We start from the raw sequence: 57,671 nt of genomic DNA, 5'->3' as shown, positions 1-57,671 counted from the left end.
CCCGCGTGGCCGAAGCGGTCGTACAGGGAGCGCTTCTCGCCGTCGCGCAGCACCTCGTACGCCTCGGTGGCCTCCTTGAACTTCTCCTCGGCCTCCTTGTCGCCGCCGTTGCGGTCGGGGTGGTACTGCAGCGCCAGCTTGCGGTAGGCCTTCTTCACCACCTCGCCGTCGGCGTCCTTCGCCACGCCCAGGATCTCGTAGTAGTCTCTCATGCCTCTATCGTCATCAAACGGCGTCAGCCCAGGAAGTCGGAGATCAGGTTCGACGTGCTCTCGACCAGCGCGATCACGCGGTCGTACGGCATGCGCGTGGGGCCGATCACCCCGATCACGCCCTTCAGGCCGCCGGAGCGGTATTCGGAGGTCACCACGGTGAAGTCGGAGAGCGCGGGGTCGCCATGCTCCACCCCGATGGTCACCTGCAGCCCGCCCTCGCCGCGGCGGCCCAGCACGTCCTTCAGCAGGTCGCGCCGCTCGGTCAGCTCGATCAGCCCGCGCAGCCGCTGCCCGCTGCTGAACTCGGGCTGCTCCGCGAGGACCGACGCGCGGCCGAGATGGACGTCATGCTCCGGGGGGACGGGGCCCACGAAAAGCTCCTCCGCGCCCTGCACGAACACATTCAGCAGCTCGGCGGCGCCGGGCGTCTCGGCCGGGGCCGAGTCGCGCAGGCGGTCGGCCAGCGTGGCGCGGATCTCCCGGAGCGCCAGCCCGCCCAGCCGCTCGTTCAGGATGCGCGCGACCGAGGCCAGCGTCTGCGGCGGGATGGCCGCGGGAACGTCGACGTAGATGGTGCGCACCCCCGCGCCGCGCAGGGTGAGCACGAGCAGCACCTTGGCCTCGTGGACGGTGACCAGGTCCAGCCGCTCGAGGGTGGCCTGGTCCAGCCGGGGGGCGATGGCCACGCCCAGCTCCTGCGTCAGCAGCCCCAGCACCTGTGCGGCGCGGCGCAGCAGGTGCTCGACCGCGGCCTCGCCGCCGCCCTCCAGCTCGCGGCGGATGGCGGTGCGCTCCACCTCGCTCACCGGCTGGCGGCGCATCAGCGAGTCCACGTACAGCCGGTAGGCCAGGTCGGTGGGCACGCGGCCGGCGGAGGTGTGGGGGTGGTACAGATACCCCTTCTCCTCCAGGTCGCTCATGGTGTTGCGCACCGTGGCGGGCGAGATCCCCAGCCGGAAGCGCCGCGCAACCACGCGGCTGCCGGCCGGCTCGGCGGTCTCCACGTAGGTGCGGATGACCGCCTCCAGGATCGCGTGCTCGCGCTCGGTGAGGGGCTCTTCGGGCATATCGGCGTCGCGGAGAAACTGCGGGCACAAACCTGTAGAATCTGCCGCCGCTTCCGTGGGGCGTCAATGCCGGAAGCGGGCGTTCCCCTTGCCGCTGCGTCACTTGGGCGCGCCGGACCCCGCTCCGCACCCGCCACCGCTCACCCGCAAGATCCGGTGCCGCCGCGGTGCGCCGTTCCGGCCGGAAGCGCCGCCGCCGCGGCGGGATCACCGCGCGGCGGCTGTCATCCGTGCAGGCAGCGCTCCCGGCGCGCGGCCGCTACCGTGCGAGGACCGGCGCCTGGCGAGCGGCAGGCGCGGCGCGCTTCTCCGCGGCAGAGGCCATCTCCACGGCCAGGCGGTCGAGGAGGAGCCAGCCGTCGGCGGTGAGCTTCAGGGCGTCGTCCTCCACCCGCGCCCATCCCTGGCGCACCCAGGTCTCGGCGAGGCGGCGCTCGGCATCTCCCGCGTCCCCAAGCGGCCAGCCGCGGTCGGTGCGGAGATGGAGCCAGGCGCGCTCCAGCCCCGCCGTCTCCTCGTCCACCGTCTCCTCACCGTCTGTCGGCAGGCGGTGCTCGTCGAGGAGCATCGCCCGGTATGCGTCCCAGCCGCGCACATTCCAGCGGCGCAGCGGGGGATGGAACGCGTGGGCGCCGGGGCCGAGCGCGGCGTACGGGGCGCCCGTCCAGTAGACGAAGTTGTGGCGCGAGCGGCGGCCGGGGAGCCCGAAGTTGGAGACCTCGTAGTGCTCGAAGCCGGCGGCGGTCAGCCGCTCGTGCGCCAGCAGGTACTCGTCGGCGTAGCGGTCCTCGTCGGCCAGTGTCTCGCGCCCCTCGCTCACCCAGCGGCCCAGCGGCGCGGCGGCCTCGGCGGTCAGGCCGTAGAGCGAGACGTGCTCGGGCTCCAGCGCCAGCGCGTGGAAAAGGTCGGCGCCCCAGTCGCGGCCCAGGCGGGACGGGAGCCCAAAGATGAGGTCGACGCTGACGCTGCCGAAGCCCGCCGCGCGCGCGGCCTCCACCGCGCGGCGGGGGCCGTCCACGCCGTGCATCCGCCCCATCCAGCGCAGCGCCGGCTCGTGGAAGGTCTGCGCGCCCAGCGAGATGCGGTTCACGCCGGCGTCGCGCCAGGCGCGGGCGGTCTCGGCGGTGAAGCTCTCGGGGTTCGCCTCGCAGGTCCACTCGGCGGAATCGTTCCAGACGGCGAACGGCTCCAGACGGCGACGCAACTCCGCCATCGCGTCCGGCCGCAGCAGCGACGGGGTGCCGCCGCCGAGGTAGACGGTGTCGAGCGCCAAAGGCGTGCTCCACCCGCGCTCCTCGGCCAGGAGCCGCATCTCCATCGCGACCGCGTCGAGCCAATCGTCCGTCGGCGCCTCGCGAGTGGCCTGCACGGCGAAGTCGCAGTACGAGCAACGGCGCACGCAGAACGGCACGTGCACGTACAGCGAGCGGGGCCGGTCGTCCGGCCCCGCCGTGTCTGCATCCGCGCGGGGATGCGAAGCGGTCGCGTCGAGAATGCTCATCCGGCGGGTGGTACACCGGAGCGCGGGCGGGGTGCGGCGGGGCCCAGATATTGTCGAAAATGCGCCTCAAGCCGCGGCTCCAACGGCACGCAGTCCGCCTTCGCGGACTTCAACTGCGGGCTACGGTTGACGCAGCCCATCACCAAGCCAGGCGAACGCCGCCGCCGCGCCCATCCCGGGATGCGTACATCGCGCGATGAAGCGGACGATGAACGAATGTGGAGTCCGCGGAGGCGGACTGTGTGCCGTTGTAGCCGCGAGTTCACTCGCATTTTCGAGGTGGCAGGACCCGCATCGATCTCGTCCCGCACCGAATCACCCCATCATGTCGACGCCCGATTGCACCACTCCCATCATGTCGACGCCCGATGCACCGTCTCGCCATCGACTATCGTGAGCACGCACGTCATCTCCCGCACCTCGTCCGGCCCGCACTCCAGCGGGTCGCGGTCCCAGGCGACGAGGTCGGCGTCGTAGCCGGGGAGGAGGCGGCCGGTGCGGTTGGCGACGCCCGCGGCGTGCGCGGGACCTTCGGTGTACGCGCGGAGCGCCGCTTCAGCGGAGATGGCGTGCTCGGGAAACCATTCCCCGTCCGGCGCGCCGTTCCAGCCGACGCGCTTCACGGCGGCGAAGAGGCCGAGGCGCGGATCGACCGTTTCCACGGGGACGTCGGAGCCGAACGCGAGCGTCATCCCCGCGCGCTGGACGGCGGCGAACGGGTAGGCGCCGTGCGAGCGCTCGTGCCCCCAGTGCGTCTCGGCTGCGGGGATGTCGGTCATCAGGTGGACGGGCTGCATCGACGCCACGAGCCCCGAGCGGCCGGCGCGCTCCCACAGGTCCGCCGGGCAGAGCTGCAGATGCTCGATCCGGTGCGGCATCGTCCGCGGCGGCGCGACCGAGCCGAGGACGTCGATCGCCAGTTCCACCGCCGCGTCGCCGATGGCGTGCACGGTGCTGGCGATCCCCGCCGCGGCCGCGCGGGCCACGTGCGCGCGGAACTCGTCCGGCGGCAGCGTGTTGATCCCCACCCCGCCGCTGCCGATGTACGGCTCGCGCATCCACGCCGTGCGCGAGCCCAGCGCGCCGTCCAGGAACATCTTCACCCCGCCGATCCGCAGCCAGCCGCCGCCAAAGCCGCTGCGGAGCCCCGTCTCGATCGCCGCGGAGAGGCGCGGGAGGGGGATCGCCTGCAGCACGCGCAGCCGCAGCGCGTCCTCCTCCGCCAGCGCGGAGAAATCCTCCAGCCCCGTCACCTCCACCGAGTGCACGCCGGTGAGGCCCAGGCGGTGCACCTCGCGCTGCGCCGCCAGCAGCGCGCCGCGGCGCTCGGCGGGCGACTCGGGGGGGAGATGGCGCTCGGCCAGCGTCATCGCCGTCTCCAGCAGCACGCCGGTGGGCCGGCCGTCGTGATCGCGCACGATGCGGCCGCCCTCGGGGTCCGGCGTGTCGCCGGTGATGCCGCACATCTCCAGCGCCCGGTTGTTCAGCCATGCGCCGTGGATGTCGTGGCTCTGGAAGTAGCACGGCCGCGCCGGGCAGACGGCGTCCAGCTCCTCCGCGCTCGGCAGCCGCCCCCAGCGATGCACGTCCCACCCGATCCCGCGCAGCCACCCGTCGCCCGCCGCCGCCGCGCGGCCGATCATCTCCAGCGCGGCGTGCAGCGTGGGCGCGGCGTTCAGGTCCACGCGCCGCAGCGAGAGCCCGTACGTGGTCAGGTGCACGTGCGCGTCGGTGAGCCCCGGCGTGACGGTCGCGTCGCGCAGGTCCTCCACGCGCGCCCCGGCGCCCGCCATCCCCCGCACCTCGTCGAACCCGCCAATCGCGGCGATGCACCCCCCGCGCACCAGCACGGCCTCGACGGCCGGATGGTCACCCAGCACGTGGATGCGCCGGGCGCGAACGATCAGGTCGGGCGGAAGCGCGGGAGACGGCATGCAATTGCGGATGAAGGAGATGGAGATGGAGATCAGGGAGACGAGGGGCGGAAGATCGGCAGATGGGAGATGGGGCGCAACGGAGAGAAGAAGCTTCCGCACGGTGGGATGGCATCCTGCCCGCCTGGCTTCCCCCTTCGCCCGCTCCGCTGGGCAGGGGAGAACAAATCGAGGAGGCACCATCGGCTCGGAGCCGCCACGATGGCGCCGCGCGAGTCCGCGAAGGCGGACTTCGGGCCGTTGTTGCCGCGAATTCATTCGCCCTTCCCGCCCGGCGAGGCTCCGTACCCCGGTTTTCCACCCCGACGATTTGTCGGCTTCTGATACGAGTGGTGTAGCAATTGCGTCCCGGCGCGCAGCCCCAAGCCGTTGCTCCCCAACTGCTTACGTGGCGGCACGGAGGGTCGCCGGCGAACGGGGGCGGGTTGCGAAGTCGCGGCGCGGCAACGACATTGGCGCCTCTTCCGGACCGGTGGGGGGAATGGAATACGAATACATCGACACGCCCGGGCGGCTTCGCGAGGTGGTGGACCAGCTGCGGAACGAGCCGCTGCTGGGCGCCGACACCGAGGCCGCCGGCTATCACCGCTACTTCGACCGCCTGAGCCTGGTGCAGCTCTCGTCGCGGGAGCGCAACTACCTGGTCGACCCGCAGGCGGTGACGGACCTGTCGCCGCTGGGCGACCTGTTCGCGGACGAGGGGATCGAGAAGATCTTCCACGACGCCGACTACGACGTCCGCATCCTGGACCGCGACGCCGGGCTGGCCATCGCCAACCTCTTCGACACCCAGGTGGCCGCCGCCTTCCTGGGCGAGCGGCAGCTGGGGCTGGGGAACATCGCCGAGAAGTACCTGGGGCTGAAGCTTCCCAAGGAGCACCAGCGCGCCGACTGGGGCGAGCGCCCGCTGACCGAGGGGATGAAGGAGTACGCGGCCACCGACACCGCGCACCTCCCCGAGCTCCGCGACCGCCTGCGCCAGGAGCTGGTCACCATCGGCCGGCTGCACTGGGCCGAGGAGGAGTTCCGCCGCCGCGAGCAGACGCGCTGGACCGAGCCCGACGAGAACGCCCGCGAGTCGTGGATGAAGGTGAAGGGCGCGCGCGACCTGCAGCCGCGCGGGCTGGCCGTGCTGCGCGAGCTGTACGAGTGGCGCGAGGGCGTGGCCCGCGAGCTGGACCGCGCCACCTTCCGCGTCCTGGGCAACCAGGCGCTGATCGAGATGGCGATGGCGCCGCCGCGCAACTTCGCCGCGCTGAAGGGCGTCACCGGCCTCAGCGACGGCCTGGCCCAGCGGCGCGGGCGCGACATCCTGGCCGCCGTGTCGAAGGCGATGGAGATCGCCGACGACGAGCTGCCGCGCTGGCCGCGCTCGCCGCGCTGGGAGCGCGACGTGGAGCTGGAGGCGCGGGTGGAGTCGCTGAAGAACGCGCGCAACCGCCGCGCCGACGAGCTGGGGCTGGACCCCGGCTTCGTGATGTCGCGCGCGCAGCTCGAGGAGGTGGCCCGGGCGCGGCCCCGCACCACCGAGGAGCTGGCCGCAGTCACCGGCGTGCGCCGCTGGCAGGTGGAGGCGGTGGGCGACGCGCTGCTGAAGGGGATGCGGTAGATTCCAGGCGATTCGGGAACCGATACGGGATAGCTGAAGATGAACGACTCGGGGACTTCGGGGGACACGGCCACGGCGGAGATGCCGCGCGAGGTGGCGGACCGCGCCGGGCGCGCCTGGGTGGCGGTGCCGGTGGAGAGCAAGGTGGCGCACCTGAAGGCGGGCGCGGTGCTCGGCTTCCGCCCGGCCGGCGAGCCGGATGCGGAGCCCATCCGCACCACGGTAGAGTTCAACTCCTTCCGCGCGGCCGAGTTCGCCATCCGCACCATGAGCGACAAGGAGATCGGCCGCCGGCTGGAGTGGGCGAAGACGGACGCCGGCATCCACTGATCTGACGAGAAGAAAAGAAAGTCTCACACGGAGGGACCGGAGGAAACGGAGGGGGATCGGACGTGCACCGGCCTCCCTCCGTTCCCTCTGCGTGATCCCCCGTCCGTTGACCGACTTACCTGATGCGCGAAGCCGCGGAGGACCGGTGACGGTGCCTTCGCGGCTTCGCGTTTTCGGGAGATGACGGTCGCTACCGCAGCGCGTCGGCCGCCCGGCGGCGGATGGCGGCACCGGGGTGCTCGCGGGAGATGCGGCGGAGCTGCTCGGCGCCGGCGCGGCCGCGCAGCGCGGCCAGCCCCTCGACCGCGGCGCGCTGCACCCGCGGCTCGGGGTCTCCGAAGGCGAAGCGGCCCAGCGCCTGCGCCGCCGCGGCGGGCGGCGCGTCGCGCGTGATGGCGTCCATCGCCGCAAGCCGCTCGGGCACGTCGCCGGTGGTGTAGCCGTAGCCCACCGCGTCGGCCGAGAAGACGGGGCGCCCGCCGGGCCCCGAGGTCCAGCTCACCGTCGCCCTGCCGGAGCCCTTTTCGCCCGCCACCGTCAGGGTGCAGCTCTCGCCCGTGCACTCCACCCGGTCGCCGCCCACCTGGGCGCTGACGTTCGTGCCGTGGCCGCCGGCGCGCACCAGCCGCACGTCGCCGTTCACCGTCCGCACGCGCACGTGGTGGCGGCCCGAACCCAGCGTGCCGCGGCCCCGCACGTAGCGGCGCGGCGTGCCCTCGCGCGAGCTCCACTCCCGCGGCTGGCTGAGCGCCAGCGGAAAGTCGCTGGTGACGTGCGTGGGCGCGTGCCGCTCGGTGTACGCCGACTCCAGGTCCACGCTCCCGCTGAACTCCGCGGGAAGCACCAGCGTCACCCGGCCGCTGCCGGAGGAGATGTCCACGTCGCCGCCGCGGCCGTCCAGGCGCACCTCCACGTCGCCGCTGCCGGTGCGGACCGTGGCGCCGCCCGCCACCGACTCCAGCGTCACGTCGCCGCCGCCGCTGTGCGCGGTGATGTCGCCCCGCGCGCGGCGCACGCGGATGTCGCCGCCGCCGGTCTCGATCAGCGCGCCGGGGCGGGCGTCGTCCACGTCCACGTCGCCGTCGCCGTTGCGAACGGGGCCGTGGGCCTCGGCCACGTGCACGTCCGGATCGCCGTCCATCTCGTCGCGCACGCGGCTTCCCCACTGGGCCAGCCCCTCTGCGGAGCCGCGCACCACGGCGCCGCCGTTCACGATGTCGAGGTTGCCGCGGTTCTCGTCCAGCAGCACGCCGCCGCCTCCCATCTCCAGCCTGCCGTTCAGCCGTGTGTGGCGGATGTAGGCGCCGCCGCCGGCCGCGTCCATCCGCACGGTGCCCGACACCTCGATCAGCGCCAGCCCGCCGCCGCGCGTGCTCCCGGTGAAGGTGCCCTGGACGGCGCGGATCTCCACCCCGCCGCCGTCGGCGCGCGCGTGCACGTCGAAGCGGCGCGGCACCTGGATCACCAGGTCCGGCGCGTCGCCGTCATGGCCGCGCGCGGCGGTCACGGACACGCGCACTCCGCCCGCCGCGCGCCCGGCGGTCGCGTCCAGTCTGCGCCCGGACTCGGAGCGGACGCGCACCAGGTCGCGCTCCCAGGCCTCCACGCGCGCCCCGACCCCCTCCGCCAGCTCCAGCGTCAGCCGCTCGCCCGCGCGCGCCTGGATCTCGCAGCCGAAGCGCTCGCCGTCCCGCAGCACGCACCCGGACTGCGCCGCCGCCGCGGCGGAACGTGCCGGGGCGCGGCGGGCGGCCGCCGGGGCCTCGCCGTCCCGCGCCGCCGCCTTCTCGCCCGACGCGGGGCGCGCGGCGGAGAGCGGCAGCACCAGCGCGAGCGCGGCCGCGGCGGCGCTCACGCCGGCCCGGCGGGTGAGCACGTGGCGGTTGCGCAGGTGGTCCAGCACCGCCAGCAGCCGCCCCTCCAGCTGCGACGGCCGCGCCATGCTCACTGCCACCGCGCCGGCCAGCGGCGGCGGGCAGAAGGCGCGCGCCACCTCCAGCAGGTGCTCGGCGTACTCGCGGGCGCGGGTGCCGGCGGCCAGCACGCGGTCGTCGCAGGCCAGCTCGCGCTCCACGCGCAGGCGCCGCGCGGCATACCACGCGCCGGGGTGGAACCAGTAGAGCGCGCAGGCGGCCGCGGCCAGCGTCTGCGTCAGGCAGTCGTGCCGCGCCACGTGCGCCAGCTCGTGCAGCAGCACCACGCGGCGACGGTCGTCCGGCCACTCGTCCGCGTCGCCGGGAAGGAGGATGGTGGGCCGGCGCGTGCCCCAGGTCATGGGCATGCTGGCGCCCGCCCCGCGCAGGAGCGTGACGGGTCGGCCCACGTCCATCATCCACGCCAGGTCGCGCAGGAGCTCCGTCCATTCCGGCGAAGTGACGGGCGCGGCCTCGCGCGCCAGCCGCCGCACGCTCCACCGCCCCGCCAGCAGCCGCGCCAGCACGGCCAGCACACCGAGCAGGTAGAGCGCGGGGAGCGCCGTCCTCCAGTCGACCCCGCCGCCGCCCACACCCTCGGTCACGGGCGTTTCGGGAGATGGAGATGCGGGGATCCCGACGTCCGCGATCGCCGCGCGCGGTGCCACCGCCGCCGCGGGCGACGGAGCCGGCGCCGGGATGCGGGGATCCGCGGCGGCCCAGCGCTCCGCCCGCAGCCGCACGAAGCCCAGGCTCCAGCCGGGAAGGGTGACGGAGAAGAGCGGGAGCGCCAGCAGCCCGCAGACGGCCAGCGTCCACACCAGGTGCCGCGCCGCCGCAGGCGCGCGGCGGCGGGAGAGCGCCAGCGTTGCCAGGGCCGCGGCCAGGAGCAGGAGCGTGGCCTTGGCCACCACGGCCAGCGGGAACGCGAGGTCGGAAAGCAGCGCGCTCATTGCTCGTCTCCGGGTTCGCGGGCGTGGTCCAGAAGGGTGCGCAGGCGGCGGTACTCGCCCTCGTCCAGCGGCTGGTCCAGCAGCGCGGCCACCGCGTTCTCGCGCGAGTCGTTGAAGAAGGTGCGCACCAGGTGCGCGAGCGCCGAGCGGCGCGCCTCGTCGCGGGCGGTGGTGGGAAGGTACACGTAGCGCGGGCCGTCCTGCTCGTGGCGCAGGTAGCCCTTGTCCTCCAGCAGGCGCAGCATGCCGCGCACGGCCGAGTAGCTGGGCGGGTCCGGCAGCTCGGCCAGCACCTCGGCCGCGGTGGCGCGCCCCAGGCGGTAGACCGCGTCCATGATCTGCCGCTCGCGCCGCCCCAGGTCCATCGATCCCGTAGGGGACATCACCCCTCCTGAGTGCTAATGGATTGACACTATGTCAATACACTAGCACCTATGACGGAGATGTCAAGGATGACGATCGCGGACCCGGGATGCGGTGCTTCTCCAGCGATCCTGATTCACACGGAGACACGAAGAGGCACGCAGAACTCCGCGCTGAGTTCTCCGTGCCTCCGCATCTCTGCGACTCCGTGTGACGCCTTCCGTTCAGGCGGCCTGCCGGAACTGCTCGCCGGTGGTCCCCTCGATGGCCTCGACCACGGTGCGGGCGAGGCGGTACTGCTCCTTGATGGGCTGCCAGTTCTCGCGGATGTAGCCCTTCAGGTTGCGCGTGGAGCCCGACATCCGGATCTCCATCTCCTCCTCGCAGCGCGCGCCCACCTCGCGGATGAACTCCAGCATGGCCTCGTGCTCCTGGCGCATGCGGTGCACCTTGATCATCTCGCTGCGGCTGGGGCGGGTGGCGTCCTTGCTGTAGCCCAGGTTGGCCAGCGCCCGGCCGATGGCGCTGCTCTCGCAGTTCTCCAGGTGGCTGGTGCGGTTCACCGGGTTCTTTCCCTCCACCTCGCGCGCCCAGCCGCTGGTGTACACGCCCGCGCGCGCCTCGTCCGGGGTGCGGTACACGCGCGCCTCGAACACCACCTCCGGTCCGTCCTCGCGCACCAGGCGCGTCTTGATGCAGCCGTGAGGAAAGTCGCGGTAGAACTCGCCGATCCGCTCCTGAACCGGCGCGTACGCCTCGAGGTCGAAGCTCATCGTCCTGCTCCTGCTTTTGCTGCCCGTGTGCTCCCGCGGGCCTCTCCGCGGTGACATCTATTACGGTTTATCTTCGGTTTCCTACCGGCAAATGTCAAGCCTGTGGACGCCGCCGTGCGAAACGTGCACGGCGAGGACGATGAGATCCGACTCGAAGGAGACGGATGCTGATCGCATCCGCATCATCCTCAACTGCGTCATCGGGGGAGAGGGTGGAGCGTGGACGGGCGTGCGTGCTCACCCGCCGGCATCTTTCGCCGTGGCGGCGATGGGGACCATGCCTCCGATTCATCCCTGTTCGATATGTCGGAAATTTCCGACATATCGATCGGCATCACGGCATCCCACCCATCATCCTCGCGACGAACGTCGATCGGGCGATCTGCGTGAGCGTCGCGATCTCGTCACCCGCTTCCACCTCACCCGCGTTCACGCACCGATGGTTCGTCCGCGAGGATCATCATCCGATGACGCAGTTGAGAGCGTGTCCGTCCGCGTTGAAGCGGCGGGGACGCGCGCGAGGCTCGCTAGGCGATGCCTTCCGGATCGACGCGGCCGAGGTCGTATCTGCGGCCGCGCCACCAGAGAGTGCCGGCGCGGCTGCGGCGCAGCGAGTTCACGAGGATGGCGAGCATCCACATCAGCCCGAGCGGGTGCAGCAGGATGCCGTTGGAGCTTTCGCGCAGGCGGATGGCGGTGGCCACGCGGATCAGGTGGTTGGCCGCGACGCCGATCAGCGAGGGAAAGACGAGCCCCTCGTAGCCGCGGATCCCCTGCACCAGGCCCACGTACGGCGCGAAGAGCACGGCGCCGTACAGCAGGAGCGAGAGAAGCACGCCCAGGTAGCCGGGGCCGCGGTGGAAGGCCATCCGCGACAGCCCGCGCCAGAGCTGGCTGCGGCTGTAGAACATCCGCCCGTGCGCCATCCGGCTCCCGTCGGCGTAGACGGCGCGGCCGCCGGTGGCCTTCACCCGGCTGCAGAGCTTCACGTCACTGGCCACCTCGGCGCCCACCGACTCCCATCCCCCCGCCCGCTCCAGCGCCGCCCTGCGCACGGCGATGAGCTGGCCGTTGGCCACGCGCACGTACGGCTGCGGAAGGAGCCAGACCAGCGGGAGCGGGAGCCAGGCCAGGTACGAGAGGGAGAGGAGCGGCATCACCATCTGCTCGGTGAGCGTGCCCGTGCCCTGCTCGGGAAGCGCGCTCACGAAGTCCGCCTTCTGCCGCTCGATGATCCACCCCAGCCGGTTCAGGCAGGTGGGCGTGGCCACGGTGTCGGCGTCCAGGAAGACCAGGACGTCGCCGGTGGCTTCCTCGGCCAGGCGGTGGCAGGCCCACGGCTTTCCCATCCATCCCGCGGGAAGCTCGCCACCCTTGATCACGCGGACGCAGGGCTCTGCCCGGGTCAGGCTCTCCAGCACCTCCGCCGTGCCGTCGGTCGACCCGTCGTCGTACACCAGCACCTCGTCGGGGCGCTGGCCACCGCCCAGGATGGCGGCCACGCAGGGGACGATCCGCCGCCCCTCGTTGCGCGCGGGGATGCACACCGACACGCGGCCGGCGATGCGCCCGCTCTCGCGCCCGCGCGGCCACACGCCCAGGTTGAACAGCACCATTCCCAGCGCCACCAGCGGCGGCACCGAGAGCAGCCAGAACCAGGGAAGCTCCTGCGGGGTGAGCGAGATCATCCGCGCCGGGCGAAGGGGGAAGGGTGCGGGTGGACGGACAGGGCGGCGGGGAAGAAGGATGCCGCCGCGCGCCGCCGTTGGAAAGTGCGCGCGCCCGGAGGTGACGCCGGCGCCACCCGGTCGTCATGTACCCGGCCTTCCATCATCCGGCGCGCGGCCAGGTTGCGGCGCGGGCGCGCTGCGATCTATGTGCCCCCATATACCGCGCTCTACGGGCCATCGGATCGATGGATCGTCTCCCGGGGTCCAGGGCCGTGATCCGCGCGTTGCACAAAGCTTGCGCGTTCGTCTCCATCCCGCAAAGTTCTTGGGTTTGGCAGATTTAGCACGGGTGCGGCACCCGTGCCGTGGACCCAGGATGCGGGCGGGGCGGACCGGGGCGGAGAACCACCTTTCCAGCGGCAGGACCGTCAGGATGAGCTACAGGATCAAGCGGGTCGCGCACCTCACCGGCATCAACCCCGCCACGCTCCGGGCGTGGGAGCGCCGCTACAACCTCATCGCGCCGGGGCGCACCGACTCGGGGTACCGGCTGTACAGCGACGAGGACGTGGCCATGCTCTCGCGCATCAAGCAGCTGACCGACGAGGGGCTGACCATCGGCGAGGCGATCGCGCGGGTGCGGCGGGCGTTCACGCCGCTGCCCGCCACCGCGCAGGCGCCCGAGCTGGGCGACGTGCGCCGGCAGCTGCGCGACACGCTGCTGCGCTTCGACCGGCAGGGCGCGCTGGGGGTGTACGACCGCCTGGGCCACCTTCCCCCCGAGAAGCGCGCCGAGGACGTGCTGCTGCCGGTGATGCGGGAGATCGGCGACCTGTGGCAGGAGGCGCGGGCGGTGGTGGCGCAGGAGCACTTCGCCAGCGGGTTCGTGCGCGAGAAGCTGGCGGAGATGATGGGCGAGCTGGACACCGGCGTGGCCCCCGGCCCCGAGAGCGTGTGCGCGGGCGCCCCCGGCGACCTGCACGAGCTGGGGCTGATGGCGTGCGCGGTGCGGCTGGCCGCGGCCGGGTGGCGGGTGCTGTACCTGGGCGCCGACGTGCCGATGGAGGACGTCCGGCGGGTGCTGGCGGACCGGCGCCCGGCGCTGCTCTGCACCTCGGTCGTGGTGCGGCAGGACCCCGCCTCGTTCGGCGCCTTCGCCGAGCGGCTGCGCGGCATGGCGCCGCACGACACCGCCGTGGTCGTCGGCGGCGCCGGCGTCCCCGCCGAAGCCGCGCCGGTCGACGGCGTGCGCTTCGCCTCGTGCATCGGCGAGATCTTCTCGGCGAACTGATTCGGCGGGCGCGGCGCGGTCCCGAGATATCGCGGGATCTCACGCGGAGACGCGGAGGAACGGCATCGTTCCTCCGCGTCTTTTTTGCATTCAAGGTAGATAGAGACAGTCAGCGCACACTGATTTCCGCCGCGACGCGGGGATGGCGAGGGAGGGAGTCCGCGAAGGCGGACTTCGGGCCGTTGTTGCCGCGAATTCATTCGCCAGGCGGCCGCCGGGATGCCCGCAAGCCGCACCCGCCTTCGCTCGCGAACCTCAGGCGCTCAGGCGATGGCGGGCTCACCGGGGTCGGCGATGCCGGCGAGCTCGGGGACGGGCTCGTGGCGCGGGAGCTCGGCGGGGCGCCAGTCGTGGAGCTTGCTCAGGTCGATGCCCAGCGCGTGGCCGTCGCGGCGCACGAACACGTCGGCGAAGCGGGCGCCCCACACGATCTCGGCGGGCTTGTACGAGGTGCGCGAGTGTACCTGCTGCGCGAAGGTCTCGTCGATGGCCTCGAGCACCACGAAGAACTCGGCGTCCAGGTCGCGCAGGTCCTGCTCGGACAGGCCCCAGAGCGGGCTGGTCTCGTCGATGGGGTGCACGATGGTCCAGCTGAGCGGGAAGAGCACCACCTTCTCGCGCTCCAGCGGCAGGTCGTGGAACCGCCGCTCGCCGTCGCGCCCCAGGCTGACCGAGACCTTGGCGTTCACCTCGATGAGCTGGTTGCTGCGCCCGTTCACGATGCGGAACATGAACGCGCCGTAGCCGCGGTACGGGGCGATCAGGGCGTTGCGGCTGAAGATGATGAACCCCACCGGCCGCGCGAACCGCGCGAACACCACTCCCGTGGCCAGCGCGAACGCCAGCAGCCCCACCAGCGACTCCATCGTCACCAGCAGGTTGGCCACCAGCCCGTTGGGCGCCACGTTGCCGTAGCCGATGGTGGCCAGCGTGTGGACGCTGAAGAAGAACGCGGTGAGGTAGCGCTCGCCCATCCCCAGCCCGTCGCTGCCGGTGAGCGCGCGGGGGCCGCAGAGGAAGTACAGAAGGCCGAAGATGGCGTTGCTGGCCACGTACACCGCGGCCACCATCCCCAGGAAGCGTGGCCAGGTTACGGTGAGCAGCGAGTGGTACACGCTGAGCGACTCGAACGGCTTCAGCCCGAAGCGCTCCACGTTGAAGCTGCCGTCGCGGTTCAGCAGCCGGCCGCCCTCGGTGGCCATCACGCTGCCGAACCCGAGGTCCTTGTAGTCTTCGCGCTTCAGTGCCGCCATCGGCGCCTCGCGGCTCGGTGTACCAGCGTCAAACGGTCGAACGGGATTCAGAGGATAACGTAACCGGTCGGGCAAGCGAAGGAAGATGGGGATGCGGGGGTGATGCGATGCTCCGGTGCGAGATCGGCCGGGCGCGCGCGGATCATATATCGGAAAATGCGAGTGAACTCGCGGCTACAACGGCACGCTGTCCGCCTTCGCGGACATCCCCCGCCATGCATCCGCGCGCGGATCGGGCGCCGCCGCGGCGATCCGCATCACCCGCGCGGGCGGCGAGGGTCCACGCCGAGGGACGGGCTGCGAACTCCGCGCAGGCGGAGTGTGTGCCGTTGTAGCCGCGAGTTCACTCGCATTTTGGGATCTCATCAGCCGCGGTGCGACACCATCTTCCGCCGTCGTTTCAAAACGACTGCCCGAGGGTGAGATACACCTGCGGCTTCGGGCGGAACGCCGCCGGCCCGAGGGTCCGCACCGCCGTCACCGGGGCCGCGACGCCGGCGCGGATGCGGAATGCGGCGTTGAAGCCGAACAGGAAGTCGCCGCCGAGCTCCGCGCCCACCGACACGAGCGGATCGGGCTTGTCGAGCACCGCGGCCACCGGCGCGCTGCACGCCTCCACGCACCACGCGCTCCCCGCGTCCACGAACGCCGTCCCCCACAGCCGGTTCAGGAAGACGGGGACGAGGCCGATCCCGCGCTCCACGCGGGCGACCGGGAAGCGCCACTCCAGCGTCGACGCGAACGCGCGGTCGCCGAACTGCGTTCCCGAGGGATAGCCGCGCACGAACAGGTCTGGCGTGGCGCCCAGCCCGGTGCCGGTGGAGAGCGGCGCCGCGATGGCATCGCCCGTCAGGCCGCCGACCGCGAAGTAGGGGGTGAACGAGCCGAAGTCCGCGCCGCCAACGCTTCGGAATGCCAGGACCTGCCGCGCGAATCCCCAGCTGGGGAACGAGCGGTACGCCTGGAATCGTCCGTCCGTTCGCGTATAGCCCAGCGAGCGCTCGGCCGTCGCCAGCGGTCTGGTGAAGCGCTGGCCCTGCAGCGACACGGAGGCCAGCACGCCGTCCTGCGCGCTGATGGAGTAGTCGTACGAGCGCGCGGTGGAGGTGCCCGCGGTGGCCTCGACGCCGACCTCCAGCGGCAGATCCAGCGAGTCCGCGGCGCCGGTGAGCGTCCAGGTGCGGTCCAGCTTCCGCGCGTTCCCGCCCACGCTCAGCCACGAGTACGAGCGGAAGCGCGGGCGGGCGAAGGTGGCCACCACGCTGGCCGACCGCTCGCGCTCCAGCAGGTCGTTCACGATCTCCTCTCCGCCGGGCCCGATGACGGTCGTCCGCGCCGCCACGCTCCAGTCCTGCGACGCGGAGACGCCGATCGACGGGTTCCCCAAGCCGCGGAAGATGTACGCCGCGCCGCCCTCGAATCTCCCATCGTCCACGAACACCTGCCCGAACACGCCCCACAGGTGCCGCTCGACGACGTCGCTCCCGCCCGTCGCCACGCCGACCGCGGTGCCGAAGTCGCCGCTGGTGTACAGGCTGGGCTGCCAGTACGCGGGGAGCACCGACCGCGCCGCCCAGTACCGGCGCGACGGCGCGTCGGTCGCGCGCGCGGGGTCGAGCTGCGGCCCCTGCGGACGCGCCTCCGCGCGCACCGGCGGCGCCGCGCGCCACGACGCCGGCGCGAAGGGGACGCGGGCGACGTGGTAGCCGTCCGCGCGGTAGTACTGGCAGGCGATCCACCGCCCGTCGGGCGACACGTCGGGCTGGAAGGCGCCGGTGAGCACGTTGGTCACCTGCATCAGCCGCCCGCCCTGCGTGTCGTACGCGTACAGGTTGGCGATCCCCGTGCGGTCCGACGAGAAGAGCACGTACCGCCCGTCGGGCGACCACGCGGGCGCCATGTCCACCGCGCGGTCGTCCGTCACCTGGGCGACGACGCGGCCGGTCTCGTCCAGGATCACCACGTCGTAGAAGCCGCCCTGCCGCCAGCGCGAGATGGCAATGCGGCGCCCGTCCGGCGACCAGCGCGGGAACGCCCACTGCACGTCCAGCGAGGGCGCCGCCAGGTCGCGCGGCGCGGCGTCGGCGCGGTCGAGGATCACCGGCACGGTGGTCCCCGGCGCGCTGCGGATGGCCACGATGCGCCCGTCGCGCGCCACGTCCGGCTCCAGCAGCCGCGCCCCGTGCGTCAGCCGCTCGCGCCCGCCCTCCGCGCCGATGCGGAAGAGGTCGGAGTAGTAGCGGTAGGGGTCGCGCAGGTCGATCATCGACGTCACCAGCGCCCGCCCGTCCGCCGTCCACGACGCCACGCCGGTGGTGGTGCGCGAGGCCAGCGTGCGCACGCGGCGCTCCGCATCCACCACCCGCTGTTCCGGCTGCTCGCGGCCGCTGGAAACGGAGTACGAGATCCACCGCCCGTCCGGCGACCAGCGCGGGAACTGCGTGTCGCGCCCCTCCTCCGTCAGCACCTCGGGCTCCGTGATCCCGGCAGCGCGCAGCGAGTCCGCCTCCGCGCGGTAGCGCGTCTCCAGCTCGCCGCGCCATTCGTCCCACGCGCGGGTGAAGGAGATGCCGTAGCCCGCGTGCGCCGCGCGGTCCTGCAGGAAGGGGATCACCTGCCCGCCGTAGCGCCGCACGTACTCGCGCGCCCCCGCCTCGCCGTGGCGACGCGAGAGCCAGTCCAGGAACATCGATCCGTAGAAGTACGGCGTGTTCCCCGCCGGCCAGCTCGCCGGGTCGCCCGAGGCGCGGTCGATGGAGAAGAAGCGGTCCTCCAGGATGGCCGTCCGCAGCGCCATCTCGTGCATGGTCCCGCGGATGCGCCCCGCGCGCGTGAGGCGCGATTCGAGGTAGACGGCCAGCCCCTCCTTGGTCCACCCGGGCGAGGTGGTGCTGGGAAAGGAGATCGGCGTGCGGCCGAAGACGAAGCGCGGCAGCCGCGGCAGCCCGCGCGTGTAGTCCAGGTGGAAGACGTGCGTCAGCTCGTGGGTGATGACGAGCTGCATCCAGTCGTCGTAGTAGGCCAGCGACGGGTCGTCCACGGGGGGATGGGCGAACACGACCACGCGGTTGCGCGGGAACGGCGTGGCGAAGCCGTTGGAGAAATCGACGTTGTCGGTGACCACCAGGTCGGTGCGGCCGCTGGGCGGGTGCACGAACACGCCCGCGATCTCGGCGTACGCCTCTTCGGCGCGGGTGCCGGCGCGGCGCGCGAGCGGCTCCAGCTCGGGCGTGTAGTGCACGCGGAAGTGCGGCGTGGTGATCACGCGCCAGTGCGCGTCCGCCGGGATCTGCGCCCGCGCCGCCGCCGGCGCCAGCACCAGCGCCGCCGCCACCACCAGCAGGGTGCGGATGCGCGCGCGCCACGCCGGCCGGCCGAGAGTTAGGATCATCGGGAGATGGGCCGATTCGGAAGATGAACAGCCGTGTGGGATAGCATCAGTGCGGATCCTCGATGTTCGAAAATGCGAGTGAACTCGCATTTTATAGCGCACCAACGACTTGGGACTTAGGACTTAGGACTTGGCACTTGGCACTTGGCACTTGGCACTCAGCACTCAGCACGTCCCTCCCTACCTCGCCCGCCCCCGGAAAAACCCCTCGAGCGCCCGGAAATGCGCCCGCGCGATGCGCTCCTGCACCACGGGGTCGCGGAGCGCGGCCTCCTGCTGCGGCACCATCAGGAACATCGTCTCGGTGAGCGACGAGGGGAACCACGTGGAACGCACCAGCGCCAGGTCCGCGCGCGCGATCCCCAGGTCGCGCAGCCCCAGCTCGCCCAGCAGCTCGTGCTGGAGGCCGCGCGCCAGCTCCATCGACTGCGGCGCGTTGTAGAACGCCGCCGTTCCCGCGTTGGCGAACGGGTTCACCCCGTCCGGGAACGCGTTGTTGTGCACCGAGACGAGCAGCTCCACGTTCGCCCGCTCCGCCAGCACCGGCCGCAGGTTCAGCGCGACGGCCGCGGTGTCCGGCCGCGTCTCCAGCACCCGCGCGCCCGCAGCCCGCAGCATCCGCACGAGCCGCCGGGCGATGGCGAGGTTCGCCTCCGCCTCGGTCAGCCGCGTGGGCCCGATCGCGCCGCCCGGCGGGTGCCCCGCGTCGATGGCGATGGATCTCCCCGCCAGCGGGTGCTCGCGGTCGATGCGCGGCGGGCGGCGGACGCGGACGACGAGGGTGCCCGACGCGTCGTAGAAGCTCCGCCATCCCCACACCGGCTCGGCCGTCTCCAGCCGCGCGGCGAACAGATCGCTCCGCGGCTGGTCCCACGACACGCGGCGGACGAAGGCATCCTCCGGCCCGTAGTGCGCCCAGTTGGTCCGCGTCGCCGCGCCGTAGATCTCCACCGCGACCGCGTTTCCGTCCGCCGTGACGCGGTAGGGGAGGCGGTCGGAGACGGTGAAGCGGAAATCCACCCAGTCGGCCGCGGGCGCGACGCGGACGGTGCCGACCGCTCCCTCGCGGACGGGCGATCCGGGCGGGAGAAGGCGCAGGCTCTTCGCGTCGATCCAGACGGACAGGTCCTGCGTCAGCCGCGCGCGGTAGAACCCCTCGCGCTCGCCGGTGATGGTGAAGACGGTGCCGTTGGGGAAGAACCAGTTGTACGGCGTGTTCGTTCCCGCCACCGCCTGGCCGATCACCGTGCTGTCCTCGCGGCTCCCGGCGGCGATTGCGACGCGCGTCATCCCGGGCTCCAGCACGCCGATCTCCAGCGGCAGCGGCGCGCGCAGCGTGTCCCGCCCGCGGACCAGCTCGATCGTGCCGCGGCGCGCCATCGGATCGACGGACCAGACGGTCGCATGCGCCGGACCCGCCGGCCCGGCGATCCATTGCCACGCGGGGAAGGTGACGGCGTACTCGGCCACTTCGCGCGGGCGCCGCGACACGTCCTGCTGGAAGCCCTCGGCGCGCTCCACGGACCGCGTCTCCAGCATCTCCCACGACGTGCCGTCGCTGAACAGCAGCCGCGCCCGCGCGCCCGGCGTGGCGCGGAAGCGCACCGTCACCGGCTCGCCCTCCACCATCGTCATCGCCCCCGTGGGCGTGATGCTGCCGGCCACGATGGCGAGCGGGCCGCCGGCCGCGGGCGGGTCCTGCCGCACGGGAACGCGGACGGTGCGGCGGAGCGAGGCCTGCTGCGTCTGCACCTGGCTGCCGCTGCGCGCTTCGGCTTCGGCGGTGATCTGGTAGACGCCGTTCGGGGGGACGGGGAGATAGGCGAGGAAAGCACCGTTGGCCGCGACCTCCACGGGCGCGCCGTTGATGGTCAGCCGCGCGCCGCCGGTCCCCACGTTCCCGAAGACGAAGTTGCTGTCGCTGACCGTGAGCGCCGCCCCCTCGTCCGGGTACACGACGTCGATCGCGAGCGGCCCCGTGCGCGCCGGAACCGGCGGCAGCGCCCCGCGCTGGCCCTCGCGCTGGAGGCTGTCGCCCGAACCGGAGACGCCGGATGGAGCGACCGAGGAAGCGGTGGCGCACGCCGCGATCAGCAGCGCGGCGAACGCGGTGGCGGCGGGGCGCGGAATGCGGAGCGGCATGCGGCGATTTTCGTCGGGTGCGGCGGACGTTTCCACCACAGTAGCGGGGGCAGTGGACCGGCGCGAGGGCGGATGCGGGGACAACCGCAACTTCGATCGCGCGGAAATGCTGTTGCAGTTACCTCTCCCAGGCTGTTTTGGGAGAGGTCGAAAAATGGAGGAGGGAAGACGGCAGTTTTGTCTTCCCTCCTCCATTTTTCGGGTGAGGGCCCCCAGCAGCGCCGGCTCCACACCTATTCCGCGAGTTGCGAGATGAGACCGCGCGCAGCTACGGCCGCGGTCCTCCGGCGATGTCCTCCGTCTCCCCTCGCCCGCCCACCGTCTCGTCGGCATCCACGTCGGCGATGGCGGCGCGGGGGTGGGCTCCGTTCCAGGGCGCGACGATGGGGAGGAGCAGGAGGCCGGGGACCGCCATCGCCAGCGTCAGCAGGAAGAACGAGGGCCAGCCGGTGCTCTCGGCCAGCTTCCCGGCCGGCGCGGCCAGGAAGTCGCGCCCGAAGCCGTAGAAGCTGCTGAGCAGCGCGTACTGCGTGGCCGAGAACCGCGGCGTGGACAGGCTCATCATGTAGGCCACCAGCGCCGCCGTTCCCGTCCCCTGGAAGAAGTTCTCCAGCACCACGGCGCTGAACATCAGCGGGCGGTTGCCGGGGTGGAGCGCCAGGAAGTAGTAGCTGGCGTTCACCAGCGACTGCAGCAGGCCGAAGATCCAGAGCGAGCGCACCAGCCCGATCCGCGCCTGCGCCGCGCCGCCCGCGACCACCCCCACGATGGTGGCCGCCAGCCCGATCACCCCCTGCACAGTGCCGATGTCCGTCTGCGTGAAGCCGTTCTTCAGCAGGAACGAGGTGCTCATGTTGTTGAGGGCGGCGTCGCCCAGCTTGTAGAGGACGATGAAGAGGAGGATGGGCACCGCGTACACGCCGGCGCGCCGCCAGAAGTCCACGAACGGGAAGACGATGGCCTGGCCCAGGCTGGGCTGCGCCACCACCCGCTTCGGCTCGGGCGCCAGCAGCGTACCGATGATCCCCAGCACCATCAGCGCCGCCATCATCACGTACACCCACTGCCACCCCACGTGGTCGGCCATGATGAACCCCAGCCCGCCGACCACGATCAGGGCGGCGCGGTAGCCCAGCACGCCCAGGGCCGCGCCGGCGCCGCGCTCCTCCTCGCGCAGCACGTCGATCTTGTACGCGTCGAAGGCGATGTCCTGCGTGGCGCTGAAGAAGGCGATGGCGATGGCGTTGACGGCCACCAGGTGCAGCGCGGTGCGCGGGTCGTGCGTCCCCATCCAGCCGATGGCCAGCAGCAACCCCACCTGTGTGGCGATCAGCCACCCGCGCCGCCGCCCCAGGAACGGGATGGGAAAGGCGTCGACCAGCGGCGACCAGAGGAACTTGAAGGTGTACGGCCAGGAGAGGAGCGAGACGTAGCCGATCGTCTTCAGATCGACGTTCTCGAGCGTCATCCAGGCCTGCAGGTCCTTGGTGGTGAGGTAGAGCGGCAGCCCCGACGCGAAGCCGAGGAGGAGGATGACCGCCATCTTCCGGCTCGCGAACACCTGGCCGATCCCCACCGCCCGCCGCTCCGCCACGCGCGCCTCCTCATCAGCTGGTCAGCCCGCGATCCGGTGATCGCCGGCACCCCTCCAAACACACCTCTACAGACCGAACGACACGAGCGCCACCATCATCGCCGGAGGGAAGCATCCTGCCCGCCTGGCTGGCCCCCTCCCCCGGGCCCCTCCGCCCGCTCCGCGGGGGAGGGGAGAACTAATCTCGGAACAAATGCCGGTGCTTCGCCGCGATGCTGGACAGCAGTCCCGCAGGGACTTTGTGCTGTTGTTGCCCGCGAATTCATTCGCCGGGACGAGGCTTGGCTGCTCACCAGAGCCAGTCTCGCACTCATGCCATCGTACTCAGCACTCAGCACTCAGCACTCAGCACTCAGCACTCAGCACTCAGCACTCAGCACTCAGCACTCAGCACTTCCCTATCGATCCACCCCCGTCGTCATCCCCGCCGCGCCGCCGCTCTCCCCCAGCAGCCATGCGGCCACCGCTTCCTGCATCACCCCCTCGCCGCCCCAGGCCGCGAGCAGGTTGCGCGCGGTGGGGATCTCGTGCGCCAGGCGCGGATGGCTGAACAGCAGCACCGTCGCGTCCGGCGCCACGTCCGTCACCTCGCGGACGCGGGACTGCGCGGACGCGCTGATGCCCGGGCGCCCCTTCCACGCGCGGATGTCGGAGTAGAGCGCCACCAGCGGCGTCCCCGCGTCCGAGAGCTCCACCCCCGCGCGGCGGAGCTCGGTGGGGAAGGCATCGCGCGGGTAGGGGGGATACGGCCCGCCCGCGTCGTCCTCGATCTCCACCAGCCGCACCGGACCCTGCGGCAGCGCGGGGCTGCCGCGGCAGACGCGGAGCGAGCGCACGCCCACCTCCAGCGCCCAGCGGCGGTCCGCCTCCGCGCCCACCTCGCCCGTCGCGTCGCCCCACACGCGCTCGGCGGCGGCGGCGATGCGGGCCAGCGCCGCCTCCAGCCGCGCCCGCGGGAGGCGCCCGTCCGCGACGGCGGCCTCGAGCGCGCGGATCACCGCATCGGCGTCCTGCGGGTAGAGCAGCACGTCGCAGCCGGCGGCCAGCGCGCGGACCGCGGCGGCGGCCTCGGTGGTGTCCTCGGTCAGCCCGTCCATGATCAGCGCGTCGGTGACGACCAGGCCATCGAAGCGGAGCTCGCGGCAGAGCAGGTCGCCCAGGATGCGCGGGCTGAGCGTGGCCGGGTAGTCCGCGTCGAGCGCGGGGTAGACCACGTGCGCCGTCATCACCGAATCCACCCCCGCGTCCACCGCGGCGCGGAACGGCTTCAGGTCGTCCTCCAGCACCTCGCGCGAGACGGCCACGGTGGGGCGCTCGATGTGCGAGTCGCCCTTCGTGCGGCCGTGCCCGGGAAAGTGCTTGGCGCACGACAGCGCCCCGCCGCGCCGGCAGCCGCGCACCCACGCGGCCACCTGCCGCGCGACCGCGTCGGGCTCGTGGCCGAACGCGCGCACGCCGATGATGGGGTTCTCCGGCTCCAGGTCCACGTCGGCCACGGGCGCGTAGATCCAGTTCACCCCCAGCGCCCGCGCCTCGCGCGCCGTCAGCTCGCCCGCGTGCTCGGCCACCGCCTCGTCGTCCAGCCAGCCGATGGCGGCGGCGGGCGGGAGCGGCGTGGCCCCGCGGAACTGCTGCCCCGCGCCGCGCTCCAGGTCGCTGGCGATCAGCAGCGGAAAGCGCGCGCGCCTCCGCAGCTCGGCCGTCAGCTCGCGCACCCCGTCCGCTTCGCCGCCGAAGAGGATGAAGCCGCCCACTCCCAGCGCCAGCCCGCGCTCGATGGTGTCGCGGAACCCCTCAAAGCCGTTCTCGTTGCTCCATCGCAGCGCGGGCAGCAGCAGCCGCGCAACCTCCAGCCGTTGATCCGTCATCTTCCTGATTACCGGTTTGGTCTCGACAACAACTGCAAAACTGCACGGCGGCGAGCCCCTTCGCGCACCCGCGGAGCCCGATCCAGCATCCGCGCGCCTTCGCGAGCTGATCGCAGCGATGACGTCGACGCGCCGCGATGCTCGCCCAGCTACCTCTCCCGGTACGGGAGAGGTGGACGGCCTGAACCGGCCGGAGAGGGCGCGATGCCGCGGGAACGAGCCGCCGCCTCTCCCCGCACCGGAGTTCCGCCCCCACCGCAAACCCCCGTCCATCTCCCCCAAACAAAACACCCCTCCCACCACGGGAGGGGCGCATCGCCCGGCTCGGCTTACTGCGCGCGGGGGTTCGGGCCGGGGAGCACGAAGGTGCTGATGTCGGCGCCGCGCAGCACGAACCCGTTGCTCGCCTCGCCCACCATCATCGTGCGCACCGGCGACGCGCCGCCGAAGCGCTCCGGCCGCACGACCGCGTGCAGCGTCCCCACCACCGTGGGCGCGTCGCCGCCGGCGAAGGGGGCGCGGAGGACGGCGTAGTCCAGCTCCGTGGTGGGACCGCGCGCGCGGCGCGAACCCGGCGTTTCGCGGAGGAAGACGAAGGCATCGGTGAACGGCCCCGGCCGCGGCGCGATTCCCGGGCCCACCGTGCGCGTGACGCCGCTGGCCACGTCGCGCACGTGCACCTGCCGGTCGGCCTCGTAGACCACGACGCGCCGCTGCGGATCGAAGAACGCGGGGACCACGTCGTTCACCACCTCCACCAGCGGCGCCAGCGGAACCAGCCCGCGACCGCCCGGCAGCTCCACCCAGAGCGCCCCCGTCTTCAGCCGGCTGCCGGCGTCCGCCGTGGCCGGGTGGAAGACGATGTGCGGCACCGAGTCGTCGCCCCAGGTGCGCAGGTCGCCGCGGGCGTCGGCGGCCAAGGGCGCGCCGCGCGCCTCGAACAGCGTCAGCAGCTGCCCGGCCACCACGCGCACCTGCTCGTTGTCCTCGCGCTGCAGCAGCCCGCGCACGAAGCCGGCGTCCTCCACGTCCATGGCCTGCAGCGCGGCCAGGCGCACGCGGCCGTGCGGGTCCAGCAGCGACGCCCGCAGCGCCTGCTTCACCAGCGGGCTGTCCGTCGCAAACCGCTGCAGCCCCTGCGCGGCCGCCGAGCGCACCGCGTCGCTGGGGCTGGAGATGAGCACGCCGCGCAGCAGGTTGGCCGCGTTGAAGCCGCGCCGGTCGGACAGGAGCAGCGCCGCGTTGGCGCGCACGTTGTCCTTCACCGACACGTCGGTGATCAGCGCGGTGAGCGCCGCGTCCAGCTCCGGCCCCATCACCTCCAGCCGCGCCCGCTCGCGGTAGAACGCCGGATCCGGCTCCTCCACGTCCAGGATGCGGCGCACGTCGTACACCAGCCGCAGGAAGCCGTACTGCGGCGGCGGCGTGCGGCGGAAGAGCGATGCGCACCCGGACGCCAGCACGAGCACCGCCACCAGCGCGAGGCGCGCGGGGCGGAGGAGCGTGCGGGCGAGGCGGGTGCGTGGCATGGGGATCGGGGTCAGGTGCGCGCCGCGCCGCGGCGTCCGGGGGTGAACGAGCCCAGCACGCGCGGTCCCGCCGCGCCCGTGGCCTGCGGGACGTTGGCGGGGATGCCGCGCAGGTGCGCCCACGCCAGCAGCGCGAAGGCGACGGCCTCCTTCGCGTCCGCGTCGATCCCCAGCGCGGCGCCGTCGCGCACCGGGAGGGGGTCCAGCAGCGCGCGGATGCGCCCCATCAGCGTGGGGTTGCGCGCGCCGCCGCCGGTCACCACCGCCTCGTCCACCCCGCGCGGCAGCAGCCAGCGGCGGTACGCATCGGCGATGGAGCGCGCGGTCAGCTCCGTCAGGGTAGCGACGAGGTCCAGCCAGTCGCGGTCACCCTCGGGGCGCACCGCCTCCACCAGGCGGGCCACGAACGGGCGGCCGAACTCCTCGCGGCCGGTGGACTTCGGGGGCTGGGCGGCAAAGTACGGGTGCCGCATCAGCTCCGCGAGGAGTTCGGCGTCGACCTCGCCGCGCGCGGCCAGCGTTCCGTCGCGGTCGAAGGTGGCGCGCCCGCCCGTGGCAAGCTCTACCGCCGCGTCGATCAGCGCGTTCCCCGGGCCGGTGTCGAAGGCGAACGCGGGCTCGGCGCTCCCCTTCGGCGGCACGCGCGTGACGTTGCCGATCCCGCCGATGTTCTGCAGCGCCCGCGTCTTCCCCTCGCCCGCGAACAGCACCTTGTCCACCCACGGCACCAGCGGCGCCCCCTGCCCCCCCGCCGCCACGTCGCGGGTGCGGAAGTCGGAGACGACGGCGATCCCCGTGCGCTCCGCGATTGTCGCCGCGTCGCCCAGCTGCAGCGTGGCGCCGCGCCGGTCGGCGGACGGGGGACGATGCCACACCGTCTGCCCGTGCGAGCCGATCGCGTCCACCGAGTCCGGCTCGACCCCCGCCTCCGCGCAGACGCGGGTCGCCGCCTCGGCCAGCCACTCGCCCAGGTCCGCGTGCAATCCGCAGAGCGCTTCGGCCGATCCGGAGACGATGGCGGCGTGGATGGCCTCGCGGCGGTCGTCGCCGTACTCCACCGTCAACGATCGAACGAGCCGGGCGCTGACGTCGTCCTCGCCCGATCCGCCGATCTCCACCAGCGCCGCGTCGATGCCGTCCAGCGAGGTGCCGGACATCAGCCCGATGATCAGCACGCGCCGGCCCCGCGCAGCGCCTCGCGGACCTCGGCCAGCGTGCGCCCGTCCAGCTCGGCCGAGGCCAGGATCACCTGGTACGCCGTGGCGGGGCCCAGGCCCGGCGCGTCGGCCCGCCACTCCCACACGCCGATGCCGCGCCGCTGCACCTCGGCGAAGTTGCGCTCGCGCAGGCGCTGGAAGCGCTCGAACAGCGCGGCGGGGTCGGGGGACGACAGCTCCACTCGCGGCTGGCCGGAGACGGGCGCGCGGTCGCGCATGGCGGCGAAGAGGATCGCGGTCCACAGCTCGTTGGCCACCAGCGCCCGCAGCAGGTCGCCCAGCCGCTCGCGCGCGGGGCCCTGCGCGTCGCCGTCGCCCAGCGCGGCGCGGAGGGCGCGGGGGGTGATCTCGTAGCGCACCAGTACGTCCTCCCACTCCATTTCGCTCGCCGGGCGGGCGGGGTGCGCATCGTAGAAGCTCATCGCCGCTCCTCCCCTCCCAGGATCTCGCCCAGCCGGCCGCCGGCACGCATCAGCATCTCGGTCGCCTTCTCGCGGTTCACCCTGCACCAGCGCATGACCATCGCCGTCTTCACGCTGCCGCCGGCCTCGTCCAGCAGCGCGGCGGCCGAGTGGCGGTCCAGGTCCAGCGTTTCCATCAGGATGCGCTCGCTGCGGTCCTGAAGTTTCTGGTTGGTGGCGCGCAGGTCAACCATCAGGTTGCCGAACACCTTCCCCATGCGGATCATGGCGCCGGTGCTGATCATGTTCAGCACCAGCTTGGTCGCCGTCCCCGCCTTCATGCGCGTGGAGCCGGTCACCACCTCGGGGCCCACCAGCGGGGCGATGACCACGTCGTACACCTGCAGCATCCACTCCTGGGGATGGGTGCAGAGGAGGAAGCCGGCCTTCGCGCCGCGCTGCTTGGCCCGCGTGAGCGCCCCGTGCACGTACGGCGTGGTCCCCGACGCGGCGATGCCGAAGACGAAGTCGTTCGCATCGACCTGCATCTCGTCGATCGCGCGGGCGCCGTCCTCGCGGCTGTCCTCGGCGCCCTCCACGGCGTTGGTCAGCGCCCGCGGCCCCCCGGCGATGATCCCCTGCACCATGCGCGGGTCGGTGCCGTACGTCGGCGGCATCTCCGACGCGTCGAGCACGCCGAGGCGCCCGCTGGTCCCCGCGCCCACGTAAATCAGGCGCCCGCCGGCGCGGAACGTCTCCTCGGCCATCTCCACCGCGCGCGCCACCTGCTCCAGCTGGCCGGCCACGGCGGGGGCGATGCGATGGTCCTCGTCGTTGATGACGCGGACGATCTCCAGGGCGGACAGCCGGTCGATGTCCGTGGTGGCGGGGTTGCGCTGCTCGGTGAGCCGTGGGTCGAGCGGGGGCCGTGACGACATCGGGCGCGGGATGCGGTGAAGTGCCGATGCGGGCGGAAACGTTCGCCCGCGGCACGCGCGCCAACGTGCGCGCTGCGCCGCGGGGATGCAAGAGCGCGTCCAGCCGGGAGGGGACAGCAGGAGGATGCGGCGCAGGATCGGATCCCGCGAGGGCGCCGCGCGGCGGAGCCCGCATCTCCCCCGGACCCCTCAGCGTGGCAGCGGAGATGCCTCTCCGCCGGCACGATGCCGGGGAGGGAGTCCGCGAAGGCGGACTTCGGGCCGTTGTTGCCGCGAATTCCATTCGCCCGGCATCCCCCGGGCGGAGATGGAGATGCCGCGCCCCGTTGCCCCCGCCCGCCCGCCGCCTCAATATCCCCGTGAACACCCGATCGACAGCGGCGGTGGAGATTGGTTGGCAGATGAACATCCACGTGATGCGCATCTCCCGGCCCGTTCGCCCCATCGCCCGCCGCGCACCCGTGCCCGCGAACATGCCGATGCTGCTCCGCCGCGCGCTTCTTCCGCTCCTCCCGCTGGTCCTGGCCACCGGCACCGCCACCCCCGCGGGCACCCGCGCCGCCGCCGACCCGCCGGAGGTGGTCTTCCCGCGACAGTGGGAGATGCAGCGCGGCTCCATCGCCCCCACCATCGCCGCGCGGGGGATGGTGGTGAGCACCGACCGCGTGGCCAGCGAGGTGGGCGCCGAGATCCTGCGCCGCAACGGCAACGCGGTCGACGCCGCCGTGGCCGTGCACTTCGCGCTGGCCGTCGTCAATCCCGAGGCCGGCAACATCGGCGGCGGCGGCTTCCTGGTGGTGCGGATGGCGGACGGGACCACGGCCGCGCTCGACTTCCGCGAGGCCGCGCCGCTGAAGGCCACGCGCGACATGTACCTGGACGCGCAGGGCAACGTCAGCGACTCGCTTTCGCTGCTGGGCCACCTGGCGTCGGGGGTCCCCGGCTCGGTGGCGGGGATGTGGGAGGCGCACCGGCGCTTCGGCAAGCTGCCGTGGGCCGATCTCGTCCAGCCCGCCATCAACCTGGCCGAGGGCATCGTCGTCCACGAGCGGCTGGCCGGGTCGCTGCGCCGCAACCAGCAGATCGTGAACCACTACGCCGAGACGCAGCGCATCTTCGCGCCCGGCGGGCGGCTGCTGCTGGTGGGCGACCGGCTGGTGCAGCACGACCTGGCCGAGACCTTCCGCCGCATCCAGCAGCAGGGCGCCGACGGCTTCTACCACGGCCGTACGGCCGAGCTCATCGAGCAGGAGATGCAGCGCGGCGGCGGCCTCATCACCCAGGAGGATCTGGCTAGATACAAGGCGGTGTGGCGCGACCCCATCCGCTTCACCTACCGCGGCAACACCGTCATCTCCATGCCCCCGCCCTCGTCCGGCGGCGCCACCATGGCGGAGATGCTGAAGATCCTGGAGGGGTACGACCTGCGCGCGGCGGGGTTCCTCTCCCCCCGCTACGTACACCTGTTCACCGAGGCCGCGCGCCGCGCCTACGCCGACCGCAACACCTACCTGGCCGACCCCGACTTCGTGCGCCAGCCCACCGCGCGGATGCTTTCCGACGCGTACGCCGCCCAGCGCCGCAGCACGATCCGACTGGACCGCGCGACGCCGTCGGCCGCCGTGGCGCCGGGCCTGGGCCCCGCGCCGGCGGAGGGGACGAACACCACGCACTACTCGATCGTCGACGGGCTGGGGAACGCGGTGGCGGTGACGACCACGCTGAACTCGCTGTACGGCAGCGGGGTGACGGTGACCGGCGCGGGGTTCCTGCTGAACAACGAGATGGACGACTTCACCAGCAAGCCCGGCGTGCCCAACCAGTTCGGGCTGGTGCAGGGGAGCGCGAACGCCATCGCCCCCGGCAAGCGCATGCTCTCGGCGATGTCGCCCACCATCATCCTGGACCCGCGCGGGCGCCTGCGCGCGGTCACGGGCACGCCCGGCGGCTCCACCATCATCACCTCCATCGCGCAGATGGTGAGCAACATCGTGGACTTCGACATGGACGTGGCCACCGCCGAGCTCGCGCCGCGCCTGCACCACCAGCACCTCCCCGACACGCTGCGCTACGAGAAGCACGGCCTGGAGGACAGCACCGTCGCGCGGCTGCGGGCGATGGGCCACGCGGTCGCCGAGCGCGACGGCTTCCAGGGCGACGTGCAGACCATCATCGTCCTCCCCACCGGCTACGTGACCGGCGTAAGCGACCCCCGCCGCGGCGGCGCGGCCGTGGGCCTGGCCGAGGTGCGGCGGGTGGTGCAGTAGCCCGCGGGCGGTTGGCGCTCATCCGCGACATGATTAGCTTCGAACGGAGATGATTTCACACCTCGACCGGCTGGCAGCCATGCCTGAAACACCCGTCGTACACAGTCACCCGGAGATCATGAGCGGCACGCCTGTGTTCGTCGGCACGCGCGTCCCCGTCCGCACGCTGCTCGACTACATCGAGACGGGCGACACGATCGAGAGCTTTCTGGAGGATTTCCCCGGCGTTAGCCGCGAGCAGTCGGTTGAGTTCCTCAGGATCAGACCTTCTACCCGAGCAGGTTGATGGAGAGCATTTGCTGGGATGAAGATGGCGCATGGCTGGGATTCTGGCGGGACTACCCCGCGCATTGGACGCAGGACGAGAGCGTCGCCGACCTGAAGACGCACCTCGACGATCTGCTTGTCGATATCCGCAGCGGCGAGGTCCCGGGTCTTCCCTGATCCAATCTCGCCGCGAAAGCAAAGCGCCCCCACCGGCTGAGCCGGCGGGGGCGCTTGCTTTCATACCGTCGCCGCGGCGCGCGTCAGTCGGCGCGGCGGCGCACCGTCACGGGGCCGTCGAGGCGGATGGTGGCGGTCGCACCCGGATCCACGACGGTATCGACATCCGCCGTCGCGCCCGCGGCGGCGGCGCCCGCGGCGGCACCGATGACGGCGCCGACCACAGCGCCCCGGCGGTTGCGGCCGATGACGCGGCCCAGCACCGCGCCCGCGGCGGCCGGCGCGGCCACCTTGGCGATGCGCTCGCCGCGGCTGTCCATGTTCACCTGCCGCTGCACCGGGTTGGTCAGCACGGTGGCGTCGATCGGGTAGCGCTCGCCGCCGGAGGAGATGGAGGTGAAGGCCAGCCCCAGCCGCCCGCGCTCGGCGCTGGTGATCCGCCCCGTCACGGTCGCCCCGGCGGGGATCACCGTGCGCCCCATCTCGTCCACCAGCGCCTCGGTCAGCGTGGCCGTGAAGGTGGAGCCCACGCCGTCGCTCTTCGCGCTCACCTGCCGGTCGAAGCTCACCGCGAAGGTCTGCCCCGCGGCCACCGTGCGCGTGACGTACTGCGGGCCGGCGGGCGCGGGCGCCTGCGCCACGGGCGCCGGCTCGGGCTCGCGCTCCCGCTCGCGCGGCGGGGTGGCCGGTCGCGGCTTCGCCTTCGCGGCGGGCGGGGGCGGCTGGCGCTCCGGCTCGGGCGCGGGGGGCGGCGGCGGGGTGAAGGCCGGCACCTCGGCGGGGGACGAGTCGGCGGTCACGGGAACGTCGCTGCCGGCCACGGGCGTGGCCTGGCTGTCCGGCTTCAGCGCCAGGTTCAGGTCGCGCTCCAGCGCGCGCTGCTCGATCGTCTGCCGGCTGGCGGCGGTGTCCTCTCCGCGGCGGTCGCAGGCGACCAGAAAGGAGGACGCCGGCAGCGCGATCAGCGCCGCGGCGGCGAGGGTGCGGGTCTTCATCGGGGGGCTCCTGAGTGGCGTGTCGCCTTGAATTTGCGGGTGCGGGGGGGCTATCGTCCAGTCCATCGCCCCCCGCTCCGCGATACGACAGGGGGGCAACGCCCGTGCCGAGGTCAGAGTGAAGGAACTGAGGGCCCTGCTCCCGTACCTGCGCCGCTACCGCGTCCGCATCTTCTGGGGGATCGTGGCCGTCGTGGTCGCCAACGCGACCGCGGTCGGCAGCCTGGAGTACATCCGCATCGCCGTCGACTCGCTGGGGAAGCCGGGGGTCACGCGCGGCGACATCTTCCGCTACGCGCTCTTCCTCGTCCTCCTTGCCCTGGCGTCCGGCGTCGCGCGCTACTGGATGCGCGAGATCCTGAACGGCGTCTCGCGGCTCGTGGAGAATGACCTGCGCGACGACTTCTTCGCGCACCTGCTGCGGCTGGACGCGTCGTTCTACGCCACGCACCCCACGGGCGAGATCATCTCCCGCGCCACCAACGACATCCCCGCCGTGCGGATGGTGGCGGGCCCCGCGTACATGTACCTGGCCGACACCTTCGTGCTGGGAATCTTCGCGCTCTGGCGGATGGCGCTGGTGGACGGGTGGATGACCTTCGCCTCGCTCGTCCCCCTCCTCCTCCTCCCGCCCGTGACCATCGGCTTCGGGCGGGTGATCCACGACCGCTTCGAGAAGATCCAGGAGCAGTTCGGCGTCCTCTCCACCATGGCGCAGGAGAACCTGGCCGGGCAGCGCATCGTGAAGGCGTACGGCCAGGAGGCCGACCAGTCGCGCCGCTTCGCCCTGCTCAGCAAGCTGCTGATGGACCGCAACGTGGGGCTGGCCAGGACGTCGGGCCTCTTCTACCCGCTGCTCACCATGATCGCCGGCGCGTCGCTGGCCATCGCGCTGTGGATCGGCGGGCGCGACATCGTGGCGGGGCGCATCACCAACGGCGACCTGGTCCTCTTCCTCACCTACCTGGGGAGATTGACCTGGCCGATGATCGCCCTCGGCTGGGTGGTGAACCTCTTCCAGCGCGGCGCCGCGTCGATGGGGCGGGTGTCGCGCGTGCTGGAGGCCCAACCGCGCATCACCGAGCCGGGTGACGCGCGGGCGCCCGCGGTCGTCAGGGGCGAGATCGAGTTCAGGCGCGTCTCCTTCCGCTACCCCGGCACCGAGCGCTGGGTGCTGCGCGACGTGGACCTGCGCATCCGCGCGGGCGACACCGTGGCCATCGTGGGCCCCACGGGGAGCGGGAAGTCCACGCTCGCCGCCCTTCTGGTCCGGCTGTACGATCCCACGGAGGGCGAGGTGCGCGTGGACGGGGTCCCGCTGACCGGGTGGGACCTGGCGTCGCTGCGCCGGGCGATCGCGATGGTGCCGCAGGATACCTTCCTGTTCTCGGCGTCGATCGAGCAGAACCTGGCGCTGGGGTTCGACGAGCCCGACCCCGCGGCGCGGCTGGCGCGCGTGCGGGCGGCGGCGCGGGTGGCGCGGCTGCACGAGGCGGTGGAGGAGTTTCCCGCCGGCTACGGAACGCTGCTGGGCGAGCGGGGGATCAACCTGTCGGGCGGGCAGAAGCAGCGCGCCGCCCTGGCCCGCGCGGTGGCGCGGGACGCGAGGATCCTGGTCCTCGACGACGCCCTGAGCGCGGTGGACACGCACACCGAGCACGAGATCCTGGAGCAGATGCGGAGCGTCCTAGCCGGTCGCACCAGCGTGATCGTGAGCCACCGGGTGACCGCGGTGATGCACGCCGACCAGATCCTGGTGCTGGACGGCGGCCGCATCGCCGAGCAGGGGACGCACGACGAGCTGCTGAGGCGCGGCGGCACCTACGCCATGCTGCAGCGCCGCCAGCTGCTGGCCGACGAGGTGGCGGGGGACGACGTGCTTGCAGCCGCCGGAGACCGGGTCTAAATTGTTCGATTCATCAGTTCCCGCATCAGCCGCAGGCATGACCGACCTTCGACTTCAGATCCACGGCGGCCACGAAGCCGAGGCCCGGCTCCGCGAGGTGCTGGCCCGCGAAGGCTTCCGCATCGTGGAGCCGCCAAAGCCGGAGACCGGCGCGCACTCCGTGCTGGTGGTGGAGCCCGACGGCCACCCGCAGGGCCCGCACGCCCCGCTGGGCCGCGGCGAGACGGCGCGGAAGATCGAGGAGCTGGAGCGCACCGTGCTGGAGCTGCGCAACCTCGACGTGGCCAAGAGCCAGTTCCTGACCAACGTCTCGCACGAGCTGCGCACCCCGCTCACGGCCATCGTCACCTACGGCGAGATCCTGCGCGACGGGATGCTGGGCGAGATCACGCCGCGCCAGCGCGAGGCCATCGAGAGCATGATCGGCTCGTGCCGGCAGCTCCTGGCCATGATCGAGGAGATCCTCACCTACGCCCGCACCAACGCGCAGGCCATCTCCATCCAGCCCTCCTCCTTTCCCGTGGAAGAGGTGGTGCGGACGGTGTTCGACATGAACGCCTCGCTGGTGGAGCGGAAGGGGCTGGAGTTCGAGACCGCGCTGACCCCGGGGCTGCCGCGGGTGTATGCCGACCGCGACAAGGTGGCGCACGTGCTGGGGAACCTGATCGGCAACGCCATCGACTTCACGCCCGACGGCGGGCGCGTGCGGGTGGTGGCCCGGCGCGCGGCGCACGACCCGCGCTGGATCGAGGTGGGGGTGGAGGACACGGGAATCGGGATCGACGCCGCGCACCACGACCTGATCTTCCAGGAGTTCGCGCAGGTGGACGCCAGCCGCGCCCGCATCCACCACGGCACCGGGCTGGGGCTGGCCATCGCGCGGCAGTTCGTGCGGCTGCACGGCGGCCGCATCTGGGTGGAGAGCGAGCTGGGCGAGGGAAGCCGCTTCTACTTCACCCTCCCCAGCGTGGAGGTGAACGAGGAGGCGTCGGCGCGGTCCGCGGTCGCGGAGGGCGCGGCGGCGTGACGGAGACGGCGCGGCATCTCATCCTGGTGGTGGAAGACAGCGACGCCATCCGCATGGCCTTCACCATCCTGCTGGAAGAAAGCGGCTACGACGTGGCCGCCGCCCCCAACGGCGCCGAGGCGGTGCGCCTGGCCGCCGAGCGCGCGCCGGACCTGGTCCTCCTGGACCTGGGCCTCCCCGACATCCCCGGCGTGGAGGTGGCGCGCCGCATCAAGTCCGACCCCGAGACGCGCTCCATCCCCGTGGTGGCCCTCACCGGCCGCGACGACGACTCGGACCGCGAGGCGCTGCGCGCCGCCGGCTGCGCCGCCTACCTGGTGAAGCCGGTCGACACGCAGGCGCTCATCCGCTCGCTCCCCGGCTACATCGAAGGCGCCGCCGCGGTCGCGGAGAGCTGAACGAGGCAGGTTGATCGGGCGAGGGCGGGAAGGAAAATGCGACTGAAGTCGCGGCTACAACGGCACATAGTCCGCCTTCGCGGACTTCCGGTGCGGCCCAGTTGATGTGCGGCTCCGAACCTCTAGAGCAGAGCACAAAAACGAAGAAGCCCCGCGTCCACACGGCCGCGGGGCTTCGCACGTTGTTGAAGTCCGCGAAGGCGGACTGCGTGATGTTGTAGCCGCGAGTTCACTCGCATTTTCCCACGCCTAATACCAAAAATCCGGCGGAAGAATCAGCGCACCTCACCAGATCACGTGCTGCGGAGATGATAGATCCTTCGGCCTGCAATCTCTTGTGTAAACACTGGTTACAGTGTGGTCGGCCTCAGGATGACGTCGGGTTGATACGGCGAGGATGCACGAACTAAATTCCCGGATTCGGTATAAACCCTCGCATCTCCGCACCACCGATCCCCCCGCTGGCGCACATGAGCCCGCGGCGCCGATCTACATCCCGCTCGGGAAGGTTTCGGGGACCTCGTGGTCGGGGACGGGCTGCATGTGCAGCGGGTGCAGGGCGTGGCTGTGGTCGATGTACAGCATGGCGTCGTAGCGGTACGGGAGCACCGTGGGCACGTAGTTGCCGAACGCCTCGCGCTCGGAGCGGTAGACCACGCCGATGGCGCGGTGGCCGCGGCGGTCCAGCGCGCCGGGGACCTCGTCGAAGCCCTCCAGCAGCAGGAGCTTGTCTTCCGCGGATGCCCGGTGGAGGACGTCTTCCCAGCTATCCGGCCGCGCCTCGGGAACGGGGATGCTGTGCATGGGCGCGCCCCAATGCTCGCCCGCGATCACGCTGCCTGCGTAGCTGCTGAACCCGGCGATCACCACGTCGCCGCCGTACGCCTCGCGCGCGAGCTGGCCGATGTTCACCATCCCCGCGCGGGCCATGTCGGTGGCGCGCGCGTCGCCCACGTGCGTGTTGTGCTCCCAGACGATCGCCTTCGCATCCGGGCCGTGGTGGCGCATCAGGCGGTCCAGCGTCTCCATCATGTGCGTGTCGCGCACATTCCAGCTCGCCGCGCCGCCGCGGATCATCGCTCGGTAGTAGCGCTCGGCGTTCTGCGCCACCAGCGCGTTCTGCTCGGCGTTGAAGTACGCCTCGGGCCCCTCGCGGCGGAAGTCCGGCCCCTTGCGCCGCAGCTCCGCCAGCGCGGCAACGACCTCTTCCTCGCAGTCGGTGGGCACCATCTCGGTGGCCCACGCGTACTCCTGCACGTCTTCCTCGTACGGGTCGAAGCAGCCGTACGCCCGCCGCGCGCGCTCGGCCAGCGCGGGGTCCACGCGCTCCAGGTAGCGGGTGACCACGTCGATCGACTCCCACAGCGAGTACACGTCCAGCCCGTAGAACCCCACCTTCCGCTCGTCCACGCGGCCGCGGTTGAACTCGCGCAGCCACTCGGCGAGCGCCACGACCTCCTCGTTCGCCCACATCCACGTGGGCCAGCGGGAGAAGGCGTGCAGCACCTCGCGCGCGTCGTTGCCGGGATCGTCCCAGCCTTTCGCGTAGAGGTTGACCGTGTAGCAGTCCGGCCAGTCGCCTTCGACGGCGATGAAGTCGAAGCCTTTCTCGGCGATCAGCCGACGGGAGATGCGGTCGCGCCAGGTGTAGAACTCGCGGGTGCCGTGGCTAGCCTCGCCCAGCAGCACCACGCGCGCGTCGCCGATGCGCTCCAGCAGCGGGTCCAGGTCGCCCTCGTCCCGCAGCGGCAGCGCGCGCTCCCGCACCGCATCGACCAGCGCTTCGTCCGCCATCTCCATCCCCCCGATTCCCGTTCCGCCCCGTCCGCGGCTCCGCGTGAGACATCCCCCTCGGATCGCGCCCTGCGAATCCGCAGGTTCTACGCCGAACGGAGATCATCGGAGCTTCGGATCAGGAGGATCGGGAGATGGTCAGCCGGCGATGCTCATCCTCCCCCCGCCGCTCCCGAACGGCCCTGACGGGCAATCTCCGTTCGCTTCTCGTGGAGATGGATCGAATCCCGATTCATCGCGGCTGATTCCAGATCCCGCGCCACTGCGGGTGAAATGAGCATCCTGCGGTATGGAAACCGATGCATCCGCCAAAAACATCCTTTCCCGACGCATTGACGTAAGTTGTTTGTTTGCATAACTTTGCAGTCCAACATCGCGCTACCGACAAGCGTGATCGCAATCTCATTCGCCCACCCGGTGAGACCAATGAAGAAGTGGATGGCCCTGCTGGGCCTTGCCGTTTTCGCCGCCGGCTGCTCGGACGTCACGGAGCAGCCCATGGCGCCCTCCAGCGACAAGCCGCGCGCCTCGGCCTGGGGCGTGGACAACGACGGCGACAACATCGACGACGGCATCGAGGCGGACCTCGCGGCCACCTGGGCGCCCGTGCTGTACATGCCCAACCTGATCACCCGCGACCAGGCCGGCGCCGGCGTGCAGGGCGACTGGACGTGGCCGGCGAACGTGGAGTGGTACCTGGCCAGCACGCAGATGCGCTTCCACCACGACAACTGCCCGGACCACCAGATCCTGAACCTGGGCACCATCAACACCTCGAACCTGATCACGCAGGTCCACCAGCGCGCCACCTCGTGGCTGGGGTGCAGCCATTCGGGCACCACGTACGGCTCCGGCGCGGCGAACGGGTACGACAACGGGTACAACGCCGAGAACCACTTCTTCCTCCAGGCCGTGTACGATGACGTCACGCATCCCGGCGTGCGCGACCCGGCCGGGTGGAAGGTGTACACGCACGTCTATCGCAACAACCTGGGCGGATACAGCATCCAGTACTGGTTCTTCTACGCCTACAACGACTACTTCGGCGGGTTCAACCACGAGTCGGACTGGGAGCACATCACGGTGCAGCTGAACGGCGCCCAGCAGCTCGCCAGCGTGATCTACGGGGCGCACCACACTCCGAAGACGGTGCCCGCCAACCAGGTGACCCTGTACGGCGTCACGCACCCGCAGGTATGGGTGGCCGACGGCTCGCATGCCAGCTACGCCAGCTTCTACGAGTGCAACACCACGTTTGCCGAGGGATACAACGAGAGCTGCTGGAACAACCTGGACCAGCGCTGGTTCACCTGGAGCGGCGGCAAGGGCTACGACGCCGGCCTTCAGGGCGGCGGCCTGGTGAACGTGGGCGAGATGCCGCAGGCGGGCACCAGCCGGCGCCCCATGCCCGGGCAGGAGTGGCTGAAGTTCTCGGGCCACTGGGGCGAGGAGGGCAACATCGACGACACCAGCGGCCAGCCGGGACCGGGCCAGCACGCCGGCGACTGGCTCGTCGACGCCGGCACCGGGTGCGGCGAGGCGTCGTGCACGCCGGTGACGGCCGCCTACATCAGCCACTACACCGGCGCCGACTGCACGGGCACGGAGAGCTACTACACGGCGTACTTCGGCTCCGACGGCGTGCGGCGCTCCTGGGACGGCAAGGGCCTGGCGGGCACCACGCTGCGCACGGTGACCAACCGGTCGTACCGGGACAGCAGCGGCGCGTGCAACAACGCGTGGCCGGGCGGAAATACCCTGTCGAACTTCGTGACGATCTATCGCTGAACCGCAGGGGACAGGGGATAGGGGACAGGGAGATGCGAAGCGGGGGTGGGCGTCCATGTGGGCGCCCACCCCCGCTTGTTGGTTCATCGCGGATTCAGTTACCGCGTTTCCGGGAGCGGAAGCGCAAGCTCAGTTGGGCGCCGGATTGAGCTGCACGTCGCCGCAGGAGAACGGGATCTCGTCGAGGCGGTAGTGGTCCATCTGGATCCAGGCCTCCTGGCCGGGTGCCCAGAACCCGGTAAAGACGAAATAGAGGCCGTTCTGCGCGGGACGGTATTGGACGCTGAGCTCGGTATAATTCGGAAGACGCCCGAACGGGATCTCACGGACGGGATGCTGTGCCGCATCGCGGAACCCGAAGTATCCGTTGCGTACGTTGCCCGAGGTACGCACCTGAGCGTGCAGCGTGTAGGTCACGCCCGCCCTGAGGCTGACCGGTTGGCGGATCGCATTCCACCCCGTGGTGCTGCGGGCAAATGCACTGGTGCTCTCGCCGAAGTCGATTCCCGCGCTGCCCTCGGGATACCAGGGCCTTCGCAGGGCCTGCGTGTGCTGCCCCTCGAAATCCGCATCCTGCAGCAACAGGGACACGCATTGCGCGAGCGTGGAGGACGCGGTGACGAGCGAGAGCCCTGCCGCGAGCGCCGTCACCAGCGTTCGGTGGGGTATCGGCTTCATGAATTGGCGCACGGTGATCTCCCGCGAGATGCGAAGCGGTGGGGTCGCGTGGCTGCGCTGCCGGGCGGCGGCGGCCGAAACGGTGGGCACTGCAGCAGTAGCAGAAACCAGACCCGAACACAGGTGCTGCGCATCAAGCTATAAATGCGGCAGGGTCAAGAGGTTGCACACAGCGGGGGCCTTGCGGGGCCGTGGGGGAATGCGGACCTGGGACATGGATGGGCAACATCTGCGGGGCACTGCATCCCAGCTGTCGGCGGCGGTGGAACGGCAGACCCCGGGGCGGGCGGGAGGGTCTCGGTGCGCACAGCACTCCGCTACGAGACGCGAAGCCGGTCGACTTCGTAACGACGCTCGGTCCAGATCAGTCTCGCATGCGCCGGGTGCCGTGCTCAGCCGTCCAGCCGCACGATCACGCCCTCGTCGCCGCGCAGGTCGATGCGGCCGCGCATGGGGATGGAGGTGCGGGAGACGTCCGTCGACAGCGCGACCTCGCCATCTCCGTCGAACGGGAGGGAGGCGGGGGATGGGGCGAGGTTCAGGGCGACGAGGAAGCGCGACCCCCCGTGCTCGCGCACGTACGCCAGCACGTCGCCCTCCGCGTCCACCGGCGCGTACGAGCCGACGGAGAGCGCGGGCTCGGCGCGGCGCAGGGCGATGAGGCGCTGGTGCAGCGCGAGCAGCGATTCCGGATCGCAGCGCTGCGTCTCCACGTTGCGCTCGCGGTAGTCCGCGGCGACGGGGAGCCACGGCTCGACGGTGGAGAATCCCGCGTGCGGGGCGGCGCTCCACTGCATCGGCGTGCGCTCGGGGTCGCGGCCCAGCCCCATCCCCGGAACGTTCTTCTCGAACGGGTCGTGCACGCGGTCCGGCGGGATCGGCACGTCCTCCATCCCGATCTCGTCGCCATAGTAGATCGTCGGCGTGCCGCGTAGCGTCAGCAGCAGCATCGCCGCGACTCGCGCCTGCGCGGCTCCCACGCGGGTCACGATGCGGTGGCGGTCGTGGTTGCCCAGCACCCAGTTGGGCCACGCGCCCGGCGGCAGCAGCGATTCGTATCTCCGCACCGCCGCGTCGATCTGCCGCGCGAGCCAGGGAAGCTCGATCAGCTGGAAGTTATAGGGGAAGTGGCATCCGGCGCCGCCCGCGCCGTAGTACGCCATCACCCGCTCCGGCGCGTTGTAGATCTCGCCGATCAGCACGCGGTCATCGCCGAACTCCTCCGTCACCTTCCGCATCCGGGCGATCACGTCGTGCACCTCGGGGCGGTCGCCGGACCAGTGGCGCAGCAGCGAGCGGAAGGGATCGTCGCCGGGGCGGAAGTCCGGATTCGGCGGGTTGTCGCGGAAGCGGTCGTCCTTGATGACGTTCTGCACCGCGTCCACCCGCAGCCCGTCCACGCCGCGCGCCAGCCAGAAGCGCATCACCTCCAGCATCTCCGCCTCGACCGCGGGGTTGCGCCAGTTCAGGTCCGGCTGCTCGCGGAGGTAGGTGTGCAGGTAGTACTGGCCGGTGGGGGGATCCAGCGTCCACGCGCTCCCGCCGAAGGTGCTCAGCCAGTTGTTGGGCGGTCCGCCGTCCGGCGCCGGGTCGCGCCACACGTACCAGCCGCGCCGCGGGTTCTCGCGCGAGGAGCGGGACTCCGCGAACCAGGGGTGGAGATCGGAGGTGTGGTTGGGGATGAAGTCCAGGATCACGCGCAGCCCCCGCGCGTGCGCCGCCTCCAGCAGCCGGTCGAAGTCGTCCAGCGTGCCGAAGATGGGATCGACGGCGCGATGGTCGGTCACGTCGTACCCGAAGTCGCGCATCGGCGAGGGATAGAAGGGCGAGATCCACACCGCGTCCACGCCCAGGCGGCGCAGGTGGTCCAGCTTCGCCGCGATCCCCGGCAGGTCGCCCACGCCGTCGCCGCTGGTGTCGAAGAACGAGCGCGGGTACACCTGGTACATCACCCCGCGCTGCCACCAGCGGAACCCGTCCCCGCTCTCGCTCCCTTCGATCGTCATCTACAGGCTCCTGAACCGATTGGGTCTCACGCGGAGCCGCGGAGACGCAGAGAACTCATCGCACACGGCGCTTCCTCTGCGTCCTCCGCGACCTCCGCGTAAGACATTTCTTTGGGGGATGCCGGATCACCCGAATCCTTTTTCCGCGAGCGCCCGTAGATGCATCGCCCGATCCGTCTCACCCGCACCCCGAGCAACGACGATGGCCGATCCACCGCCCTGGTTCTTCCTGGCGCTTTTCCCCGTGCTCGCCGCGAGCGCGGGGATCGTGATCCGCAGCATCGGCACCGCGGTGGCGCGGGTGCGCGGGCCCCGGCAGCCGGCCCAGCTCGCGCCGCCGCCGCCCCCGGCCGCCGTGCCGACCGCGGAGGTGCTGCGCCTGCAGGCGGAGGTGGACGAGCTGCGGACGCAGGTGGAGCGCCTGCGCGCCGCGGAGTCGTTCTACGCGCAGCTGCAGGCGCCCTCCGCGCAGGCCGCGCCGCCCCGCGCCTGACGCCGGGCTCCCCGGACGGGCACCGGGCACGTTATGTTGTCCGTTCCACCCGGCGTTCCGGATCGGCGGCATCCATCGGGCACGGCAGCGCCGGGCCCGCGACCGGAGCAACCTCTTCCTGCACCCGATCTTGTTCGGCGGAATCGACTTCGTCTTCATCGCCATCGGCATCTCCATCGTGGCCCGCGCGGTCAACGGCCGGCGGCGCTATCGCGACCTTCCCCCTCCGCAGCAGGTGATGCTGGAGGACCCGCGCGTGCCGCAGCTGCAGGCCGAGCTGGACGAGCTGCGCAGCCACGTGGAGCGCATGCACGCGACCGAGAGCTTCTACGCGCAGCTGAACGCTCCCGCGCCGCAATCGGCGGCCGCACAGCCGCCGGCCGCGGCCCCGCCCGCTCAAGCGACCGCGGCGGAGCCTCCGGCGCCAACTCCGAAGGCGCCGCAGGGGAGCTGATGGCCCCGAATGGAATTCGGGGGCAACAACGGCACGAAGTCCCTGCGGGACTGCCATCCGGCATCGCGGCGGCTTCGGCGGCGCCTGCGCGGCCGCGAAGAGCCAGCCAGCAACGCAGAAGCCTCGCCGACCGCGCGAGGCTTCTGCCGTTTCGTACTTCCGTACTCCCCGTACTTTCGTACTTCCGTTCAGCTTTCCCGCGCCGGCCGGATGCTCACCGGGCGGCCCTTGATCGTGGCGTTGCTCATCGCGCGCAGCACCTGGTCGGCGAACTCGTTCGCGACTTCCACGATGGTGAACTGGTCGGCGATCTCGATGGCGCCGATCCCCTCGCCGGGGATGCGGGCCTCGCCGGCGATGGCGCCCACGATGTCGCCCGGGCGGATGCCGCGGCGGCGCCCCACGCTGATGAACAGCCGCGTCATCCCGCCCCGCCCGCCGCCGTCCGGCCGCCGCCCGCGCGGCGGTCCGCCGCCGTCGAAGCGGTCCTGCCGCCCGCGCGGGCCGCGCCCCTCGTCGCGCGCGCCGCGCTCGCGGTCGCGCGGGGGGCGGCGCTCGTCCCACTGCGGGATCTCCACCTCGTTCTCCGGCTCCTCGCCGCGCGTGGCGTCGGCCGCCAGCTTGGTGGCCGCCGCGGCAATGTCGAGCGGGTCGAACTGCTCGGAGAGCGGCAGGATCACCGCCTCGCGGTAGGCCTCGTAATCGTCCTCGCCCTCCAGCGTCTCCACCAGCGCGGCGCGCATCAGCTCCAGCCGCCGCGCGCGCAGGTCGGCCACGGTGGGAACGCGCGCCCGCTCGATGGGCTGCCGCACCTCGCGCTCGATGCCGCGCAGCAGGAACTGCTCGCGCGGCTGGGCCAGGGTGATGGCCGTGCCCTCGCGCCCCGCGCGCCCCGTGCGCCCGATGCGGTGCACGTACACCTCGGGCGTCTGCGGGATGTCGTAGTTGATCACGTGGCTCACGTGCTCCACGTCCAGCCCGCGCGCCGCCACGTCGGTGGCAATCAGCAGGTCGGCGGTGCCGTCGCGGAACTTCTTCATCACCCGGTCGCGCTGCGCCTGGTTCAGCCCGCCGTGCAGCGCCTCGGGGCGGTAGCCGCGCACCTGCAGCGCCTCGGTCAGCTCGTCCACCTCGTTGCGCGTGCGGCAGAAGAGGATGGCCGACGTCGGAGCTTCGAGGTCCAGGATGCGCGTCAGCGCCTCGAGCTTGTAGGGGCGGGGGACGACGTAGGCCACCTGGCGGACCAGCGGCGTCTCCAGCTTCTCCTGGCGGACGGTCACGCGCACCGGCTCGCGCATGTGCCGGTCGGCCAGCTCCTGGATGCGCGGCGGGAAGGTGGCCGAGAAGAGCGCCGTCTGCCGCTCCGGCGGGGTTTCCTCGAGGATGGTGTCGATGTCCTCGATGAACCCCATGTCCAGCATCTCGTCGGCCTCGTCGAGCACCACGTTGCAGACGCGGGACAGGTCCAGCGAGCGCCGGCGGATGTGGTCCAGGATGCGCCCCGGCGTGCCCACCACGATGTGCACGCCGCGCCGCAGCTCGCGCAGCTGCCGGTCGATGGCCTGCCCGCCGTAGACCGCGAGCACGCGGATCCCCCGGCGCGAGCCGTAGCGGTGCGTGGCCTCGGCCACCTGCACCGCCAGCTCGCGGGTGGGGGCCAGGATCAGCGCCTGCACCCCGCCCTCGGGGTCGATGCGCTGAACCAGGGGAAGGGCGAAGGCCGCCGTCTTCCCCGTTCCCGTGGCCGCCCGGCCGATCACGTCGCGGCCTTCCAGGAGAAGGGGGATGGCCTGCACCTGGATGGGCGTGGGCTCCTCGTACCCCAGCGCGTCCAGCGCGGCCAGCAGCTCGGGGGCCAGCCCCAGGTCACCGAACCCGGCCGCCTGCGCGGTCTCCTCTTCCGCCACCCCGGCGATTTCCGTCTCGTCCGACACGTTCCCGTCTCCGGCTGAAATGCTGTATGTAGATGCTGGATCTTGCCCAGTGTCATCGCCCGGCGCGCCGGGGGGACGACAATGTCGCCGCCCGCGCCGGGCGGGACAACAGGGGGATTCGCTCCGGGGCGGGGAGGGCGAATGAATTCGCGGCAACAACGGCCCGAAGTCCGCCTTCGCGGACTCGCCCGGCGGCATCGCGGCGCTTCGGCGGGGATCGCCGCCACCCGGCCGTCCCTGTCCCCTGTAACCTGTCCCCTGTAACCTGTCCCCTAGAAGCCGTGCAGCCCCACGTCCGGCTCGCGCGCGTAGGCGCGGAAGGCCTCCACCGGGTCGCTGTGCGCCTCCAGCTTGCCGCGCATGCGGCGGAAGGAGAGGCGCAGCATCCGCTCGCGCAGCACGTCGTCGGGCGCGGTGGCCGGGAGGAGCCAGGTGGGATAGTACTTGTCGCTCGAGGGCTGCTCGGCCGCGTTCACCACGCCCTCGGGCGGGGGCGCCACGCCCAGGCCGGAGCGCACCAGCTCGTGCGCCAGCGCCGGGTCCAGCCCCTCCTCGCGCGCGATGTCGTACATCATCTCCGCCAGCTCCGGCGACATCCCCTCGGCCTGCGCCTCCTCGACCACGTCCATCCGCCGCCGCGCAACGGTGGCCGCGTCGAGCTCGGCGTCTTCCGCGGCCAGAAGCCCCTCGGCGCTGCCGAACCAGGTGTCGTCCGCGCGCCGGCGCCGCCGCCGCTCGCGGAATGCCTCCAGCGCGTGCTGCGCCCGCTCTTCGCGCTCCGCCATCTCCTGTTCGTTCCCGGTCGCGTCCACGTCCACCCGCCTCCCTTGGCTCGTCTCGCCACGGGACGCTCGTTCCGCCCCGCTACACGTCACCCCTGCGGCGCGAGCAAGCGCCGGACCACTCGGCGCCAACCGTCCCGCCGCGCCCCGGCATCGACATCCCGGGTCCATCCCGGCGACTGGTTTCACCCGGAAGACGGGGGGACGAGGGTGCGGCGCCGCTCGCGTGTCATCCCTCATGGAAACGTGCCGCGCGAGGTGCCGTTCCGGAGACGCGCCGGGGGGAACGCCGCGCGCGCCGATCGGCGCTTGGAGGGGCGTTTTCGCTGGGAAACACGGTTCCGCGCAGGGCACGATCCGTGCGTTCCCCGGGGGTTCCACCCGGCGGCGCACCCGTGCCGCCGGGCACGGGAGCCGTTCGTCCGCCCGCACCGGAGAGCACGCCAGGTGGAAGCAGCCGAAGCGCGGCCGCGCCGTCCGGGCGCATGGCCGTGGATCGCCGGGTTGATCGTGCTGGCGCTGCTGCTGTGGGGGCTCACCCGCCTGCTGGACGACGGCGCCCCGGTGGCGGCCGAGCCGGTGGCCCCGCCGCCCGCGCCGGCGCAGCGACGGTAGGTCCGGGAATAAAGTCGGTAGATTCGAAGGAAACGGGGCTCGGCCGGGCAGACGCAAGGCGTCAGGCCGCATCGGCCACGTCAGAAGCCCCCGCGGATAGACGTTGTGACGAGCAGGTGCGGACGGACGCCCGCTCCCTGCCCCGGCCCGCCCCGCGCGGACCCTACTTTCCATGGACGTCCAAACCACACGCCGGCTGGGGTGGAAGGAGCACCGATGGTCCCCATCGTCCGCAGGTCCGCGCTGTTGGCCGCCGCGGTGGCCGCAGTGGCCGCGCTCGCGGCGCCGCAGGCCCAGGCCCAGTACTTCGGGCAGAACAAGGTCCAGTACCGGACCTTCGACTTCCGCATCCTGCGGACCCCGCACTTCGACATCTACTTCTACCCCGAGGAGGAGGCGGCCGCGCGCGACGCCAGCCGGATGGCCGAGCGGTGGTACGCCCGCTACTCGCGCATCCTGGACCACGAGTTCGAGGCGCGCCAGCCGGTGATCCTGTACGCCAGCTCGCCCGAGTTCCAGCAGACCTCGGCGCTGCAGGGCGAGATCGGCGAGGGCACCGGCGGCGTGACCGAGGTCTTCAAGCAGCGCGTGATCCTTCCCTTCGCCGGGCCGTACGCGGAGACCGACCACGTGCTGGGGCACGAGCTGGTGCACGCCTTCCAGTACGACATCACCGGGCTGGGGCGCGCCGGCGGCGGGCTGGAGGCGGCGGCCGCGCGCTTCAACGCGCCGCTCTGGTTCATCGAGGGAATGGCCGAGTACCTCTCCATCGGCCCCGTGGACCCCAACACGGCCATGTGGCTGCGCGACGCCGCGCTGACCAACAACCTGCCCACGCAGGGGCAGCTGAACTACGACCCGCGCTTCTTCCCCTACCGCTGGGGGCAGGCGCTGTGGGCGTACATCGGCGGGCGCTGGGGCGACGCGGCGATCGGGCAGATCCTGAAGCAGGTGGGCCAGGGGGTGCCGTACGAGGACGCGTTCACGCGCATCCTGAACTCGGACCTTGACCAGATCATCAAGGACTGGCACGACTCCATCCGCCGCACCTACCTGCCGCTGCTGACCCAGCAGCGCGAGGCGCGCGAGACGGCCACGCCGCTGGTGGTGAGCCGCGACCGGCGCGGCGGCTACAACGTGTCGCCCTCGGTATCGCCCGACGGGCGCCAGTTCGCCTTCCTCAGCACGCTGAACCTGCTGGACATCGAGCTGTACCTGGGCGACGCGGAGACGGGGCGGGTGGTGCGCCGGCTGGTGCACGGCACGGCGCTGGACCCGCACTTCGGCTCCTTGCGCTTCATCAACTCGGCGGGCGCGTGGTCGCCCGACCAGCGGCGCTTCGCCTTCTCGGCGCTGCGCAAGGCCCACGACGTGGTGGTGCTGCTCGACATCCAGTCGGCGCGTATCACCCGCGAGTACGAGATCCCGGGGGTGGGCGAGATCAGCAATCCCACCTTCACGGCCGACGGGAACACGGTGGTGGTCTCGGGGCTGAAGGGTGGGATCAGCGACCTGTACGCGGTAGACCTGAACACCGGGCAGACGCGGCAGCTGACCAACGACAAGGCCGCGCAGATGCAGCCCGCGTTCAGCCCCGACGGCCGCACGCTGGCGTACGTGACCGACGCGGGCACCGACGTGACCGCGCTGACCTACGGCAACTACCGGCTGGCGGTGATGGACTGGGCCAGCGGGCAGACGCGCGTGCTGGCGGGGACCGAGGCGGGAAAGAACATCAACCCGCAGTGGGCGCGCGACGGGTCGGGGCTGTACTTCATCAGCGACCGTACCGGCATCGCCAACGTGTACCGCACCGACCTGAACGGCGGCTCGCTCACGCAGGTGACCAAGCTGTTCACGGGGGTCAGCGGCATCACCAACCTGAGCCCGGCCATCTCGTCGGCCACGCGCGCCGACCGGCTGGTGTTCACGGTGTACGAGCACAACTCGTACAACATCTACACCATCGCCAACCCCGCGCAGCTGGCGGGCACGGCGCCCGAGACGCCGCAGCTGGCCGCCAACGGCGAGCCGCTGCCGTCGCTGCTGCCGCCCAGCCCGCGCCCGGTGGAGCCGGCGTACAACCGGGTGTACGCGCTGATCCACGACCCGGTGTTCGGCCGTCCCGAGCCCGAGGCGCCGGCCACCTACGCGGTGGCGCCGTACCGCCCGCGGCTGTCGCTGGACTACCTGGGGCAGCCCACGGTGGGCGCGGCCGCGTCCAGCGGGCCGTACGCGCGCGGCGGGGTGTACGGCGGGGTGGGCGGCATCTTCAGCGACGTGCTGGGCTACCACACCATCTACGGCACCATCCAGGCGCAGGGGCAGCTGGACGAGATCGGCGGCAACGTGGTGTACCTGAACCAGAAGCACCGCTGGAACTGGGGCGCCAGCGTGCAGCGGCTGCCGTACATCGCCGGCGGCGTGCAGCAGGGCTTCGACGACGCGGGGAACCTGCACGATCAGCTGGTGGTCTACCGCTACTTCGACAACAGCGCCTACGGGATCGTGCAGTACCCGTTCTCGCGGGTGCAGCGGGTGGAGCTGGCGGGCGGGGTGCGGCGGATCACGCAGGACCTGCAGATCCGCGACTACACCTACGACCCCAGCGGCTCGGTGGTGATCGACTACCAGGAGAGCAAGCAGAGCCTGGGGTCGTGGAACCTGGCCGAGGGCACGGCGGCGCTGGTGTACGACAACGCGCTGAACGGCTACACCAGCCCCATGGTGGGGCAGCGCTACCGCTTCGAGTTCGCGCCCACCATCGGCGACCTGCACTACAACTCGGTGACGGCCGACTACCGGCGCTACTTCCTGGCGCGGCCGGTGACGCTGGCCGTGCGGGCGCTGCACTTCGGGCGCTACGGGCGCGACGAGGCCGTCCCCAGCGCGGTGTTCCTGGGCTATCCCTCGCTGCTGCGCGGCTACGGCTACGGGAGCGTGCAGAACGACTGCCTGGCCGAGCTCGAGAGCTCGGGAACGGGGCCAGACTGCGACGTGTTCCAGGCGCTGTTCGGCAGCCGCATGGCGGTGGGGAACGTGGAGCTGCGCCTGCCGCTGATCCGCAACCCGGTGCGCGGCTCGGTGCAGGTGCCGCCGGTGGAGGTGTTCACCTTCCTGGACGCCGGCGCCGCGTGGGGCAAGCTGCAGGCGAGCGACGGCAGCATCGTCACCACGCACCTGAACTTCGAGCGCGGCCTGGGCACCGACCTTTCGCAGCGCGGGTTCCTGACCAGCGGCGGCGTGGGCGCGCGAATGAACCTGTTCGGCTACATCATCGTGGAAGCCGACTACGTGAACGCCTTCGACCGGCCGACCCACTGGCACTGGCAGTTCAGCTTCCAGCCGGGCTTCTAACACCAAAGTGCGGGAGTGCGGAAGTGCGGGAGTGCGAAAGCGCTCCCGCACTTCTGCTTTGGGGGGATGGGGATCGACAAACCGCGGGAACGCTCGGTGGGCGTCGCTCCTGCGCTCGCGCCGCCCTCTCCCCGCGTTTTAGAGCGCTCGCCCTCTCCCGTACCGGGCGAGGGGGCTGTCCAGCACGGGCGCACCCTGCAGCCTCTGCTCACGCAAAAGCTTCCCCGTGCCGGGGATGCCTGATGGCTACCTCTCCCGGTACGGGAGAGGTGGACGGCCTCGGCCGGCCGGAGAGGGCGCGATGCGGCGGCAACGCGCGGACGCCGGTCCCACGCCACCCCGACGCACTTCCGCACTTCCGCACTTCCGTTGTTCGCACTTTCGCACTTTCGCACTCTCGCACTATTATCCCGCCCATGCCCTCCGAGTCCGCCGTCACCGAAAGCAAGGAAGCCCGCCGCCGCGCGATCCTGGACAGCGCGGTGCGGGTGTTCGCCGAGCATGGCTTCTTCGCCGCACGGATCCGCGACATCGCAGCGGGGGCGGGGGTGGCCGAGGGCACCATCTACCTGTACTTCGATGGCAAGGACGACCTGCTGCTGACCGCCTTCCGCGACAAGGTGGCCGAGTTCGTGGGCTCGGTGCGTGACGTGATGCCGTCGCACGCGCCGTTCGAGGAGCGGCTGGCGCGCTTCATCGGGCTGCAGTTCGAGAACATCCAGGCCGAACCGGCGCTGGCCACCGTGCTGCTGCTGGAAAGCCGCCAGAGCAGCAAGTTCTACGGCGGCGCCGTGCGCGACGTGCTGCGCACCTACGCGCAGGCCATCGACGAGCTGCTGGCCTCGGGCGTCTCCGAGGGCGCGGTCCGCGACGGCGTCGACATCCCCCTCGCCCGGCGGATGCTGATCGGGCTGCTGGAGGAGATCGAGCTGGAGTGGCTCCTGGGCGACCGCACGCGCCCGCTCCCCCCGCTCGCACCCAAGGTCGCGGCGACGTTCTACCGGGGGCTGGAGCCGTAGAAGAAGTGCGGAAGTGCGTGAGTGCGGAAGTGCGTGAGTGCGGAAGTGCGTCAAGATCGCGCGTCCCTGGAGGTTTCTCCGGGGACGCGCTTCCTATTCGCACTCACGCACTTCCGCACTTCCGCACTTCCGATCGGGCGACGTGCTTCACCGCCGGTTCCGCGTCCGCAGCGGCCTGGGCGGCGACGCGGCTGCGGCGGCGACCGTAGGCGAAGTAGACCACCATCCCCATCGCCAGCCAGATGAAGAGGCGCGCCCAGGTCGCGGCCGGAAGCGACGCCATCTGCGCCACGCACGCGACGATGGCCAGCGCGGGAACCCACGGCATCCCCGGCGTGCGGAAGGGGCGCTCCAGCTCGGGGCGCGTGCGGCGCAGCATCACCACCCCCGCGCTCACCAGCACGAACGCCAGCAGCGTCCCGATGCTCACCAGCTGCGAGAGCACGGAGATGGGAAGGAGCCCGGCGGCGACCGCGACCACCGAGCCGGTGATGGCGGTGCTCACGTGCGGCGTGCGCCAGCGCGGGTGCACGCGCCCGAACGCGGCGGGAAGGAGCCCGTCGCGGCTCATGGTGAAGAAGATCCGCGTCTGCCCCAGCAGCGTCACCAGCATGGTGCTGAACAGGCCGAAGAGCGCGCTGATCTTGATCACCGGGCTCAGCCACGTGAGCCCCGTCGCGTCGATCCCCACCGCCAGCGGATCCGGCACGTTCAGCCGCGAGTAGGGGACGATGCCGATCAGCACCGTGGCCACCAGGATGTAGATGACGGTGCAGATGGCGAGCGAGGCCAGGATGCCGAACGGCAGGTCGCGCTGGGGATTCTTCGCCTCCTGCGCCGCCGTCGACACCGCGTCGAAGCCCACGTAGGCGAAGAACATCACCGCCGCGCCGCGCATCACCCCGCTCCACCCGAACGCGCCGAAGTCGCCGGTGTTGGGGGGGATGAACGGCGTCAGGTGCTCGCGCCGGACGTACGCCGCGCCGGCGGCGACGAAGACGAGGAGGACGGCCACCTTCACCACCACCAGCACCGTGTTGGTGTTCGCCGACTCGCGGATGCCGATGGCCAGCAGCGCGGACACCAGCAGGACGATGCACGCTGCGGGGAGGTTGAAGACCCCGTGCGCCGTCCCGCCGCCGGGGAGCGCGACCATCACCTCCGGCGCCGCCGTCAGCCGCGCGGGAAGGCGGATCCCCAGGTCGCCCAGGAAGCTGACGAAGTACCCCGACCATCCCACGGCGACGGTGGAGGCCGACAGCGCGTACTCCAGCATCAGGTCCCACCCGATGATCCAGGCGAAGATCTCGCCCGCCGTGGCGTAGGCGTAGGTGTACGCGCTCCCCGCCACGGGAATCATGGACGCCAGCTCCGCGTAGCACAGCCCCGCCAGCGCGCAGGCGAGCGCCGCGATGACCATGCTGACCACCAGCGCCGGCCCGGCGTTCTGCGACGCGGCGGTGCCGGTGAGCACGAATATCCCGGTGCCGATCACCGAGCCGATGCCGAGCGTGGTCAGGTTCACCGGCCCCAGCGACCGCCGCAGCGTGCCGCGCCCGGCCTCGGCCTGCAGATCGAACACGCTCTTCCGTGACAGCAACCCCATCCGCCGCCTCCGCGCGCGAGGAACGTCCGTCCCGGCCCGGATGCGGCCCGGGGAATCATCTCCCGGAACGCTACCGGTCCCGCGCGCGGCGGCGGCTTTGCTTTCGTACGAAGGTTGTAAGGAAGTGGCGAGGGAACGGAGAGCGGCGGAGAACGGCGGAGAGCGGCGGCGGGAAAGCGGATGCGACTGAAGTGGCGGACGCGCGCTCACCCGCATTTGCGGGATCGTCTCATCCTGGCCGATGTCCTCCGTGCGGGACGAGCTTTGGGCGGATTCCTCGACGAGGAGGCGGTCCAAATCTGGTCCACCTGGGCCAAATCTGGCCCGGTTGTGCCGAATCTGGCCCACGTCTGAGTGGGCCGCGTCACTGCGCGATGCGGTAGCCGGCTTTCCAGACGGTTACGATGTGGCGGGGGTCGGCGGGGTCGTCCTCGAGCTTGCGGCGGAGCTGGGCCACGTGCATGTCGACGGTGCGGGTCATCACGGCGGCGCGGTGGCCCCACACCTCGGCCAGCAGCTCCAGCCGCCCGGCCACGCCGCCCTTGCGCCGCACCAGCGCCATCAGCAGGTCGAACTCCTTGGGCGTGAGCGCCACCTCGCTGCCGCGGCGGCGCACGGCGCGCGAGGCGGGGCTCACCTCGATGTCGCCGATGGTCACCAGCGCCGGGGCGGGCGCGGCCTCGGCGGGCGCCGGGCGGGCGCGGCGCAGGAGGGCGGTGACGCGCGCGATCAGCTCCAGCAGCCCGAACGGCTTGGTCACGTAGTCGTCCGCGCCCAGGCGGAAGCCCGTCACCTTGTCGCTCTCGGCGCCGCGCGCGGTCAGGATCAGCACGGGCACGTCGCGGCCCTCCTCGCGCAGCGCCTTCAGCACGCGGTAGCCGTCCATCTCCGGGAGCATCAGGTCCAGGATGACGAGGTCGGGATTCGTCTCCCGCGCCGCGCGCAGCCCCTCGGCCCCGTCGCGGGCGACCGCGACCTGGTGGCCCTCCAGCTCCAGGCTGGCGGTGAGGCCGTAGGCGAGGTTGGCGTTGTCCTCCACGACCAGGATGCGGCTCATCGCGCGGCTCCCGCGACGTGGGCGGCGGCGGGCTCGGGCGCCGGGCCGGCGTGCATCGCGTACGGGAACTCCACCCAGAAGCGCGCGCCGCCGCCGGGCGCCTCGCCCACGCCCGCGCGGCCGCCGTGCAGCTCCACCAGGTCCTTCACCACCGCCAGCCCGATCCCGCTGCCGCCCGTCGCGCCCTCGGCATCGCGCGCGAGGCGGCGGTACGGCTCCCACACGCGCGTCCGCTCCTCCCACGGCACACCGGGGCCGCGGTCGTCCACGGCGATGCGCAGCGCCAGCCCGCGCAGCTCGGCGCGGACGCGCACCGTCTGCCCCGGCGGGCCGTACTTCACCGCGTTGTCCAGCAGGTTCAGCAGCACCTGCCGCAGCGCGTCGGGGTCGATGCGGGCCACCACGCCCTCGTCCGCCTCCACCGCGAACTCCGCCTCGCGGGTGCGGGCGAGCGGCGCGAAGGAATCGACGATCTCGCGGATGAGCGGCGCGGTTTCGACCGGATTAGGCTGCACACGCCCGGCGCCGCGCTGGGCGCGGGAGAAGTGGAGGATGTTCTCCACCAGCCACGAGAGGCGACGCGACTCCTCGGCGATGATGCGGACGGAGCGCGCGCGCTGCTCGGCGCCGGTCATGCGGCCGGAGTCCAGCAGGTCGGAGAAGAGGCGGATCTGCGCCAGCGGCGTGCGCAGCTCGTGCGAAACGCCCGAGACGAAGTCGTCGCGCAGCTGCACCAGCTCCTGCTGCCGGCGCAGCTGCACGATGGCCACGCAGACCAGCGCCATCGTCAGCCCGAACACCGCCAGCAGCAGCGGCAGCCGCGAGTGCGGCCCCTGCGCGGGCGCGCCCACCACCGCGTCCGCGCGCACGGAAACGCGCGAGACGAGGCCGGCGAAGAGCCCGTCCAGCGGCTGCGCCACGTCGCCGCGCGCCAGCGGCTCGGGGGGATACGCGCCGATCTTGGCGTCCACCCACACGCCGTCGCGCGCCGCGCCGGAGGGGGGCGGCGACTGCCAGACGAAGGCGCCGTCCGCGGTCGACAGCGCGGCGGCAACGGCATCGCGCTGGCCGCCGGCGCGCACGGCGCCGGGGAGGAGCCCGCCCGCGCGATACGCAGCGTCGAACGCCGCGGACGCGAGGCGCCGGGGATCGAGCACGAGCCCCGACATCCCCCTCCGTCCCGCATCTCCCCGGTCACGGTAGATGAAGAGATGGCGCGCGCGGCCGATCGTCACCGCCTCGATGCGGATGCTGTCGGAGGATGACGAGACGGCCATCGCCGCGCCCCGCGCCCGCAGCCACGCGGCGATGGCGGGATCCGGCGCGGCGACACCCATCTCCCCGCCGTCCGGCGAGACGCGGAGCGCGCCCTGGACGGCGTCCGTGCACCGGCACCAGGCCAGCGCCCGCGATGCATCGGACGCCAGCGCGGAGGCGGTGGGCGCGCCGGCGAGCGCGTCCGCGAGGGAGGCGGAGAGGCGGGCACGGAGGACGTCGTCAGCGCGGCGCTCCAGCTCCCAGGTGGCGAACGAGGCGTAGCCGCGCAGCGCCCGCTCGGTGGAGCGCGCCTCGGAGCGGGCGGCGTCGGCGGCCTGGTACGCCAGCACCGCCGAGAGCCCCAGCAGCATCAGCAGCAGCGCGACCGGAACGGCCGAGCCGGGTGCCAGGTGCGGGGAGCGTCGCGGGAGGGTCATCGGGGTGCCGGTCGCGAGGGGTGTGCGGAACCGTCTCGATCTATCGTACCCACGAACGGGGCGGGCGGACCAGACGCCGATGTAATGCTTTCGTAAAAAGCGCGAGAGGCGGCCGGTGCCGCCCCTCGCGTCTCCGTCCATCCCGCGCGGTCAGCAGGGGAAGGTGGGCACGCACGAATGCGGCTCGCACTTCGTGGGATCGAACGTCTTCACGGCGCCGTGGAGCAGCGCGTCCTGCTTCTTCTGATCGACATCGAACGTGTCCACGCTCAGCTCCTCGATGTTCATCTTCAGCTTGTCCATCGTTCGCCTCCGTTGCGCGGGTTCCGAGCGAGCCGCCCGTGGCACCGAACGGGCGGCATCCAATCGTATTCGCTCCCACATTCCGCCGCAACTTCCGCGTAAAGCGATCACGAGGGTCCTTCGATTCCCTCTGCCCCAGTCACTCGCAAGCATCGAAAGCCCCCCGATGACGTCATCCTGAGGCCGGTCACACCGTAATCAGTGTCTGCACGGTCCGTTGCAGGCCGAAGGATCTATGGCATGTCGCCGCACGTGCACGGAGGCAACGCGCTGTCGTTCGGCGCGTTTCCGTAGCGGACGTGCGGCGTCTGTTATAGATCCTTCGGCCTGCAACCATCTGCGAACACGCGCCTACGGTGTGGGCGGCCTCAGGATGACGTCTTGGGGGCGCGCATGATGCTGCCGCCAGGGCCCTGCGCGGCCATTGGATGGCTCGGCGGGCGCGTGTTGAGGATGGGGCGCATCGCGGCGGTGGAGGGCGCGAAGAGCGAGAGCTGGTCGGGGCTGGCGAAGAGGGCGGCGAAGTCGTCCGGCGCCAGGGCGCGCGCGAGGCGCGACGCGAAGTTGTCGCGCAGCACGCGGGCGTAGTGGTCCGCGTCGTAGTCGCGCGGATCGTGCGCGGCGGGATCGTCGTCGGACGAAGCGACGACGGCGCCCGCGCCCGACTGGGTGCGGTAGACGCGGAGGCGCTCGCCGGCGCGCCAGTGCGTGCGCCCGCTCGCGAGCACGGCCTCGTACGCGAACTCGCGGCGGGTGTCGCGCGTCTCGGCATAGCGCGCGGGCGGCTTGGTCAGCCGCACGCGCGAGGAGACGTCGAACGTGGGCAGCTCGCGGCGGCGGAGCGCGTCCAGCGTCGCGAGATACGTGTCGCGGACGCCGCCCAGGTCGCCCGCGAAGAGATGCGGGAGCGCGCGGCGAAGGAACGCCTCGCCGAACGGCTCCGCGCGGCTGGAGCGGAAGGCCACGCCGCGGAGCACCAGGGTGCCGTCGTAATGCAGCAGCGCGTAGTTCTTGGGCTCGTGCGACAGCATCGCCGCGTAGCGCCCCTCGAATTCCAGCTGCACCAGCGGCGGCAGCAGCGCGGCGACCTCGGCCACCACGCGGCGCTCGTCATCTTCCGCCCACCCCTCCGGCACGGCGAAGTACACGCCGTCGGTGTCGGCCTCCAGCAGCGTCACCCCGCGCGCGGCCAGCTCGCGGCACATCAGCGACAGCGTCTCGCGGCCGCGGCGCGTGACCTCGTTGGCGGCGTGCACGTCGGCGAAGCGCGTAAGCTCGCCGCCGGCCGCGAGATAGCCGTACGCGGAGTTGACCACGAGCTTCATCGCGGCCGACGTGGCCTCGTGCGTGTGGCGCTCGGCGGAGCCGGCGGGCGCCGCCTTCGCGGCGGACTTCGCGGCCAGGCGCTGCTCCACCAGCCGGTCCACCAGCGCCAGCAGCGCGCCCAGGTGGTCGCGCGCCGGGCCGATGCGGAAGGCGCGCATGAGCGACGGGTACAGGCTGGCGACGTCGGCCTTCACCACGCGCTGCGCCACGCCGGTGGCGAAGAGGTGGAGTGCCGCGCCGGTGTGCGTGGTCCCGTCCTGCGGCTGGTGCGCGGGGAGCGCGGCGCCGGCGCGCAGGTACGCCCGCACCAGCAGCGGGTCGATGACGCCCGTCGCCGGGCCCGCGTCCGCCAGGCGCTCGTAGCGCCGCGGCGCCATCCGGGCGAGCGCGAACGCCGCGCCGCCCAAGAGCCGCGCGAGCGCCGCCACCTCTTCCACGTCGTCGGTCGCGTACCGCCGCACGCGCTCCGGGTCGCGGCGCCAGGTGGTGTGGATCAGGTGCCCGGGCACGTACTCGCGGTCCGGCGCGGCCACGCCGAGATGGCGCGCGACCGCCTTCAGCCCGTGCCCGGGCAGCTCGCGCGCGGAGAAGTCGTAGCGGATCACCGCGTCCAGCGTGTCGATCAGCTCGCGGCCGGGGGCGACGAAGCGCACGCGCCGGTCCGAATCCCCGCCCTGCACCGTCGTCCCTCGCCGCGCCGCGCGCTCGCGCAACCCCAGCTTCCCCAGGCGGCCGAGCGCGAGCGGCACCCGCAGCGTCCGCGCGCGCTGCGCCAGGAACGGGAGGTCGAAGCCGTGCAGGTTGTGGTTCTCGATAACGTCGGGATCGGCCGCCCGCACCGTCTCCACCAGCTGGCGGATCAGCGCGGCCTCGCCCGCGTCGCCCGGCGCGTCGATCTCCAGCACCTCGGTGGCGCCGGACGGGTGCCGCACGGCGACCATGAAGATGCGGTCGCGGCGCGCGTCCAGTCCCGTCGTTTCCAGGTCGAACTGCAGGCGGCGGAGATGGTCGAAGGGGAGGTCGCGGAAGTACGTCCGCCCGGTGGCGACGAGGTACTGCTCCTCGGGCGGCAGCGAGAGCACCGCGTGGGCGCCCAGCTCGCGCAGATGCCCCACGCGGCGCCCGAGGCGATGCGACGCGCCGTGCAACACCGCATCCGCCAGCCGCCGCCCGTCCGGCGCGGAGACCAGGAACCGCAGCGCGCCCGGCCCGTCCAGCTCGCGGTAGCCGAACTCCGCGTCCCCGTCTCCCTCCGGCCCGAGCCCCGGGCCCAGGTGGCGCAGGTCGTCCAGCCGGTCGAGCAGGATCCACGGGCGGAAGCGCTCCTCCTCGCGCACCAGCTCACCCGTCTCCAAGATCCGCCGCCACACCGTCGCGCGGCCGTCCGGCTCCGCCCACACGGACACGATCCCCGGCGTCGTATCCCACCCCCAGAGCCACTCGTCACCGCGCGCGACGGCATCCACCCCCGGCGCATTCGCGATGGGGACAGTCGGCGGGTCGAGGACGGGCGAGGTGAGGCTGGGGTCAGGCATCGAGATCGATCAGCGAGGCGACGTAAAGCAATCAGTCGAGAACCGGGATTCGTCCGGAAGACAAGAACGAGGGGGGGATGCGCTTGGCATCCTCCCCCTCTGATACCATTTCCTTAAGCTGATTGTGCAGAATAGATGTTCCGCAGGTACTCGTAGCCGGTGATGGAGGCGAGAGTTTCGTTGGAGTAGTTGCGAAGGATCGTGGCCACACGCTCCTTCAGCGCGGCGAGGTCGGCGGGCA

43 protein-coding genes (1 of these 43 running past the window's edge) are annotated in these 57,671 nt (G+C 72.0%); 15 read left to right on the top strand and 28 right to left on the bottom strand.

Annotated elements, in window-relative coordinates; genetic code table 11:
• The 4 genes from dnaJ to VLK66_RS15600 form a co-directional block, all read right to left on the bottom strand.
• Nucleotides 1-212, bottom strand: partial view of a molecular chaperone DnaJ gene (gene dnaJ / locus VLK66_RS15615; RefSeq protein WP_325310375.1) — the 5' portion only. The gene continues 943 nt to the left of window position 1, outside the view; the window shows 212 of its 1,155 coding nt (coding positions 1-212); its start codon is at nucleotides 210-212; its stop codon lies off the left edge, out of view.
• 23 nt (nucleotides 213-235) lie between these two features.
• A complete protein-coding gene (gene hrcA, locus VLK66_RS15610; protein ID WP_325310374.1) occupies nucleotides 236-1,282 on the bottom strand; it encodes a heat-inducible transcriptional repressor HrcA in 1,047 nt (348 codons plus the stop codon).
• Between the two features lie 259 nt (nucleotides 1,283-1,541).
• Nucleotides 1,542-2,783, bottom strand: a complete 1,242-nt coding sequence (gene hemW, locus VLK66_RS15605; RefSeq protein ID WP_325310373.1) for a radical SAM family heme chaperone HemW — start codon at nucleotides 2,781-2,783, stop codon at nucleotides 1,542-1,544.
• A gap of 353 nt (nucleotides 2,784-3,136) precedes the next feature.
• Nucleotides 3,137-4,819, bottom strand: coding sequence for an amidohydrolase (locus VLK66_RS15600; protein WP_325310372.1), 1,683 nt, complete (start codon nucleotides 4,817-4,819; stop codon nucleotides 3,137-3,139).
• Nucleotides 4,820-5,198: 379 nt separating this feature from the next.
• Here VLK66_RS15600 and VLK66_RS15595 point away from each other — a divergent pair, with 379 nt between their 5' ends.
• Together VLK66_RS15595 and VLK66_RS15590 are read left to right on the top strand one after the other, a co-directional pair.
• Nucleotides 5,199-6,326 carry a ribonuclease D gene (locus tag VLK66_RS15595; RefSeq protein WP_325310371.1) on the top strand — a complete coding sequence of 376 codons (1,128 nt, stop codon included), beginning with the start codon at nucleotides 5,199-5,201 and terminating at the stop codon, nucleotides 6,324-6,326.
• Nucleotides 6,327-6,365: 39 nt separating this feature from the next.
• Nucleotides 6,366-6,656, top strand: a complete 291-nt coding sequence (locus tag VLK66_RS15590; RefSeq protein ID WP_325310370.1) for a hypothetical protein — start codon at nucleotides 6,366-6,368, stop codon at nucleotides 6,654-6,656.
• A 190-nt stretch (nucleotides 6,657-6,846) separates the two neighbouring features.
• On the opposite strand, the gene VLK66_RS15585 is transcribed toward VLK66_RS15590, so the two are convergent.
• The 4 genes from VLK66_RS15585 to VLK66_RS15570 all read right to left on the bottom strand — a co-directional run bounded on the left by VLK66_RS15585 (nucleotide 6,847) and on the right by VLK66_RS15570 (nucleotide 12,346).
• Nucleotides 6,847-9,522, bottom strand: coding sequence for a M56 family metallopeptidase (locus VLK66_RS15585; RefSeq protein WP_325310369.1), 2,676 nt, complete (start codon nucleotides 9,520-9,522; stop codon nucleotides 6,847-6,849).
• A complete protein-coding gene (locus VLK66_RS15580; protein ID WP_325310368.1) occupies nucleotides 9,519-9,905 on the bottom strand; it encodes a BlaI/MecI/CopY family transcriptional regulator in 387 nt (128 codons plus the stop codon). Before VLK66_RS15580 ends, VLK66_RS15585 begins: the two co-directional genes overlap by 4 nt.
• A gap of 204 nt (nucleotides 9,906-10,109) precedes the next feature.
• Entirely contained in the window at nucleotides 10,110-10,658 is a 549-nt protein-coding gene (locus VLK66_RS15575; protein ID WP_325310367.1) for a hypothetical protein, read from the bottom strand.
• Nucleotides 10,659-11,185: 527 nt separating this feature from the next.
• Nucleotides 11,186-12,346: a glycosyltransferase family 2 protein gene (locus tag VLK66_RS15570; protein WP_325310366.1), complete on the bottom strand. Its 1,161-nt coding sequence runs from the start codon at nucleotides 12,344-12,346 to the stop codon at nucleotides 11,186-11,188.
• A gap of 415 nt (nucleotides 12,347-12,761) precedes the next feature.
• On the opposite strand from VLK66_RS15570, the gene VLK66_RS15565 reads away from it, so the two are divergent.
• On the top strand, nucleotides 12,762-13,619 hold the full coding sequence (locus VLK66_RS15565; RefSeq protein WP_325310365.1) for a MerR family transcriptional regulator: 858 nt from the start codon (nucleotides 12,762-12,764) through the stop codon (nucleotides 13,617-13,619).
• 263 nt (nucleotides 13,620-13,882) lie between these two features.
• Here the strand turns inward: VLK66_RS15565 and VLK66_RS15560 are convergent, their stop codons facing one another.
• The 9 genes from VLK66_RS15560 to murQ all read right to left on the bottom strand — a co-directional run bounded on the left by VLK66_RS15560 (nucleotide 13,883) and on the right by murQ (nucleotide 27,952).
• Complete coding sequence (locus VLK66_RS15560; RefSeq protein ID WP_325310364.1) at nucleotides 13,883-14,872, bottom strand: ion channel; 990 nt, start codon at nucleotides 14,870-14,872, stop codon at nucleotides 13,883-13,885.
• Between the two features lie 400 nt (nucleotides 14,873-15,272).
• On the bottom strand, nucleotides 15,273-18,263 hold the full coding sequence (locus VLK66_RS15555) for a hypothetical protein (protein ID WP_325310363.1): 2,991 nt from the start codon (nucleotides 18,261-18,263) through the stop codon (nucleotides 15,273-15,275).
• A gap of 180 nt (nucleotides 18,264-18,443) precedes the next feature.
• Nucleotides 18,444-20,405 carry an N-acetylmuramoyl-L-alanine amidase gene (locus tag VLK66_RS15550; protein WP_325310362.1) on the bottom strand — a complete coding sequence of 654 codons (1,962 nt, stop codon included), beginning with the start codon at nucleotides 20,403-20,405 and terminating at the stop codon, nucleotides 18,444-18,446.
• Nucleotides 20,406-20,673: 268 nt separating this feature from the next.
• Nucleotides 20,674-21,999, bottom strand: a complete 1,326-nt coding sequence (locus VLK66_RS15545; protein WP_325310361.1) for an AmpG family muropeptide MFS transporter — start codon at nucleotides 21,997-21,999, stop codon at nucleotides 20,674-20,676.
• 398 nt (nucleotides 22,000-22,397) lie between these two features.
• Nucleotides 22,398-23,867, bottom strand: coding sequence for a glycoside hydrolase family 3 N-terminal domain-containing protein (locus VLK66_RS15540; RefSeq protein ID WP_325310360.1), 1,470 nt, complete (start codon nucleotides 23,865-23,867; stop codon nucleotides 22,398-22,400).
• A 329-nt stretch (nucleotides 23,868-24,196) separates the two neighbouring features.
• On the bottom strand, nucleotides 24,197-25,396 hold the full coding sequence (locus tag VLK66_RS15535) for a HEAT repeat domain-containing protein (protein ID WP_325310359.1): 1,200 nt from the start codon (nucleotides 25,394-25,396) through the stop codon (nucleotides 24,197-24,199).
• 11 nt (nucleotides 25,397-25,407) lie between these two features.
• Nucleotides 25,408-26,571, bottom strand: a complete 1,164-nt coding sequence (locus VLK66_RS15530; RefSeq protein WP_325310358.1) for an anhydro-N-acetylmuramic acid kinase — start codon at nucleotides 26,569-26,571, stop codon at nucleotides 25,408-25,410.
• The gene (locus VLK66_RS15525; protein WP_325310357.1) at nucleotides 26,565-27,035 is read right to left on the bottom strand and encodes a hypothetical protein; all 471 of its coding nucleotides are present in this window, start codon (nucleotides 27,033-27,035) and stop codon (nucleotides 26,565-26,567) included. Before VLK66_RS15525 ends, VLK66_RS15530 begins: the two co-directional genes overlap by 7 nt.
• On the bottom strand, nucleotides 27,032-27,952 hold the full coding sequence (murQ, locus tag VLK66_RS15520; RefSeq protein WP_325310356.1) for an N-acetylmuramic acid 6-phosphate etherase: 921 nt from the start codon (nucleotides 27,950-27,952) through the stop codon (nucleotides 27,032-27,034). Before murQ ends, VLK66_RS15525 begins: the two co-directional genes overlap by 4 nt.
• Before the next feature lie 401 nt (nucleotides 27,953-28,353).
• Here murQ and ggt point away from each other — a divergent pair, with 401 nt between their 5' ends.
• From ggt to VLK66_RS15505, 3 genes are read left to right on the top strand one after another with little or no spacing between them, the layout of a single operon-like run.
• The gene (gene ggt / locus VLK66_RS15515; RefSeq protein ID WP_325310355.1) at nucleotides 28,354-30,219 is read left to right on the top strand and encodes a gamma-glutamyltransferase; all 1,866 of its coding nucleotides are present in this window, start codon (nucleotides 28,354-28,356) and stop codon (nucleotides 30,217-30,219) included.
• A 49-nt stretch (nucleotides 30,220-30,268) separates the two neighbouring features.
• Nucleotides 30,269-30,505 (top strand): DUF433 domain-containing protein, encoded by a 237-nt coding sequence (locus VLK66_RS15510; protein ID WP_325310354.1) that lies wholly within the window; start codon nucleotides 30,269-30,271, stop codon nucleotides 30,503-30,505.
• On the top strand, nucleotides 30,505-30,663 hold the full coding sequence (locus VLK66_RS15505) for a hypothetical protein (protein WP_325310353.1): 159 nt from the start codon (nucleotides 30,505-30,507) through the stop codon (nucleotides 30,661-30,663). The genes VLK66_RS15510 and VLK66_RS15505 overlap by 1 nt, the downstream gene beginning before the upstream one ends.
• An 83-nt stretch (nucleotides 30,664-30,746) precedes the next feature.
• On the opposite strand, the gene VLK66_RS15500 is transcribed toward VLK66_RS15505, so the two are convergent.
• Nucleotides 30,747-31,658, bottom strand: coding sequence for a hypothetical protein (locus VLK66_RS15500; protein ID WP_325310352.1), 912 nt, complete (start codon nucleotides 31,656-31,658; stop codon nucleotides 30,747-30,749).
• A 118-nt stretch (nucleotides 31,659-31,776) separates the two neighbouring features.
• On the opposite strand from VLK66_RS15500, the gene VLK66_RS15495 reads away from it, so the two are divergent.
• From VLK66_RS15495 to VLK66_RS15485, 3 genes are read left to right on the top strand one after another with little or no spacing between them, the layout of a single operon-like run.
• The gene (locus VLK66_RS15495; protein ID WP_325310351.1) at nucleotides 31,777-33,564 is read left to right on the top strand and encodes an ABC transporter ATP-binding protein; all 1,788 of its coding nucleotides are present in this window, start codon (nucleotides 31,777-31,779) and stop codon (nucleotides 33,562-33,564) included.
• A 37-nt stretch (nucleotides 33,565-33,601) separates the two neighbouring features.
• Nucleotides 33,602-34,591: a HAMP domain-containing sensor histidine kinase gene (locus VLK66_RS15490; RefSeq protein WP_325310350.1), complete on the top strand. Its 990-nt coding sequence runs from the start codon at nucleotides 33,602-33,604 to the stop codon at nucleotides 34,589-34,591.
• Nucleotides 34,588-34,989 carry a response regulator gene (locus tag VLK66_RS15485; protein ID WP_325310349.1) on the top strand — a complete coding sequence of 134 codons (402 nt, stop codon included), beginning with the start codon at nucleotides 34,588-34,590 and terminating at the stop codon, nucleotides 34,987-34,989. Before VLK66_RS15490 ends, VLK66_RS15485 begins: the two co-directional genes overlap by 4 nt.
• Nucleotides 34,990-35,478: 489 nt before the next feature.
• Here the strand turns inward: VLK66_RS15485 and VLK66_RS15480 are convergent, their stop codons facing one another.
• The gene (locus tag VLK66_RS15480; RefSeq protein ID WP_325310348.1) at nucleotides 35,479-36,783 is read right to left on the bottom strand and encodes an erythromycin esterase family protein; all 1,305 of its coding nucleotides are present in this window, start codon (nucleotides 36,781-36,783) and stop codon (nucleotides 35,479-35,481) included.
• 426 nt (nucleotides 36,784-37,209) lie between these two features.
• Between VLK66_RS15480 and VLK66_RS15475 the strand changes: the two genes are divergently transcribed.
• On the top strand, nucleotides 37,210-38,571 hold the full coding sequence (locus VLK66_RS15475; protein WP_325310347.1) for a hypothetical protein: 1,362 nt from the start codon (nucleotides 37,210-37,212) through the stop codon (nucleotides 38,569-38,571).
• 129 nt (nucleotides 38,572-38,700) lie between these two features.
• On the opposite strand, the gene VLK66_RS15470 is transcribed toward VLK66_RS15475, so the two are convergent.
• Nucleotides 38,701-39,339, bottom strand: a complete 639-nt coding sequence (locus VLK66_RS15470) for a hypothetical protein (protein WP_325310346.1) — start codon at nucleotides 39,337-39,339, stop codon at nucleotides 38,701-38,703.
• A gap of 302 nt (nucleotides 39,340-39,641) precedes the next feature.
• On the bottom strand, nucleotides 39,642-41,255 hold the full coding sequence (locus tag VLK66_RS15465; protein WP_325310345.1) for an alpha-amylase family glycosyl hydrolase: 1,614 nt from the start codon (nucleotides 41,253-41,255) through the stop codon (nucleotides 39,642-39,644).
• 202 nt (nucleotides 41,256-41,457) lie between these two features.
• On the opposite strand from VLK66_RS15465, the gene VLK66_RS15460 reads away from it, so the two are divergent.
• Complete coding sequence (locus VLK66_RS15460; RefSeq protein ID WP_325310344.1) at nucleotides 41,458-41,748, top strand: hypothetical protein; 291 nt, start codon at nucleotides 41,458-41,460, stop codon at nucleotides 41,746-41,748.
• Between the two features lie 130 nt (nucleotides 41,749-41,878).
• Entirely contained in the window at nucleotides 41,879-42,202 is a 324-nt protein-coding gene (locus tag VLK66_RS15455) for a hypothetical protein (RefSeq protein ID WP_325310343.1), read from the top strand.
• 188 nt (nucleotides 42,203-42,390) lie between these two features.
• On the opposite strand, the gene VLK66_RS15450 is transcribed toward VLK66_RS15455, so the two are convergent.
• Both VLK66_RS15450 and VLK66_RS15445 read right to left on the bottom strand, forming a co-directional pair.
• Complete coding sequence (locus VLK66_RS15450) at nucleotides 42,391-44,136, bottom strand: DEAD/DEAH box helicase (RefSeq protein WP_325310342.1); 1,746 nt, start codon at nucleotides 44,134-44,136, stop codon at nucleotides 42,391-42,393.
• Nucleotides 44,137-44,408: 272 nt separating this feature from the next.
• Complete coding sequence (locus VLK66_RS15445) at nucleotides 44,409-44,921, bottom strand: hypothetical protein (RefSeq protein ID WP_325310341.1); 513 nt, start codon at nucleotides 44,919-44,921, stop codon at nucleotides 44,409-44,411.
• Between the two features lie 444 nt (nucleotides 44,922-45,365).
• Between VLK66_RS15445 and VLK66_RS15440 the strand changes: the two genes are divergently transcribed.
• The 3 genes from VLK66_RS15440 to VLK66_RS15430 all read left to right on the top strand — a co-directional run bounded on the left by VLK66_RS15440 (nucleotide 45,366) and on the right by VLK66_RS15430 (nucleotide 49,909).
• Nucleotides 45,366-45,533, top strand: a complete 168-nt coding sequence (locus VLK66_RS15440; RefSeq protein ID WP_325310340.1) for a hypothetical protein — start codon at nucleotides 45,366-45,368, stop codon at nucleotides 45,531-45,533.
• A 216-nt stretch (nucleotides 45,534-45,749) separates the two neighbouring features.
• Complete coding sequence (locus VLK66_RS15435) at nucleotides 45,750-48,890, top strand: BamA/TamA family outer membrane protein (protein ID WP_325310339.1); 3,141 nt, start codon at nucleotides 45,750-45,752, stop codon at nucleotides 48,888-48,890.
• A 416-nt stretch (nucleotides 48,891-49,306) separates the two neighbouring features.
• Nucleotides 49,307-49,909 carry a TetR/AcrR family transcriptional regulator gene (locus tag VLK66_RS15430; protein ID WP_325310338.1) on the top strand — a complete coding sequence of 201 codons (603 nt, stop codon included), beginning with the start codon at nucleotides 49,307-49,309 and terminating at the stop codon, nucleotides 49,907-49,909.
• A gap of 103 nt (nucleotides 49,910-50,012) precedes the next feature.
• Here VLK66_RS15430 and VLK66_RS15425 read toward each other — a convergent pair whose 3' ends face one another.
• The 5 genes from VLK66_RS15425 to VLK66_RS15405 all read right to left on the bottom strand — a co-directional run bounded on the left by VLK66_RS15425 (nucleotide 50,013) and on the right by VLK66_RS15405 (nucleotide 57,430).
• The gene (locus tag VLK66_RS15425) at nucleotides 50,013-51,515 is read right to left on the bottom strand and encodes an amino acid permease (RefSeq protein ID WP_349260509.1); all 1,503 of its coding nucleotides are present in this window, start codon (nucleotides 51,513-51,515) and stop codon (nucleotides 50,013-50,015) included.
• A 364-nt stretch (nucleotides 51,516-51,879) separates the two neighbouring features.
• Nucleotides 51,880-52,572: a response regulator transcription factor gene (locus VLK66_RS15420; RefSeq protein ID WP_325310336.1), complete on the bottom strand. Its 693-nt coding sequence runs from the start codon at nucleotides 52,570-52,572 to the stop codon at nucleotides 51,880-51,882.
• Entirely contained in the window at nucleotides 52,569-54,266 is a 1,698-nt protein-coding gene (locus VLK66_RS15415) for a HAMP domain-containing sensor histidine kinase (protein WP_325310335.1), read from the bottom strand. The genes VLK66_RS15420 and VLK66_RS15415 overlap by 4 nt, the downstream gene beginning before the upstream one ends.
• 150 nt (nucleotides 54,267-54,416) lie before the next feature.
• Nucleotides 54,417-54,569, bottom strand: a complete 153-nt coding sequence (locus tag VLK66_RS15410) for a hypothetical protein (protein ID WP_325310334.1) — start codon at nucleotides 54,567-54,569, stop codon at nucleotides 54,417-54,419.
• Nucleotides 54,570-54,937: 368 nt separating this feature from the next.
• Complete coding sequence (locus tag VLK66_RS15405) at nucleotides 54,938-57,430, bottom strand: 3'-5' exonuclease (protein WP_325310333.1); 2,493 nt, start codon at nucleotides 57,428-57,430, stop codon at nucleotides 54,938-54,940.
• Between the last annotated feature and the right edge of the window lie 241 nt (nucleotides 57,431-57,671).

It is taken from the genome of Longimicrobium sp., from assembly GCF_035474595.1.
Taxonomy (GTDB): Bacteria; Gemmatimonadota; Gemmatimonadetes; order Longimicrobiales; family Longimicrobiaceae; genus Longimicrobium.
Note: the sequence above shows the minus strand (reverse complement) of the source record. Positions and strands in the feature narration are given on the sequence as shown.

Coding starts and splice junctions, on each gene's coding strand:
- hrcA (WP_325310374.1), bottom strand. CDS start 1,282: ATGCCCGAAGAGCCCCTCACCGAGCGCGAGCACGCGATCCTGGAGGCG.
- hemW (WP_325310373.1), bottom strand. CDS start 2,783: ATGAGCATTCTCGACGCGACCGCTTCGCATCCCCGCGCGGATGCAGAC.
- VLK66_RS15595 (WP_325310371.1), top strand. CDS start 5,199: ATGGAATACGAATACATCGACACGCCCGGGCGGCTTCGCGAGGTGGTG.
- VLK66_RS15590 (WP_325310370.1), top strand. CDS start 6,366: ATGAACGACTCGGGGACTTCGGGGGACACGGCCACGGCGGAGATGCCG.
- VLK66_RS15585 (WP_325310369.1), bottom strand. CDS start 9,522: ATGAGCGCGCTGCTTTCCGACCTCGCGTTCCCGCTGGCCGTGGTGGCC.
- VLK66_RS15580 (WP_325310368.1), bottom strand. CDS start 9,905: ATGTCCCCTACGGGATCGATGGACCTGGGGCGGCGCGAGCGGCAGATC.
- VLK66_RS15575 (WP_325310367.1), bottom strand. CDS start 10,658: ATGAGCTTCGACCTCGAGGCGTACGCGCCGGTTCAGGAGCGGATCGGC.
- VLK66_RS15570 (WP_325310366.1), bottom strand. CDS start 12,346: ATGATCTCGCTCACCCCGCAGGAGCTTCCCTGGTTCTGGCTGCTCTCG.
- VLK66_RS15565 (WP_325310365.1), top strand. CDS start 12,762: ATGAGCTACAGGATCAAGCGGGTCGCGCACCTCACCGGCATCAACCCC.
- VLK66_RS15560 (WP_325310364.1), bottom strand. CDS start 14,872: ATGGCGGCACTGAAGCGCGAAGACTACAAGGACCTCGGGTTCGGCAGC.
- VLK66_RS15555 (WP_325310363.1), bottom strand. CDS start 18,263: ATGATCCTAACTCTCGGCCGGCCGGCGTGGCGCGCGCGCATCCGCACC.
- VLK66_RS15550 (WP_325310362.1), bottom strand. CDS start 20,405: ATGCCGCTCCGCATTCCGCGCCCCGCCGCCACCGCGTTCGCCGCGCTG.
- VLK66_RS15540 (WP_325310360.1), bottom strand. CDS start 23,867: ATGACGGATCAACGGCTGGAGGTTGCGCGGCTGCTGCTGCCCGCGCTG.
- VLK66_RS15535 (WP_325310359.1), bottom strand. CDS start 25,396: ATGCCACGCACCCGCCTCGCCCGCACGCTCCTCCGCCCCGCGCGCCTC.
- VLK66_RS15525 (WP_325310357.1), bottom strand. CDS start 27,035: ATGAGCTTCTACGATGCGCACCCCGCCCGCCCGGCGAGCGAAATGGAG.
- murQ (WP_325310356.1), bottom strand. CDS start 27,952: ATGTCGTCACGGCCCCCGCTCGACCCACGGCTCACCGAGCAGCGCAAC.
- ggt (WP_325310355.1), top strand. CDS start 28,354: ATGAACATCCACGTGATGCGCATCTCCCGGCCCGTTCGCCCCATCGCC.
- VLK66_RS15510 (WP_325310354.1), top strand. CDS start 30,269: ATGATTTCACACCTCGACCGGCTGGCAGCCATGCCTGAAACACCCGTC.
- VLK66_RS15505 (WP_325310353.1), top strand. CDS start 30,505: ATGGAGAGCATTTGCTGGGATGAAGATGGCGCATGGCTGGGATTCTGG.
- VLK66_RS15500 (WP_325310352.1), bottom strand. CDS start 31,658: ATGAAGACCCGCACCCTCGCCGCCGCGGCGCTGATCGCGCTGCCGGCG.
- VLK66_RS15490 (WP_325310350.1), top strand. CDS start 33,602: ATGACCGACCTTCGACTTCAGATCCACGGCGGCCACGAAGCCGAGGCC.
- VLK66_RS15480 (WP_325310348.1), bottom strand. CDS start 36,783: ATGGCGGACGAAGCGCTGGTCGATGCGGTGCGGGAGCGCGCGCTGCCG.
- VLK66_RS15475 (WP_325310347.1), top strand. CDS start 37,210: ATGAAGAAGTGGATGGCCCTGCTGGGCCTTGCCGTTTTCGCCGCCGGC.
- VLK66_RS15465 (WP_325310345.1), bottom strand. CDS start 41,255: ATGACGATCGAAGGGAGCGAGAGCGGGGACGGGTTCCGCTGGTGGCAG.
- VLK66_RS15460 (WP_325310344.1), top strand. CDS start 41,458: ATGGCCGATCCACCGCCCTGGTTCTTCCTGGCGCTTTTCCCCGTGCTC.
- VLK66_RS15445 (WP_325310341.1), bottom strand. CDS start 44,921: ATGGCGGAGCGCGAAGAGCGGGCGCAGCACGCGCTGGAGGCATTCCGC.
- VLK66_RS15435 (WP_325310339.1), top strand. CDS start 45,750: ATGGTCCCCATCGTCCGCAGGTCCGCGCTGTTGGCCGCCGCGGTGGCC.
- VLK66_RS15430 (WP_325310338.1), top strand. CDS start 49,307: ATGCCCTCCGAGTCCGCCGTCACCGAAAGCAAGGAAGCCCGCCGCCGC.
- VLK66_RS15425 (WP_349260509.1), bottom strand. CDS start 51,515: ATGGGGTTGCTGTCACGGAAGAGCGTGTTCGATCTGCAGGCCGAGGCC.
- VLK66_RS15420 (WP_325310336.1), bottom strand. CDS start 52,572: ATGAGCCGCATCCTGGTCGTGGAGGACAACGCCAACCTCGCCTACGGC.
- VLK66_RS15415 (WP_325310335.1), bottom strand. CDS start 54,266: ATGACCCTCCCGCGACGCTCCCCGCACCTGGCACCCGGCTCGGCCGTT.
- VLK66_RS15410 (WP_325310334.1), bottom strand. CDS start 54,569: ATGGACAAGCTGAAGATGAACATCGAGGAGCTGAGCGTGGACACGTTC.
- VLK66_RS15405 (WP_325310333.1), bottom strand. CDS start 57,430: ATGCCTGACCCCAGCCTCACCTCGCCCGTCCTCGACCCGCCGACTGTC.